51 protein-coding genes (1 of these 51 only partly in view) are annotated in these 43,436 nt (G+C 50.1%); 31 read left to right on the plus strand and 20 right to left on the minus strand.

Translation table 11 applies throughout. The annotated features are described in order from the left end of the window. From ACI1P2_RS23660 to ACI1P2_RS23670, 3 genes are all read right to left on the minus strand, one after another. Positions 1 to 330: the 5' portion of a carbohydrate ABC transporter permease gene (locus tag ACI1P2_RS23660; RefSeq protein ID WP_355323383.1), read on the minus strand. The gene continues 498 nt to the left of window position 1, outside the view; the window shows 330 of its 828 coding nt (coding positions 1-330); the start codon lies at positions 328 to 330; the stop codon falls past the left edge of the window. Between the two features lie 12 nt (positions 331 to 342). Continuing rightward, entirely contained in the window at positions 343 to 1,260 is a 918-nt protein-coding gene (locus ACI1P2_RS23665; RefSeq protein WP_355323529.1) for a carbohydrate ABC transporter permease, read from the minus strand. A 111-nt stretch (positions 1,261 to 1,371) separates the two neighbouring features. Next, positions 1,372 to 2,688: an ABC transporter substrate-binding protein gene (locus tag ACI1P2_RS23670; protein WP_355323386.1), complete on the minus strand. Its 1,317-nt coding sequence runs from the start codon at positions 2,686 to 2,688 to the stop codon at positions 1,372 to 1,374. 189 nt (positions 2,689 to 2,877) lie between these two features. On the opposite strand from ACI1P2_RS23670, the gene ACI1P2_RS23675 reads away from it, so the two are divergent. From ACI1P2_RS23675 to ACI1P2_RS23685, 3 genes are read left to right on the plus strand one after another with little or no spacing between them, the layout of a single operon-like run. Beyond that, a complete protein-coding gene (locus ACI1P2_RS23675; RefSeq protein ID WP_355323389.1) occupies positions 2,878 to 3,768 on the plus strand; it encodes an AraC family transcriptional regulator in 891 nt (296 codons plus the stop codon). Positions 3,769 to 3,827: 59 nt separating this feature from the next. Continuing rightward, entirely contained in the window at positions 3,828 to 4,313 is a 486-nt protein-coding gene (locus tag ACI1P2_RS23680; RefSeq protein ID WP_355323392.1) for a tetratricopeptide repeat protein, read from the plus strand. A 36-nt stretch (positions 4,314 to 4,349) separates the two neighbouring features. After that, a complete protein-coding gene (locus tag ACI1P2_RS23685) occupies positions 4,350 to 5,390 on the plus strand; it encodes a hypothetical protein (RefSeq protein WP_355323395.1) in 1,041 nt (346 codons plus the stop codon). 7 nt (positions 5,391 to 5,397) lie between these two features. Here the strand turns inward: ACI1P2_RS23685 and ACI1P2_RS23690 are convergent, their stop codons facing one another. Then, positions 5,398 to 5,664, minus strand: coding sequence for a hypothetical protein (locus ACI1P2_RS23690; protein ID WP_355323398.1), 267 nt, complete (start codon positions 5,662 to 5,664; stop codon positions 5,398 to 5,400). Positions 5,665 to 5,770: 106 nt separating this feature from the next. On the opposite strand from ACI1P2_RS23690, the gene ACI1P2_RS23695 reads away from it, so the two are divergent. Beyond that, positions 5,771 to 6,163, plus strand: a complete 393-nt coding sequence (locus ACI1P2_RS23695) for a hypothetical protein (protein ID WP_355323401.1) — start codon at positions 5,771 to 5,773, stop codon at positions 6,161 to 6,163. Positions 6,164 to 6,263: 100 nt separating this feature from the next. On the opposite strand, the gene ACI1P2_RS23700 is transcribed toward ACI1P2_RS23695, so the two are convergent. Then, on the minus strand, positions 6,264 to 6,803 hold the full coding sequence (locus tag ACI1P2_RS23700; protein ID WP_355323404.1) for an NAD(P)H-dependent oxidoreductase: 540 nt from the start codon (positions 6,801 to 6,803) through the stop codon (positions 6,264 to 6,266). Positions 6,804 to 7,049: 246 nt separating this feature from the next. Here ACI1P2_RS23700 and ACI1P2_RS23705 point away from each other — a divergent pair, with 246 nt between their 5' ends. The 3 genes from ACI1P2_RS23705 to ACI1P2_RS23715 are packed head-to-tail and all read left to right on the plus strand — an operon-like array spanning position 7,050 to position 8,410. Next, positions 7,050 to 7,418: a winged helix-turn-helix transcriptional regulator gene (locus ACI1P2_RS23705; RefSeq protein ID WP_355323407.1), complete on the plus strand. Its 369-nt coding sequence runs from the start codon at positions 7,050 to 7,052 to the stop codon at positions 7,416 to 7,418. 11 nt (positions 7,419 to 7,429) lie between these two features. Further along, complete coding sequence (locus tag ACI1P2_RS23710) at positions 7,430 to 7,933, plus strand: GNAT family N-acetyltransferase (RefSeq protein ID WP_355323410.1); 504 nt, start codon at positions 7,430 to 7,432, stop codon at positions 7,931 to 7,933. Positions 7,934 to 7,948: 15 nt separating this feature from the next. Then, positions 7,949 to 8,410, plus strand: a complete 462-nt coding sequence (locus ACI1P2_RS23715; protein ID WP_355323413.1) for an NUDIX domain-containing protein — start codon at positions 7,949 to 7,951, stop codon at positions 8,408 to 8,410. A gap of 406 nt (positions 8,411 to 8,816) precedes the next feature. On the opposite strand, the gene ACI1P2_RS23720 is transcribed toward ACI1P2_RS23715, so the two are convergent. Then, on the minus strand, positions 8,817 to 8,999 hold the full coding sequence (locus ACI1P2_RS23720) for a DUF2524 domain-containing protein (protein WP_355323416.1): 183 nt from the start codon (positions 8,997 to 8,999) through the stop codon (positions 8,817 to 8,819). A 180-nt stretch (positions 9,000 to 9,179) separates the two neighbouring features. On the opposite strand from ACI1P2_RS23720, the gene ACI1P2_RS23725 reads away from it, so the two are divergent. Both ACI1P2_RS23725 and ACI1P2_RS23730 read left to right on the plus strand, forming a co-directional pair. Then, positions 9,180 to 9,656, plus strand: a complete 477-nt coding sequence (locus tag ACI1P2_RS23725; protein WP_355323419.1) for a glutathione peroxidase — start codon at positions 9,180 to 9,182, stop codon at positions 9,654 to 9,656. Between the two features lie 346 nt (positions 9,657 to 10,002). After that, positions 10,003 to 10,317, plus strand: a complete 315-nt coding sequence (locus ACI1P2_RS23730) for an MGMT family protein (RefSeq protein ID WP_355323422.1) — start codon at positions 10,003 to 10,005, stop codon at positions 10,315 to 10,317. A gap of 123 nt (positions 10,318 to 10,440) precedes the next feature. On the opposite strand, the gene ACI1P2_RS23735 is transcribed toward ACI1P2_RS23730, so the two are convergent. Beyond that, positions 10,441 to 11,757: an APC family permease gene (locus ACI1P2_RS23735; protein WP_355323425.1), complete on the minus strand. Its 1,317-nt coding sequence runs from the start codon at positions 11,755 to 11,757 to the stop codon at positions 10,441 to 10,443. 114 nt (positions 11,758 to 11,871) lie between these two features. Here ACI1P2_RS23735 and ACI1P2_RS23740 point away from each other — a divergent pair, with 114 nt between their 5' ends. Next, positions 11,872 to 12,798 carry a LysR family transcriptional regulator gene (locus tag ACI1P2_RS23740; RefSeq protein WP_355323428.1) on the plus strand — a complete coding sequence of 309 codons (927 nt, stop codon included), beginning with the start codon at positions 11,872 to 11,874 and terminating at the stop codon, positions 12,796 to 12,798. A gap of 18 nt (positions 12,799 to 12,816) precedes the next feature. Here the strand turns inward: ACI1P2_RS23740 and ACI1P2_RS23745 are convergent, their stop codons facing one another. Together ACI1P2_RS23745 and ACI1P2_RS23750 are read right to left on the minus strand one after the other, a co-directional pair. Then, positions 12,817 to 13,746 (minus strand): TIGR03943 family putative permease subunit, encoded by a 930-nt coding sequence (locus ACI1P2_RS23745; RefSeq protein WP_355323430.1) that lies wholly within the window; start codon positions 13,744 to 13,746, stop codon positions 12,817 to 12,819. 54 nt (positions 13,747 to 13,800) lie between these two features. Continuing rightward, positions 13,801 to 14,799 carry a permease gene (locus tag ACI1P2_RS23750; protein ID WP_355323435.1) on the minus strand — a complete coding sequence of 333 codons (999 nt, stop codon included), beginning with the start codon at positions 14,797 to 14,799 and terminating at the stop codon, positions 13,801 to 13,803. Positions 14,800 to 15,352: 553 nt separating this feature from the next. Between ACI1P2_RS23750 and ACI1P2_RS23755 the strand changes: the two genes are divergently transcribed. Together ACI1P2_RS23755 and ACI1P2_RS23760 are read left to right on the plus strand one after the other, a co-directional pair. Further along, a complete protein-coding gene (locus tag ACI1P2_RS23755; protein WP_355323438.1) occupies positions 15,353 to 15,457 on the plus strand; it encodes a YjcZ family sporulation protein in 105 nt (34 codons plus the stop codon). Positions 15,458 to 15,626: 169 nt separating this feature from the next. Beyond that, positions 15,627 to 16,325: a nucleotidyltransferase domain-containing protein gene (locus ACI1P2_RS23760; protein WP_355323441.1), complete on the plus strand. Its 699-nt coding sequence runs from the start codon at positions 15,627 to 15,629 to the stop codon at positions 16,323 to 16,325. 76 nt (positions 16,326 to 16,401) lie between these two features. Here ACI1P2_RS23760 and ACI1P2_RS23765 read toward each other — a convergent pair whose 3' ends face one another. Together ACI1P2_RS23765 and ACI1P2_RS23770 are read right to left on the minus strand one after the other, a co-directional pair. Further along, complete coding sequence (locus tag ACI1P2_RS23765) at positions 16,402 to 16,500, minus strand: YjcZ family sporulation protein (protein ID WP_355323444.1); 99 nt, start codon at positions 16,498 to 16,500, stop codon at positions 16,402 to 16,404. Positions 16,501 to 16,537: 37 nt separating this feature from the next. Then, positions 16,538 to 16,849 (minus strand): hypothetical protein, encoded by a 312-nt coding sequence (locus ACI1P2_RS23770; protein ID WP_355323447.1) that lies wholly within the window; start codon positions 16,847 to 16,849, stop codon positions 16,538 to 16,540. Between the two features lie 226 nt (positions 16,850 to 17,075). On the opposite strand from ACI1P2_RS23770, the gene ACI1P2_RS23775 reads away from it, so the two are divergent. The 11 genes from ACI1P2_RS23775 (at position 17,076) to ACI1P2_RS23825 (ending at position 25,884) form a co-directional block, all read left to right on the plus strand. Beyond that, positions 17,076 to 18,281, plus strand: coding sequence for a GTP-binding protein (locus ACI1P2_RS23775; protein WP_355323450.1), 1,206 nt, complete (start codon positions 17,076 to 17,078; stop codon positions 18,279 to 18,281). A 131-nt stretch (positions 18,282 to 18,412) separates the two neighbouring features. Then, a complete protein-coding gene (locus tag ACI1P2_RS23780; RefSeq protein ID WP_355323453.1) occupies positions 18,413 to 18,880 on the plus strand; it encodes a Fur family transcriptional regulator in 468 nt (155 codons plus the stop codon). A 206-nt stretch (positions 18,881 to 19,086) separates the two neighbouring features. Continuing rightward, on the plus strand, positions 19,087 to 19,794 hold the full coding sequence (locus ACI1P2_RS23785; protein WP_355323456.1) for a metal ABC transporter ATP-binding protein: 708 nt from the start codon (positions 19,087 to 19,089) through the stop codon (positions 19,792 to 19,794). Then, entirely contained in the window at positions 19,740 to 20,633 is an 894-nt protein-coding gene (locus ACI1P2_RS23790; RefSeq protein WP_355323459.1) for a metal ABC transporter permease, read from the plus strand. Before ACI1P2_RS23785 ends, ACI1P2_RS23790 begins: the two co-directional genes overlap by 55 nt. Positions 20,634 to 20,680: 47 nt before the next feature. Further along, the gene (locus tag ACI1P2_RS23795) at positions 20,681 to 21,700 is read left to right on the plus strand and encodes a metal ABC transporter substrate-binding protein (protein WP_355323462.1); all 1,020 of its coding nucleotides are present in this window, start codon (positions 20,681 to 20,683) and stop codon (positions 21,698 to 21,700) included. Positions 21,701 to 21,950: 250 nt separating this feature from the next. Further along, positions 21,951 to 23,030: a site-2 protease family protein gene (locus ACI1P2_RS23800; RefSeq protein WP_408976325.1), complete on the plus strand. Its 1,080-nt coding sequence runs from the start codon at positions 21,951 to 21,953 to the stop codon at positions 23,028 to 23,030. Positions 23,031 to 23,205: 175 nt separating this feature from the next. Then, positions 23,206 to 23,460: a WXG100 family type VII secretion target gene (locus ACI1P2_RS23805; RefSeq protein ID WP_355323465.1), complete on the plus strand. Its 255-nt coding sequence runs from the start codon at positions 23,206 to 23,208 to the stop codon at positions 23,458 to 23,460. A gap of 137 nt (positions 23,461 to 23,597) precedes the next feature. Continuing rightward, positions 23,598 to 24,437 carry a hypothetical protein gene (locus ACI1P2_RS23810; RefSeq protein ID WP_408976326.1) on the plus strand — a complete coding sequence of 280 codons (840 nt, stop codon included), beginning with the start codon at positions 23,598 to 23,600 and terminating at the stop codon, positions 24,435 to 24,437. 2 nt (positions 24,438 to 24,439) lie between these two features. Next, positions 24,440 to 24,919 (plus strand): hypothetical protein, encoded by a 480-nt coding sequence (locus ACI1P2_RS23815; protein ID WP_355323471.1) that lies wholly within the window; start codon positions 24,440 to 24,442, stop codon positions 24,917 to 24,919. A 223-nt stretch (positions 24,920 to 25,142) separates the two neighbouring features. Further along, positions 25,143 to 25,502 (plus strand): hypothetical protein, encoded by a 360-nt coding sequence (locus ACI1P2_RS23820; RefSeq protein WP_355323474.1) that lies wholly within the window; start codon positions 25,143 to 25,145, stop codon positions 25,500 to 25,502. Positions 25,503 to 25,596: 94 nt separating this feature from the next. Beyond that, positions 25,597 to 25,884: a hypothetical protein gene (locus ACI1P2_RS23825; protein ID WP_355323477.1), complete on the plus strand. Its 288-nt coding sequence runs from the start codon at positions 25,597 to 25,599 to the stop codon at positions 25,882 to 25,884. Between the two features lie 32 nt (positions 25,885 to 25,916). Here the strand turns inward: ACI1P2_RS23825 and ACI1P2_RS23830 are convergent, their stop codons facing one another. From ACI1P2_RS23830 to ACI1P2_RS23845, 4 genes are all read right to left on the minus strand, one after another. Then, complete coding sequence (locus ACI1P2_RS23830) at positions 25,917 to 26,192, minus strand: hypothetical protein (protein ID WP_355323480.1); 276 nt, start codon at positions 26,190 to 26,192, stop codon at positions 25,917 to 25,919. Between the two features lie 195 nt (positions 26,193 to 26,387). Beyond that, positions 26,388 to 26,579: a hypothetical protein gene (locus tag ACI1P2_RS23835; RefSeq protein WP_355323483.1), complete on the minus strand. Its 192-nt coding sequence runs from the start codon at positions 26,577 to 26,579 to the stop codon at positions 26,388 to 26,390. 97 nt (positions 26,580 to 26,676) lie between these two features. Continuing rightward, the gene (locus ACI1P2_RS23840) at positions 26,677 to 27,102 is read right to left on the minus strand and encodes a ferritin-like domain-containing protein (RefSeq protein ID WP_408976327.1); all 426 of its coding nucleotides are present in this window, start codon (positions 27,100 to 27,102) and stop codon (positions 26,677 to 26,679) included. Between the two features lie 251 nt (positions 27,103 to 27,353). Beyond that, positions 27,354 to 27,518 (minus strand): hypothetical protein, encoded by a 165-nt coding sequence (locus ACI1P2_RS23845; protein WP_355323488.1) that lies wholly within the window; start codon positions 27,516 to 27,518, stop codon positions 27,354 to 27,356. A gap of 269 nt (positions 27,519 to 27,787) precedes the next feature. Between ACI1P2_RS23845 and ACI1P2_RS23850 the strand changes: the two genes are divergently transcribed. The 3 genes from ACI1P2_RS23850 to ACI1P2_RS23860 all read left to right on the plus strand — a co-directional run bounded on the left by ACI1P2_RS23850 (position 27,788) and on the right by ACI1P2_RS23860 (position 30,828). Further along, entirely contained in the window at positions 27,788 to 28,234 is a 447-nt protein-coding gene (locus ACI1P2_RS23850; RefSeq protein ID WP_355323534.1) for a spore coat protein, read from the plus strand. Between the two features lie 61 nt (positions 28,235 to 28,295). Then, the gene (locus tag ACI1P2_RS23855) at positions 28,296 to 29,645 is read left to right on the plus strand and encodes an MFS transporter (RefSeq protein WP_355323491.1); all 1,350 of its coding nucleotides are present in this window, start codon (positions 28,296 to 28,298) and stop codon (positions 29,643 to 29,645) included. A 133-nt stretch (positions 29,646 to 29,778) separates the two neighbouring features. Continuing rightward, complete coding sequence (locus tag ACI1P2_RS23860) at positions 29,779 to 30,828, plus strand: Gfo/Idh/MocA family protein (protein ID WP_355323494.1); 1,050 nt, start codon at positions 29,779 to 29,781, stop codon at positions 30,826 to 30,828. Positions 30,829 to 31,029: 201 nt separating this feature from the next. Here ACI1P2_RS23860 and ACI1P2_RS23865 read toward each other — a convergent pair whose 3' ends face one another. Further along, positions 31,030 to 31,314: a DUF6171 family protein gene (locus ACI1P2_RS23865; protein WP_355323497.1), complete on the minus strand. Its 285-nt coding sequence runs from the start codon at positions 31,312 to 31,314 to the stop codon at positions 31,030 to 31,032. Positions 31,315 to 31,329: 15 nt separating this feature from the next. Further along, positions 31,330 to 32,817 (minus strand): alpha-N-arabinofuranosidase, encoded by a 1,488-nt coding sequence (locus ACI1P2_RS23870; RefSeq protein ID WP_355323500.1) that lies wholly within the window; start codon positions 32,815 to 32,817, stop codon positions 31,330 to 31,332. Positions 32,818 to 33,080: 263 nt separating this feature from the next. Here ACI1P2_RS23870 and ACI1P2_RS23875 point away from each other — a divergent pair, with 263 nt between their 5' ends. Next, entirely contained in the window at positions 33,081 to 33,920 is an 840-nt protein-coding gene (locus ACI1P2_RS23875) for a sugar phosphate isomerase/epimerase family protein (protein WP_355323503.1), read from the plus strand. Positions 33,921 to 34,077: 157 nt separating this feature from the next. On the opposite strand, the gene ACI1P2_RS23880 is transcribed toward ACI1P2_RS23875, so the two are convergent. From ACI1P2_RS23880 to ACI1P2_RS23890, 3 genes are all read right to left on the minus strand, one after another. Continuing rightward, positions 34,078 to 34,575 (minus strand): hypothetical protein, encoded by a 498-nt coding sequence (locus tag ACI1P2_RS23880; RefSeq protein ID WP_408976329.1) that lies wholly within the window; start codon positions 34,573 to 34,575, stop codon positions 34,078 to 34,080. A 136-nt stretch (positions 34,576 to 34,711) separates the two neighbouring features. Next, positions 34,712 to 35,590 carry a carbohydrate ABC transporter permease gene (locus tag ACI1P2_RS23885; RefSeq protein WP_355323508.1) on the minus strand — a complete coding sequence of 293 codons (879 nt, stop codon included), beginning with the start codon at positions 35,588 to 35,590 and terminating at the stop codon, positions 34,712 to 34,714. A 35-nt stretch (positions 35,591 to 35,625) separates the two neighbouring features. After that, positions 35,626 to 36,552 (minus strand): ABC transporter permease, encoded by a 927-nt coding sequence (locus ACI1P2_RS23890; protein ID WP_355323511.1) that lies wholly within the window; start codon positions 36,550 to 36,552, stop codon positions 35,626 to 35,628. 477 nt (positions 36,553 to 37,029) lie between these two features. On the opposite strand from ACI1P2_RS23890, the gene ACI1P2_RS23895 reads away from it, so the two are divergent. The 4 genes from ACI1P2_RS23895 to ACI1P2_RS23910 form a co-directional block, all read left to right on the plus strand. Then, on the plus strand, positions 37,030 to 39,306 hold the full coding sequence (locus tag ACI1P2_RS23895; protein WP_355323514.1) for a helix-turn-helix domain-containing protein: 2,277 nt from the start codon (positions 37,030 to 37,032) through the stop codon (positions 39,304 to 39,306). A 151-nt stretch (positions 39,307 to 39,457) separates the two neighbouring features. After that, the gene (locus ACI1P2_RS23900; protein WP_355323517.1) at positions 39,458 to 40,975 is read left to right on the plus strand and encodes an extracellular solute-binding protein; all 1,518 of its coding nucleotides are present in this window, start codon (positions 39,458 to 39,460) and stop codon (positions 40,973 to 40,975) included. 102 nt (positions 40,976 to 41,077) lie between these two features. Beyond that, positions 41,078 to 42,451, plus strand: a complete 1,374-nt coding sequence (locus ACI1P2_RS23905) for an alpha-L-fucosidase (protein ID WP_355323520.1) — start codon at positions 41,078 to 41,080, stop codon at positions 42,449 to 42,451. A 416-nt stretch (positions 42,452 to 42,867) separates the two neighbouring features. Next, positions 42,868 to 43,436 (plus strand): transposase (locus ACI1P2_RS23910; RefSeq protein WP_408976328.1); only part of this gene is annotated, 569 nt, incomplete at its 3' end.

The raw sequence follows: 43,436 nt of genomic DNA on the forward strand, positions 1-43,436 counted from the left end.
ATACAGTCCAAACAGCAGCTCCCGGTATTTGAACTTCAGTCTTGCAAACACAAACCCAGCCATGGAGCTGGTGATCAATTGGGCCGCCACAGCAATGACAGTGACTTTAATACTGTTCAGCAGATAGGTTATGAACGGAAAGCGGTCCGATATGCGTATATAATTTTCCCATTGAATGGACTCCCCGAACAGCGTGGGCGGAAATACAAACACTTCACTGATATTTTTCAGGGAGGTGCTGACAGACCAGAGAAAGGGCAGAATCATCGTGACGGCACCTGCAAGCAGCACGGCGTGTGCGGCAATTTTCAGCCCCAGATTCGTTTTCACGGCTCACCCTCCTCAATAAATGCTCCATTTTTTTTGACGCCAGAACTGGAACAGGGTAATCAGCAGCACCAGGAAAAATAGAATATAGGCCATGGCGCTTGCATATCCCATATTGAAATACTTAAATGCCGTTTCATAGAGGTAATGCACGATGACGGAAGTGGAACGCGCCGGCCCGCCCTGGGTCATGAGGAACACGGTATCGAACACCTGAAATGAGCTGATCACGGACATGACGGTTACGAAAAATGTCGTCGGCGACAGCAGCGGAACGGTAATATAGCGGAACTTGTGGTACCAGCGGGCACCGTCCATTTCCGCGGCCTCGTAATAGCTTTCGGAGATCGATTGCAGGCCGGCCAGGAACAGCAGCATGTTAAAGCCGATGTTTTTCCACACACTTGTAATGATGACCGCTGGCATGGCCCACACCGTACTGGTCAGCCAATCCGGCCCCTTGATGCCGAAAAAGCCGAGGAAGTAGTTCAAAATGCCATATTCGGGATTGTAAATCCACTGCCACACGACCGCGACGGCCACCATGGAGGAAATGACCGGCAGAAAGTAGGCGGCCCGGTAAAACTTCTTGAACCTGATGTTCTGATCCAGGGCCACAGCCAGAAATAAGGCCAGTACAATGCCGAGTGGAACGGAAACGGCCGAGAAATAAAGGGTGTTCCAGAATACCTTGATGAAGGTCTCATCATGTATCAATCCGGCATAATTATCCATACCGACCCATTGAATGGGACTCAGCATATCCCAGGATGTGAAGCTCAGCAGAAAGGATGCAATCACCGGCAGGAACGTAAATGCAAGAAAGCCGAGCAGGTTGGGCAGCAGCAGCAGAAACGCCCAGGTGCCGTCTTTATAAAACAACCGCTTGAGCTTGCTTGTTCTGCCCGGCGCGCGTGGTTCCACGGGTGCCATACCAGGGTCGGCCAAACCTTGATTCGGAGTCATACAGGGTCACCTCCGCAACGGGGCCCAGCTTGCCGCACTGGGCGCGCCCGTCAGAATATGTGCTGGTGAGCCGGGAAATCATTGGGCAAGCTCAACGTTGGCTCTTGTCTCGATATTGGCAAGCGTGTCATCTACCGATTGTCCGGAATACCAGAGCTTATCCGTCTCTTCGGTAATAATGTCGTTCACTTTATTTTGACTGATCAGGGAGAAGGGATAAGCCTCCGCATCTTTAAAGAAAGAGACCAGCTCTTTGAAGCCTTCGGGATGTACCTTGTCGTTATACCATTTGGCAATGCCTTCTTCGGTGTACAGATCCGTGCGGTTCGGCATCCATAAACCTTCCTTCACCAGCCCGATCTGATATTCCTCGGAGGATAGAAATTTGATCAGCTCCCAGGCTTCCTGCGGATGCTTCGTATTGCCTGCGGCCGAGTGCAGATGCGCCTGTCCCTGAGTGATTGCGCGCTCAAATTTGGGCAAGGCCGCTACGCCTACAGGAAAGCCCATGCTCGCCAGCTCCTGCAGCGCCCATGAACCGTCGACCATCATCGCCACCTTGCCTGTTTGCAGCATCTGGGCAGGCTTCATGCCGATGCTCTCCAGTGTCTTCGCGGTGGGGGAGGCGCCGTCGACGAGCCGCAGATCGAGGACGGACTGCAGCACCTTTTTCGTTTCCGGCGTATTGATGGCCATCTTTGTGCCGTCCTCATTAAAAATCGTTCCATTGTTGGATAAAATTTCGGCAGTCGTATTGGCGAAGGCTTCCAGACCAAACGCCCCGTACTGCGTAACCTTGTCACCATCTTTCATGGTCAGCTGTTTGGCGGTATCGCGGAACTGCTCCCAGGTCCATGCCTTGGCCGGATCGCTTGGCGGATAGGCAATACCCGCCTTGTCAAAAAGCTGCTTGTTATAGTAGAGTACAGGAGAAACCGTACAGCTGCTTACGCCGAATATTTTTCCGTCAACCTGCATAATGCTGGCCGAGGAAGGAATAAATTGATCCAGCGAAAGATCCGCCTGGAAGTGATCCGTTAGATCCAGCAATACCCCCCGTTTCTGAAAAGCTCTGTACTCCGCCGAACCGAGGAAAAAGACGTCCGGTGCCGAGTTGCCGGCGAGCATTGTCAGCAGCTTCTGCACATACTGCGCCTGCGGCACGGGCTGATACTCAACTTTGATGTTGGGATGCTCCTTCATGAAGACTTCCAGACCTTGCTTGACGCTTTGCGTTTCGAGAGGACTGGCTTCCCAGCCCATAAACTTGAGGGTAACGACACCATTCTCCTGATTGCCGTTTGCCGCGCCGCCGCCCGGAGCCGTACCTCCAGAGCAGCCGGAGGCAAGCAGTGCGCACAGCAGAACAAAGATTAGCAGTTGCAGCTTTCTCATAGAATGACCCTCCTTGAATGAACAAAGATCGGATGGTTCGAAAACAGGATGTTTCTATTATTGCAAGCGCTTGCAAAAAAATCATAACATGATTGCATTTTGATGTAAGTAGCTGTTATGACAGAAAAGGTGGATTTTGCTGACCAATGGAATGACGGATGCGGATCAAAGGCTTGAGGAGCTGAGGTTATGAAGTTTCTAAAGACAGATATCAGAAATCCGGTCGAATTCATATCATGCGGACATTTTATTTCCAGTGTGCCCTGGACCCACAGCAAGCGGAGTATCGATTCTTATGAAGTGCTGATCGGGGTACACAAAACGCTGTATATCACGCAAGATGAGTTAGAATTCGAGCTGGAGCCTGGACAGGTGCTGCTGCTGCAGCCCGGACTTGTTCACTATGGTCATAAACCGTGCGATGAGGGCGTTTCATTTTACTGGCTGCACTTTATCCCGTCAGCACAGGCAGAGTGGCTGGATGAGCAGGAGATGGCCCGTGTATGGCAGATTTTGAACGAGCCGGATGCGGATCGTAATTGTACGGATATTTATCTCCCCCTGATGTTCACGCCCCAGGCGGTGGAGCGGATTAACATCCTGTTTCAGCAGCTCCAGCATGTCGTGCATTCCAATTACTATTCGCTGCAAAGCGCCCACTATTTGACGACTTCCCTGCTGATTGAGCTGACCGAGCAGACGATTACGGACGTGTACCGCAGCTCCCAGCAAAATAAAGGGGACCGCAATATTGCGGAAATTATAGAATGGGTGCGCATCCATGCCGCGCAGGACATTTCGGCAGCCGATGTGGCTCGCAGGTTCAATTACAACCGTGACTATTTGTCGCGTTTTTTCAAGAAAAAGACCGGGTATAACCTGCAGGAATACATTCATCTGCTGAAAATCGCCAAAGCCAAGGACATCCTGTCCCGCAGCTCTGCCAGTGTCAAGCTGGTGTCCGCTACGGTGGGAATTGAGGATGAAAAATATTTTATGCGCCTGTTCAAAAAATACGTGCAGATGACACCTACGGATTACCGGAAGGCTTATTATAAAATCCACCTAAACAACCACTGAAAGGTGGCGGGATTCGAAGATTTGGTGGATAATACTGACAAACGAGAAGAGGTGAAAGGATGAAAGAACAGCTGGAAAAGGCCCTGCAGCTCAGAAGCGAGGGCCAGCTTGAAGTATCAAACCAAATGTTGATAGAACTGGTGGAGCTGTACCCGCAGGATGCGCTGGTAAATTATCAGTGCGCCTGGAGCTTTGATGTACTGGGACGGGAAAGGGAGGCCATACCTTTGTATGAAAAGGCTGTGTCGCTGGGACTTGCGGGTGAGGATCTGGAGGGAGCGCTGCTGGGCATGGGCAGCACGTACCGCACATTGGGGGAATATGAAAGCTCACAGCGTACGTTCCGCAAAGGAATGGAGCTATTTCCGGACAACCGGGCGATGAAGGTTTTTTACGCGATGACTTTATATAACCTGCAGCAGCATCCACAAGCGATGGAAATTCTGCTGCAGTGCATAGCGGAAAGCTCCAGTGACAGCGAAATACAGAATTATAAAAGGGCCATTCTTTTTTATTCAGATCAGCTTGACAAAGTTTGGGAGTAAAATATGGCATCTATGCTTAAGTGAGGTGCACTGTTTATGAAAATAGGAGAGGCAAGACGTGCCGCCGTGGACTGGGTTATCCGGCATGCCCGCTCTGCGGAAGGTTATATGGGGGCTTATTACAGCGGATCTACAGTGGGGTTATCTGATGAGCTGGAGCTGCCGGCCTTTTCCGATATTGACATCGTGGTGGTTACCGCTTTGACCGAACCCCCGCTAAAGCCCGGCAAACTGGTGCACTGCGGTGTGCTTCTTGAAGTCACTTATCTGTCAATGCATCAGATTGCCGTAGTGGAAGAGGTGTTGTCTTCCTATCATCTGGCAGGGAGCTTTCGCTTGGATACGATTATTGACGATCCAAGCGGGAGGCTGCGCACGCTGCAATCCCAGGTTGCACTTGAATTCAACGAAATGTATTGGGTGCGCAAGCGCTGCGAGAATGTCATGAAGAAAATTGAAGGTGGTCTGGGAGCTATCGACACAAATGCGCCATTGCACGATCTGGCAACCTCCTGGCTGTTTCCGACCGGAGTGACCACCCATGTGATTCTGGTCGCGGCACTGTGCAATCCGACCGTACGTCTTCGTTATTCTGCTGCCCGAAATGTGCTTGTCCGGTATGGTCTGGAGCAGCATTATCCGTGCTTTCTCGATCAACTCGGTTGTACTGGCATGTCCCCTCAGCAAGTTGAAGCTCACCTCATTGAGCTGGAAAAGACATTTGATGCGGCTGCTGGTGTCGCCAAAACTCCGTTTTTCTTCAGCTCAGATATCACTGCCTATGCCCGCCCGGTCGTTATTGACGGCAGCCGCGAGTTGATCCGCACTGGATACCACCGTGAAGCGGTCTTCTGGATGGCCGCCACCTTTGCGCGCTGTCATAAAATTATGGCGGCTGATGCGCCGCCCGGTCTGCAGCAAACATTTGCTCTGACGTTTGAGGCCATGCTGTCTGATCTTGGAATGACTTCAAGGGATGATTTTAACCGTAGGGGGGAAGAGACGATTCGTTTTTTACCCAGCTTATGGGAAGTGGCGAAGACGATCATGGCTGCAAATCCGGATATTAAAAAGTAACGAAATCCTATTTCTCAACCCATAACGACATCCATATGAACAAGGCAAACATGATCATTGGCAGGGTTACGCCGGCAACGAGCACAAAGCGCCAGTCAGGAAGGCTGAGGATTTTTCTTAATGGTTCAAAACCTCTTTTTACGGAACCCTGTTTTAAAGCTGTTGTGATTTGTTCCAGGATAAGGGCTTGCTGTCTTTCATCATAATTGCTTAATTGATTTAAGAATTCTGCATGCAGGTCTGCCGTCGATTTCTTCACCTTTCTGTTTGTCATTTTCACACTCCCTAAACAATAATGATATAAAATGTCAATACGTTCAATTGTCTATAAAATAACATACCAGAGCCTAAATAAAAAGGAAGGTGACAAGGAGAAGAAAATGAAAAATACATTTCGTTGGAACGACCTGATAGCCAGGATATTATTGTCACTTTGTGCCGTTGGAGCATTTGTTTCATTCTTTTTAAACATTGGGAATGCCACAGATGCGGACTCTAGTACATTAGTAATTGAGATCTGGCGTCTTTATGGCTTCCTTGTATTTACAGGACTCTTCGTGTTGTTAGCTATTTACCCTCGTCGTTATGCCGGAATTTGGGAGCTCGTTATTTTTCATAAAGCAGCTGTATCCATTACGATCCCTTTAATGGTTACGGAACTCACTCCTGATACTCAATCTGTTGCTGTTACAGATGGTATCCTTGCTATTATTGTTGTGGTTGCTTACATCTTGGCAAAGGGATATTCGGCATGGGGGAATCTTCGCAAATAACTTTTGGATGAAGCAATTTTAGTTTTGGTGCTTTCAGAACACAGCGACAGCTTAGGATTTTTCCTGGCTGCCGCTGTTTCCCTTGTGAGAAGAAGTTGCATCAACGCACGAGCAAGCTCGAAATAGTTTGGATATATTCTGCATATCTCTTGGCCTCTTGAGCGAAATAGGCAGTGGTGCCATGAGTAGTGTTATAGGTAACAAAGGCCGGAAGATAGGTACCGTTGCATCTGGTAATGGTACTTTGGATCGGTCTGAGAAATTCGCTGATCGTAAACCAATTGTACCCGCCCGCTTGGTAGCTTTGTTCCCTGCTTCCCGTCGTCGTTGCAAGCATAAATTCTTTACCTTTCAAATGATTTCCTTCAGGTCCAAAAGCCCATCCGTGCGTAAATACATCGTCGAACCATTTTTTTAATAACGGGGGGCAGCTATACCAATAAAAAGGAAATTGAAAAACTATCCGGTCATATGACAAGAGCAATTGCTGCTCTTTCTCCACGTCAATATTCCAATTGGGATATATGCTGTAAAGGTCTCTTACCTCGATGTTTGAATGATTATGAATCTCTTGCATAAAAGCCCGATTGACACGGGATGCCTCCAGGTTCGGATGTGCAACGATTACCATAGTTTTCATTTTGTTTCCCTCCTGTTTTTTAAAGCAGCTTATTTGCACCTCCAATTATTAAATCGAAAGATATTTTTGAAAAGTACGCTTTTTTTTCGTACTTAGTCTCGAAAACAGTACGATCAATACCGCCAAGGATAAAGGTGGTACGTTGAACCGTACTATGTACGAAAATAAGTAGTACTGTTTAAAATCAGAATGCTTTGGTAAAGTAGAGGTAAACACTTGATCGGGTCAAAATCAGGGGGTGAGAATATGGAAGCCAATATCGATCCGTTGTATAAAAAAGACGGGATATTAACCACCTTGCAGGTCATAGGGGGAAAATGGAAACCGCTCATCTTGTTTATTTTGCTGCACGAAGGAACCAGACGGTTCGGTGAGTTAAAACGTCTGCTTCCCAATGTGACGCAAGGCATGCTTACTAATCAGCTGCGGGAGCTGGAGCGGGACGGACTTATCGTTCGCAAGGTGTACCAAACCATCCCTCCGAAGGTCGAATACTCTCTATCCGAACATGGGAAAACGTTGAGTTCTGTCTTGACCGATATGTGTGGATGGGGATTTAAACATATTGATTTTATAAATAGCACTGACACTCCCGACAGTAAACAGGGAAGTTGAGGAGGGGAGAAATGATGACAAGTGTTAGCGAAGATCAACGCAGCATGTTTTCATGCCGTCAGGTAACAGCTCAAGATTTTGAAATGATCAGCACCTTTCCGCGCAGCGAACAGGAGCTGTTCTTTATTTCTCCTAAGCTGCGCTTCCCGCTTACGGCCGGCCAGCTGGAGGAAATAGCCAAAGAGAGAAGGTGCCCAACTGTACTGACTTGCGCTAGGCACGTCTCCGGGTATGCCAACTTCTATAATGTAGAAAAAGATAAATGCTGGCTGGGCAACTTTATTATTTCTCCTGAATACAGGGGGAAGGGTGCGGCAGAATTTTTGATCAAGCATATGATGGGGCAGGCCGGAGAAGAGTTGAAGGTTCAGGAGCTGCATCTCATCTGTCATAACATAAATACCAGAGCTCTATTGTTTTATACTCGAATGGGTTTTAAGCCATACGAGATTAGCAATCGAACGACACACCAAGGCTCGACGATCGCCGGAATACATATGAGAATAACCGTTTAATCGAAAGGAGAAATCATGAAACCCATTCGAAATGCGGCCAAAGCCATTATTATTGAACAAGACAAGGTGCTGCTGATCAAGAACCGGAATGAGGAAGAAGGGATTTATTATTCTTTTCCCGGCGGGGGACAGGAGTACGGTGAGCAGATAAGCGATACGATCAAAAGAGAATGTCTGGAGGAAATCGGAGAAGAAATCGAAGTAGGCCAGCTAGTGTACGTACGTGAATATATTGGGGAAAATCATGCGTCCGAGGCTTGGCATATGGATATGCATCAGGTGGAATTTTATTTTCGCTGCACGTTGGTTGCGGGGTCTGAGGCAGTCCTTGATGCCTTCAGTCCGGACTCCGAGCAGATTGGGGTGGAATGGGTCGGATTCGATGAACTGGACGCCATCCCGATTTACCCGAGAACAGTTGTAAACATCATTAAAAGTGGTCGTGAGCAATTCGGTTATCTGGGCGACGTTATATAATCAACCGGGCAGGGAGTAAGTGCGTGCCGCCTGCATTGAATATCCGTCACAATTCATTGTCTGCTCATTTATGCTGCAGGGAATGCATTATACTCAAAGCTGGACTTAATCTATGATCGAAAGGACGGAGTGAGGCAAGCAAGCTGTTTGCAGGTCATAACCCGCGTAATGCCGTATCAGGTCTGCTACTGACTAAGCTGGGTTTTCGCTATACACATGATGAGTATTATGCACCAATCGGACTGAATCATCCTTCTTACGAATTTCTGAGAGAACCATGTTAAGATGCTTGTTACCCGAAAGCGTACAATATCTGGGTCATTTTCAAAGCAAATCATGTAAAAGGCTGCCAGCATGGCAGCCGCATTTGTTTATAGAGGGATTTCTAATTTCAAGTAATACACAGCTAATGGCTGATATCACATTTGTTCATGATGAACGAAATCTGATTTTCGAGCCGGTTCATGGTTTCACGTGTCTCCTTGTCGTCAGCACCCTGTGCACGGAGCGAAGCAAGCTGCTGCTTCAATTGCTGCAAATCCTCACCGGCGTTGGCACAGTCATAGTCGCTTTCCAGATTATCGAGCATGCAAAATCCTCCATTGTTCAAGTGTCCCTGTTATTATGCTCAAAAGGTAATGTATATACACAAGTCATGAATCTTAACCTGGTAAGAGTTATAGTTGAATAGGTCAATTCCAAAGCCTTACAATAAGGTAGAAGGGGATCATACAAATCCCCATTCCGGGTTATCTGGGAGGATTTTATAATGAAAACCGTATATGATTTTGAAGTAAAATTGCCGAGCGGTGAAAAAAGATCGTTAAAAGATTACGAGGGCAAAATTTTAATCATTGTGAATACGGCCAGCAAATGCGGTTTTACGCCACAATTCAAAGAATTGCAGGAGCTGTATGCAAAATATCAAGCTAAAGGGCTGGAGATTCTAGGCTTCCCCTGTGATCAATTCAATAATCAGGAATTCAGCAATATAGAAGAAACCACTCAATTTTGCCAGCTGAATTATGGAGTGAAGTTTCCTGTTTTTGCGAAAATTGATGTGAATGGAGAGCAGGCAGATCCGCTTTTTACATTTTTAAAAGAGCAGAAAAAAGGAGTTCTCTCCAGCAGAATCAAATGGAATTTCACGAAATTCCTTGTTGATCGGCATGGGCAAGTAGTAAAGCGATATGCCCCGACCACTGCTCCGGGAAAAATAGAAGAGGATATCATAGCCTTAATCTAGTAGTGGATTGATCCCGAAATAACGTGAACGTTGGTGACGGCAGATCAGACCGTATGAAGCTAACGGACCTGGATGACCTTATTTGCCTGGAAAGCCGCCGTTTTCATTTTTAACGGACGGGAGAGCTGCTATTTGCTTGAAAGAGGCAGGATACGTGTACATCAATGCCCAATAAGGTTTGTGGTGTCCGTTACAACACTGAAAGCTGTTGATTTCGCAAAATAACGGCGCTGTGGTCCGTTAGGAATTGTCTTGCAGTGCGATTGGCTTGATCTCCTGCCGAATTCTCTTTAGGATATACATATCCGCTATTACTTAGCTTATTTTGGACGGGAGGATTTCAGGTTTGACACCATTTACAGCCCGGGTCATTGAAGTGATTCAACAGATTCCGGAAGGAAAAGTAATGACTTACGGACAGATCGCCAGAGAAGCGGGAAGCAGCCGTGCCGCAAGGCAGGTCGTCCGGATTCTTCATTCCATGAGCCGGAAATATAAATTGCCATGGCATCGTGTGGTCAATGCCAAGGGCGAAATTGCGGTCCAGGATGACGAATCGGCCGAGCTGCAATGCCTGTTCCTGCAATCTGAAGGAGTTGAACTGCTGGGCAACCGCAGAATTGATCTGGAAACATTTCAGCATCACCCTAATGCCGATTAAAACGGCAGGTAAGGGTGATGCTGAATTTGCTTGAGATTATCGAGCAACCAGTAAAAGCCGGTAAGCCATGTGAAAATGTCTGAGTGTCCGCAAAGTGCTTGTGTAAAAGAATGATCACTCAGCTTAAGCTTTTTTGCTGGCTGGAGGCTGATCGGATAGCGGTGCGCGAATGCGCCCGCTTTTTTGCTGTTTCAGCAGACCTGCAGCCCAGCACACGATGAGAATGGCGCAGGGATAGAGCATCGCCCAGCCCGTAAACGGAAAGACCGCGGCCGTGCATACGAAGGAAATCCAGCTTACAGTAAGCGCGCGCCTGTCTTCCTTCAGCAGTCGGATCCCCGAGGCGCAGCCGCACAGGTAAGTCAGAATAAAGGCGGCATTCGGCAGCTGTATCAATGTCGTCAGCGAAACCAGCCGGGTTCCGTACATCGTCATGATTAAGACAAATGAAGCGCCCAGAAAGAGCAGCCCGCCCACAGGGGAATGGTAAGTGCCGGACACCCGGTTCATCCACTCCGGGGCATGCCCTTCGCGCGCCAAAGCGTATGCCACGCGTGAAGCGGCGCCGGCATAAGCGATAATGGTGGCTGTACAGATAAAAATGCCCACAACCCCAACGATCAAGGCTCCCAGATGTCCAAGGGGAGCGCTGATCAGATGAACCAGCGCCGTGTCGGCGCCCGCAAGATAGCTTCCCGTACCGACGACAGCCAGCGCGGACAGGAAGTAAAGAATGCCGACGATGGCGGCAGCGATCATTACCCCTCTTACGGCAGCCCGCTGCGGATTTTTAAATTCCTCTGACATATGAGACACGGCTTCCCAGCCGATAAAACACCAGAACAAAATGGCTGCCGCCTGTCCGATGCTGAGCCAGCCGTGCGGCAGGAAGGGGGCAAAATGCGCTTTCCCCATTTGCGGTACAGAGACGGCGAACGCGAATAAAAGCACGGCTGCTATGGCGATGACGACGGCAATTTGAATACTGCCGGCAAGCTTCATCCCGAACCAGTTGACCAGCAAACCGCAGGCCAGGATCAGGGACGCGATAATGATGCGTGCATGCTCGCCCCAGCCCAGTGCGGCCGTCAAATAACCGGCACCGGTAAGAGCGGCGACAGGGGCTCCGATCGGTACGGACATCAGAAAGAACCATCCGACAACGGCCCCGGCACGAGGGCCGAAAGCAAGGGTGACGAAGTGGGATACACCGCCGGCATTGGGATATTTGGCCGAGAGCAGTCCCATGGAAAGGGCCATCGGCAAAATGAGCAGGGTCATAAAACCCCAGGCCAGCAGCGAGGCAGGACCAGCCATTTCCGCGGCGAGCCCGGGTACGATCAGCACGCCTGAGCCAATGACCGCTCCGATATACAGCGCCACGGCTTGAGGTGTTCCGATAGTTTTTTTCAGCTGTTGTTGAGATGTGTTAGATTCCATTAGGTCTTTCCTCTTTCCTTGAATTTGAATCCAGCTTAACAGATAATAGCATCATCGGAAAAACGGAATTATTAAATCATTTGCATCGGTATTATCGATGGAAGAGGAGGAGCTATGGAATCCCGCAATTTATTTACATTCCTTGTCGTCGTGGAGGAGGGGGGGTTTACGCGTGCCGCCCAGCGGCTCGATTATGCCCAGTCCAGCATAACGGCGCAGATTCAGGCGCTTGAAGCGGAGCTTGGCACACCGCTGTTTGACAGAATAGGCAAGAAAATTGTGCTGACAGATGCAGGCAGAAAGCTTCTGCCCTATGCCCAGGAAATTGCCAAAATGCATGCATTGGCCAAAGACGCTGTCCATTCGGTTACAGAAATGGGCGGCACGCTGATGATCGGTGCGCCGGAATCACTGGCCGCGTACCGTCTGCCTGCCGTGCTGCGGGAATACCGTGAGCGTTATCCTAATGTAAAAATCACACTGAAGCCTGGCTTATGCTGGGAACTTAAAGACCAGCTCCGGTCGGGCCAGCTTGATCTGGCCTTTTTGCTGCAGCCGGAAGCAGAGGATAAGGAGCTTCATACCGAGCTGCTGGTCGAAGAGGAGATGGCGCTGATCGCTCCGCCAGGTCACCCGCTCGCAGGGCTGGAACATGTGGAGCCCGCGCATCTCAGACAGGAAACGATTCTGCATACCGAAGCCGGCTGCACTTACAGGGCCCTCTTTGAGCAGCATCTGAACAGCTGCGGAATTTTCCCGGATCCAAGTCTTGAATTCTGGAACATCGAGGCCATCAAGCAGTGTGTTATGACAGGGCTTGGCCTGTCGCTACTGCCGCTCGTTACCGTACAGAATGAGCTGAAGGAGGGCAAGCTGCTGAGGCTGAACTGGGATGACAGCCTGCAGCGTGTCTCTACTCAGGTTGTATATCACACAAAAAAGTGGCAGTCTCCAGCTTTAAGCGAGCTGTTGCGGATCATATCGCAGCATGCTGCGGGATGGCGGCAAAAGCCTGCACCAGCAATTGATTGCAGTCTATAGGAGAATGAGGAAGGAGGTTTACAACTGGTCATATATGGTCAGAGCATCCGCTTGTGTGTAAATATAAGGCGTTGCGGGTTCTGCTATAGGCGTGATTTTGGCGGCCTGGATTTCCAGCCTCTCCACATCTTCATCCGCCGACACATGCAGTATTCCTTCCACCTTGATCCAGGAGTCCTTGGCCAGGTTTGGTGCATGCTCCGCCTCAACCATCATCCCGAACGGGGTGGCATCCGCAGGGCAGCACATCACGAGGAATCGCCCGATGGCAAAGAGCCGCCCGTTCCCCATTTCCTGATTCTTGTACACAAACCCTGTAATGGAGATGGGTTTCCCCTCAAACTCATGCTTATATAGATCAATAGCTCCGATCGTTTCTGAAAAAATTTTATCCTGAACGATAATTTTCGGCTCCAAATATAAACGCTTGGCGAGCTCGGCGAACTCCTCATTGTATTCATCCGGCGCCTTAAACCTTTCGTCAAGCGACTTTAAGGCCGCTTCTTTTTCGTTCTCCGCTTTTGTTTCTTGCCGCAGCCCCCCGGAGCCAACCTCTTCTTTGCGGCGGAGATCCTGGACTGGGAGTGAGTAGGACATGCCCTTCTTCGTGGCCATTTCGCTTCCCAGCGCTCTATCCGGCAGTAAGCCGCCGAGCAGAAGAGGCAGGACAAAGAGTCCGTAAACAAAGATCTTTTTGTAAAAAGTATCCGGAAGGGGATGCTCACAGTCGCACAGCTCTTCGGTGCGGCCGCCTGCCCCATGGATTCCCATCCCGAGGGCTATAAACAGTAATGGCACGGGACAGCACAGCAGCAGAATCTGCATACGTGGTGCAAGATAATAATGGAGCGCATCCGTCAGGCTCAGATGCATGATGTAGACGGCCAGGCCGGCAATCAGCAGCGCCCGCAGCAAATAGTGCAATCGAACGGAGATGGAAGAGTTCATCGTTTGTTCGCCTCCATTTTCTGAAATCCATTTGGCTGATTCCATAGGTACTTATTACTGAACAATCCAGTTCACGGCGACGGAGCCCGTAAAAACAAGCAGGATGATAAGCCCTCCAATCCCGATGACAAAGCGCAAACGGAACGTGCTCAACAGCATTAGTGTGCCTTTGAAGTCGAGCATGGGGCCGAGCACCAGAAAGGACACGAGCGGTCCGGCCGTAAAGGAATGGACAAACGCCGAAGCGACAAAGGCGTCGGAAGTCGAACAGAGGGAAAGCACATAGGCAAAGCCCATCATAAAAGCATAAGAAAGCACCGGTCCGCTGCCCATGGCCAGCAGATCGTCACGGCTGATGAAGGTTTGGATGGCCGCTGTCAGCAAACAGCCGATAATCAGATATTTTCCCATATCGATCAGTTCATCCCCGGAGTGGACAAAAAAGCTTTTCCAGGTTCGCTTATGATGATGATTGCATTCGTCAGGCGCCCGAGTTGAAAAGTGCAGCAAGGAGCGCTTAAGCGGGTCATTTTTGACAAAAACATATACAAAGAGCCCTGTTATCACCGCTACTATGAAGGCAAGTCCGAACCGGGCTGCGACAATACCGGGATGACCCGGAAAAGCCGCCATAGTGGCGGCAAAGACAATAGGATTAATAATCGGTCCGCTAAGAATAAAGGCGACGGCAATATACGCAGGCATCCCCTTCAGCATCAGGCGTCGTACAACTGGTATAAGCCCGCATTCACAAATGGGAAGCAGAATGCCGAGCAGGACTGCAAACAGAACGCCAGCCAACGGATTGGAGGGGATCACGCGGCGCACCCATTCTTCGGACACAAACAACAGCACCAGCGAGGACAACAATACACCAGCCAGCATAAAGGGCAGCGCCTCCAGAAAAAGGCCCATGAAAATCGTTTTGATATGCTGGAGCGAACTGGATTTAAACATGGACAGCCAATGCGGGCTGAGGATAATGATGACAGGAATAGCAAAGGCAGAGGAAAGGAACAAGGGCAGCAGTTTGAGGAGCATTGTTTTCGGCATCTTCCGTCTCCTTTGGAATGTGATCTTGGAAACATTGTATGCTTGTCCTCCTCAGAACAGAATAATTGCCTTGACAGCGAAAAAAAACGTATGTCCTACGGGCATTCATCCACTTTCCAGCGCCTCTTTTTTCACCCTGCTCGTAATTATTTCACGTACTTTCTTTATCTGATTTGATTTGATATTGCACCCTCCATTAGTCCTCGCCAAATGAGCGCTTTTTCCTGTCTTGGGGAATATACTGTTTTTGGCTAGGGGCAAACCAAACTGGGCGGGAGGGATGTATGTTGGATCAAGAGAATTGGCGCCTGGAACCACAGTGGACGCTTTTTCGGCAGCCCTTGATCATACTGATCTTATTTTTGCTGCTGATACTTGTTCTGCTTATCTTTTGACATTTGGGCGCTGCAGAACACGAATTTTACAGGAACCGGGTATTCGTCCATGCATTAAGGGTATTTGGGGCATATAGTATTCTGAGAAACAGAGAACACACCTTGAACACCATGTAGAGAAAGTATTTCAGCTTACATCCTGCAAAGGAGGTGATAAAATGAGCTTTGCGAAGGGAGCATTCCATCATCATTTCACTTCCACTGGTGTAATCCTTGTGCTGTTTATCCTGCTTGTCATCATCACTCGTACATTCTTCCTCTAAGCATGATGTCATGGTTCAATTTCATGTCTATTTACAGAAGCTTCCGGTGTTCCGGGGGCTTTTTTGTACCTTGTATGGTCATGCAACGAATAAATACTGATGAATATACTGAGCGATAAAAGGGCTTATGGATCGTTGATAAGCTTTATTACGAAGAGAGGTGATGTTTATGCGAAAAGATGCGCTCGAGGCGGCCGAGTGTCTCGTTCAACAGGATTTCCCCGGCTGCTCGCTTGCTGTGCTGGGAGGAAGTGTGGCCGGGGATCAGGCCACGATCTACTCGGATCTGGACATTGTCATCTACGACGATACCCAGGAGCTGCCCTTTCGGAGAACCGTGATGGCCTCCGGATGGGTTACTGAGCTGTTTATGCTCAATTCCTCGTCCTACCGTGAGCTTTTTGACGTGGGAATCCATGAAGGAAATCCGACACTGCAGCGGATCATTGTGGAAGGGGAGGTCATCCGGGCCGATGACGACGGGCTTGATATCCTGGAGGAAGCGCGTGCCGACCTGGGTTACGGGCCAATGCCCTGGGGGGGTTATGAACTCGATCAGGCCAGGTATGAAATTACGGAGCATATTCAGGACTTGAAAGGCAGCACGCAGCGCTGTGAAACCTGGTTTGTGGTGAGCAGGCTGAACGAAGCATTGTGCAAGCTGATGCTCAGAGCGAACAATCAATGGACCGGGGAAGGAAAGCACTTAATACGCAATCTGAGAGGGTTTGCCCCGGATAAGGCGGCAGCCCTTGAGGAAGCCCTTGCGGAGTTATACCGGAATGATTCTATGGAACAGCTCATTGATCTCAGTCTGCAATGGCTTGAGCCGTATGGCGGCCCCTTGCTTGAAGGTTATGAAGAATAATACGGCGAAACCAGGTCCAATACCCCAAGAAAGCCCCCGATTGAGGGGACCTTCTTGGGGTTGCGCGCGATGAGGATTAGAACCATACCGAGCGAGTGATAATGACCAGCAAAATAAAAAGAACGAGAATGGCTCCCGTGGAAGTGAAGAGTCCGGGTCTACCCACACAGCTCATGGAATTCACCTCCTTCTTATCTATACTGTCCTATTTACTAGTAGTACCCTGGATAGCCACCACCGTACCCGCCGCCATAACCATAAGGTCCGTACCCGCCGCCATAACCATAAGGTCCGTATCCGCCGCCAAAGGCAAAAGGCGCGGTGCCAATGGCAAGAAGATCGAAAAGCACAAGTGGTATGATGGCTGAGGTTTTCACTTTTTTATCCTTATTGGTTACATAGAGCTTATTGCCGCTGATTCGTACAAGCTTGCCTTCCACAATCGTTCCGTCTTTTCTCAGGGCATAGACTTGCTTGCCGACGAGCTTGCGAACGTCGTTTTTGCGGACTGCCGCTTTTGACATGTGAGTCACCTCCGTTATTGAAACTGCCTTGGCTGTTTATCAAGTAACGGTATATTCTATGGATTATGTCCACCCGGTGCTTGTATGTTGCCCCAGATGCAAGCAAATGGACGTATTTCTCGTTTAACAGATATGTACAGCGAAGATTGATTAATGGTTGACAAGTAGGGCAAAGGTGTTTATATTAATCGTAATAATTACAATTAAAATTGAAGGAGAAGTGTTTATGAATTACAAAAAGGTGCCTGTCACCGTCCTAAGTGGTTATTTGGGCTCGGGAAAAACGACGGTATTGAATCATGTGCTGAACAACCGGGAAGGCATGAAGGTTGCGGTCATCGTAAACGATATGAGCGAGCTGAACATCGACGCCCGGCTGGTCAATGGGGAAACAAATTTATCCCGTACCGAGGAAAAGCTGGTGGAGCTCTCCAACGGTTGCATTTGCTGCACACTTCGCGAGGATTTGCTGCTGGAAGTAAACAAGCTTGTGCAGGAAGGGAAATTCGATTATATCCTGATTGAATCAACCGGGATATCTGAACCGGTACCCGTTGCCCAAACTTTTACATATGCTGATGAAAGCTTAAGTATCAACCTGCCGGAGGTGGTCACGCTGGATTGTATGGTCACAGTAGTGGATGCATACCGGTTCTGGCATGATTTTGCATCCGGGGAAAGTCTTTTGCAGCGGGGTGAGTCAGCCGGTGCGGAAGATACAAGGGATGTCGTTGATTTGCTGCTGGACCAGATTGAGACCTGTGACGTGCTGCTCCTTAACAAATGCGATCTGGTGGAAGAGGAAGAACTGAACAAGCTGGAAGGAATCATCCGCAAGCTGCAGCCATCCGCCAAAATCATTCGCACCGTCAATGGGCAAGTTGAGCCCTCCGAAATTCTGAATACCGGACTGTTCGACTTTGAACGGGCCAGCATGTCAGCGGGTTGGATTCAGGAGCTCAACAAGGAAAGTCATACTCCTGAAACCGATGAATATGGCATCAGCTCGTTTGTGTACCGCCGGAGAAGGCCTTTTCATCCGGAACGCCTGGCTGATTATCTCGGTGAATTGCCGGCAGAAGTCGTGCGCGCCAAAGGGCAGATGTGGATTGCGGTCGAGCAGGACTGGGCGGCAAGCTTCAGCCAGGCCGGGCCGTCCATTCAATTCGGGCCTGCCGGAGCGTGGCTCGCGGCTTTTCCGCGGGAAGAGCGTGAAGAGATCTTGCGCAGCCATCCCGAGGCAGGGCAGGCATGGGATGAGAAGTGGGGAGACAGATTGAATGAATTTGTGATGATCGGGATCGGTATGGACCGCGAAGCGATCGAAGAAAACCTGGATGCCTGCCTGTTAAATGAAGAGGAGATGGCCATGAATTGGGCGTCCTTTGACAATCCCTTGCCATGGCTGCCGCGTGAAGCATTTGGAGCCTAGCAGGGGATGTTCCGGGGGGAATGAAGCTGAAAGGATGGCAATAAGTAATAATTACTGATAAAATAAATATCGTCATAAGCCGCTGGAGCTGGCAACTTACAGCTTCTGCATGAGGGAAGGGACGATATACCATGACAGAGCACAATCACGAGCATAATCAAAGCCATGAAGCCATGGTTCAGGATATGATTGATATAATGACACGGCACGGCTGGCGCATCACGGAGCAGCGGAAGAAGCTTGCCGAAATTTTTGCAATGGCTGACGGTTATTTGTCCCCCAAGGATGTCTATGATCAAATGACTGTCAAGTATCCAAACGTAAGCTTTGATACCGTATACCGCAATTTGCGTTTATTGAGCGAAATGGGTGCTTTGGAGCAGTTTTATTTTATGGATGGCGGTTTGAAGTTCCGTGCGAGCTGCACAGAGCACCACCACCACCACCTGATTTGTGTAAACTGTGAAAAGACACTTACCTTTGATTACTGTCCTATGGAGCAGTCGCTTCACCTGCCGGGTTCCTTCAAGATTATGAACCACAGGTTTGAGGTGTACGGTGTCTGTGAAGAATGCCAGAGTCAAACTGCCAAGTCGTAAAGAAGCTGTCCTGCCCGGCTTCTTTTTTTGTCGGGATTTATAAATAGGTTGACGCAGCATGTAAACAGGTGATAAACTGATTCGTACGTAAAAATTACATTTAACCGGATAGCCATAATTTTTTTTGCATATAGATCGTAATATTTACAGTAGTGGCTCCGGTTTTATACATGTAGAATGGAAGATTGGAAAGGAAGCGAATTAGCATGCTTTTGGCATCGTTGCAGAATGTCGTGTTTGGATATAACGATGTTCCCGGACTTGAAGATGCAAGTATTGAAATATATTCCGGCGAGTTTGTGGCCATCACCGGACCGAACGGAGCGTCCAAATCGACGCTGCTGAAGCTGCTTCTCGGATTGCTGCAGCCCTGGAAGGGCAAGGTATTCCGTTCTCCGGTCAACGCGGAGGGCAAGAAGCTTGTCATTGGATATGTGTCACAGCAGATCGCGGCCTTTAACGGAGGCTTTCCCAGCACGGTGCTTGAATTTGTCCGTTCGGGCCGGTATACAAAGGGCTCCTGGCTGCGGAGAATGACGGAAGAGGATCAAAGACAGACAGAGAAGGCCTTGCGGCAGGTTGGCATGTGGGGCTTGAGACACCGCAGAATCGGTGAGCTGTCCGGAGGGCAGAAGCAGCGCATCTGTATTGCGCGTGCGCTCGCCCAGGAGCCGGATCTGCTGATTCTGGATGAGCCGACAACAGGGATGGACCAGCAAAGCCGCCAGGGCTTTTATGAATTGATGCATCATCAGGTGAAGGTGCATGGGAGAACCGTCGTTATGGTGACCCACGGACTTTCGGAGGTACAGGGTTATCTGGACCGCATCATTGAGCTGCAAAGAAAGGAGGAGGGCGGATGGAAATGCTGCACTACGACTTCATGCAGCGGGCATTTTATGCCGGTGGGATAATCGCGCTGCTGGCGTCGGTGCTTGGCGTCTACCTGATGCTGCGCAGGCAGGCGCTGATGGCGGATATGCTGTCCCACGTATCCCTGGCTGGTGTGGCGGCCGGAGCTTACCTGAAGCTGAATCCGACCTTGAGCGGTTTTGCGGTTGCGGTTCTGGGGGCGGTCATCGTGGAATACGTGAGACGCTCCTATAAAACCTACAGCGAAATCTCCGTCGCCATTATTATGGTAGGCGGGCTTTCCACGGCTGTTATTCTGATGAGCCTTAACCAGAGCGTCAACAAAAGTTTTACATCCTATTTGTTCGGATCGGTTGTGGCTGTTAACACAACGGAGCTTAAATTGATGTTTTTTGTAGCCGCTGTGGCCGCGGTATTCTTCATTCTCTTCAGACGGCCGCTGTATCAGATTACATTTGATGAAGAAACGGCCAAAACGAACGGGCTGCCGGTCAACTGGATTTCGTTTGGCTTCAGCATTCTGACCGGAATGATCGTCGCGGCCGCCATGCCAATTGTTGGCGTGCTGCTTGTATCCTCGTTGATCGTGCTGCCGGCGGCATTGGCTATACGGATAGCTCCCAGCTTCACGACAGCGATCTTCCTGGCGATGGGCATCGGCCTGATCGGTGTCTTCACAGGCTTGACCGCATCCTATGAATTCAGCACACCGCCTGGGGGCACGATTGCCTTCGCCCTGCTGCTGCTGCTGATTTTGGGAACAGGCATCAAGCGGCTGGTGCTGAAGCTGGCGAAGCTCAGATCGGCCGCCAATCCTGATGACCAGGCCAGTATTCATGAACATGTTACGAATTTCACCAAAGATGTGCCTGAGCAGTAATGGGGCTGCTCTGCCGAGGTAGAACGATATAGATGGGGGAGAGAGCTTTGAACAGGTTGTTTGCAAAATCATGGCTGGTCAGTGCGGGTCTAGCACTGGTATTGGCAGGCTGCGGATCGGATGCGGGCAGCACGACCTCCGGCTCCGGCAACGGGGCGGGGACAGGAGCGGACGGAGGCAAGCTGAATATTGTCACGACATTTTATCCGATGTATGAGTTCAGCAGACAAGTGGCCGGGGATCATGCGAATGTAACGGCATTGGTGCCCACCGGTACGGAGCCTCATGATTGGGAGCCGAGCGCCAAGGATATGGCGCAGATTCAGGATGCGGACGTATTTGTATACAACGGCATCGTGGAAACCTGGGTGGAAGATGCGCTGACCAGCACGAATAACGAAAAACGTATTGTAGTGGAAGCGTCCAGCGGTATTGAGCTTGCTGAAGGAACAGAAGATGAGCATGAGGGTGAAGACCACGATCATGCCGCTGAAACAGCGGAACACGGGCATGCGGAAGGCAATGGCCATTCTCATGACTACGCGCTGGACCCCCATGTATGGCTGAGCCCAGTGCTCGCCCAAAAGGAAGTTGAGGCCATCGAAGCGGCGCTGATCAAGGCGGATCCTGCCAACAAGGCTGATTATGAAGCCAATGCGAATGCTTATATTGCCAAGCTCAAGGAACTGGATACGGCATACAGAAACGGCCTTACTAACGTCAAGAATAAGGAGTTGGTCACCCAGCATGCCGCATTTGCTTACCTGGCCAAAGAATATGGCCTGACGCAGGTGCCGATTTCGGGTCTGTCTCCCGAGCAGGAGCCTTCTCCAGACCAGATGGCCCGTATTGTGCAATTTACGAAGGAGCATCAGGTGAAAACGATCTTCTTCGAAACGCTGGTTGATCCGAAGGTTGCACAGACCATTGCTTCCGAGATTGGCGCGAAGACTGCTGTCCTGAATCCGCTGGAAGGGCTGACCGAGGACGAGATCAAGAACAATCGAGATTATATCATTGTGATGCAGGAGAATCTCAAAGCTCTCACCTCAGCACTGAACGAATAAGAAGGATTTGAAGTCGCCGTGACTGTAACGGCGGCTTTTTTTATTTGCTGGGTTTTTCTTAAATGGCAATTGCCTGTAAAATAGTAGAGTGTAACCCTATTTGAGGAGTGATCATGGTGAATGCGTGAAACTAACTGGAAGCGATGGGGCTGGATGTATCACGATTATGCCTTGGATGCTATCGGTACAAAATCAAGGTGTAAATCCTTGGAACCGAGGCATAACATGTAAGTAAACTTCAGGAAGGATTGTGAGGGTACTGAAACAGGAAGAAAGCAAGAAATCTTCGTCTCTTTGGTCCTGGGGAGCTGTGATCGTGCTCCTTCTGGCGAAGGGGAAATCCTTGTTGGCACTTTTGAAGCTGGGGAAATTCGGCGGTGCGCTCCTTTCCATGGCGGCATCTATCTGGGCGTATGCCCTGATCTATCCATGGGCGTTCGCGCTCGGATTTGTCCTGCTGCTGTTTGTCCATGAGTTGGGTCATGTGATCGCTGCGAAGCGGAAAGGGCTGCCGGTCAGCGCTCCAGTTTTTATTCCGTTCGTCGGTGCTTTGATAGCGCTGAAGAAGCATCCGCAGGATGCGGTTACAGAAGCATACATGGCATTTGGGGGGCCGCTGCTGGGAACGGTCGGAGCGGTAGCTGTATTCGGTGCTGCCTGCATAACGGACAGCCCGCTGTTATTTGCATTATCCTATGTTGGCTTTTTTCTCAACCTGATCAACCTGCTCCCCATTCATCCGCTGGACGGCGGACGAATCGCCACCGCGGTCACCCGCTGGTTGTGGATCGCGGGTCTGGTAGGGGGACTGGTGATTATCGTATACTTGAAATCTTTTGTCTTTTTTATCATTTGGTGTATGTTCGCCTTTGACTTATTCAAAAAATACATCCTGCGCCGTCCGAATCAGCAAAGTGAAACCGAAACCGACAGCTTCCTGTTCCCGGTCGGGCATTTACAGGAGCAGGGGATGCTGATTCCCGGACCGGAACACCGGCGGGAGCTTCCCTATACTACATATAGTGACCGTGAAGGCCGGCAGTACGTCAAAGTAATGTGGGACAGCATGGATTTTGAAGGCACGGTTGCGCTGCCCCGACAGGGGATTGTAGAACGGGTTCATGTATATAAAATTGAGCATCTGGAAGCGGAGAATGGTCTTCATTTAAGAATTCATGTGGGTGTTGATTATGCCGTGTTCGAAAATGACAGCTATTATGAAGTTCCCATGGCGTCACGGCTGAAGTTCGGAGCAGGTTATGTGGGGCTGGCTTCATTTCTTGGTGTCATGATGTATCTGGTTCACCAGGTGGGAAATGTAATATTGTAAATCAGAGCAGCAGCGGCCTGATGGTGGTCGTGCTGCTTTTTTACTGCCTATAACATAGAGAAATTAGGACTATCGATACCAAACAGCCTGATATTACTTGGGATGTTGGACTTATTATCCATATTGTGGGAAGGTGTTAAAATGGGAGGATCACGATAGACAGGTGGACGATGGAATGACAACGATTCTGGTAACACCGGAGCAGTTGGAGGCAGTTTCCAGGCAGTTTGAACAGGCTCGCCAAGAGATTGCCCGAATGAACGGAACACTGACGCTTCAAGTTTCAATGATGGAGGCACTCTGGGATGGAACAACAAAGCAGCGCTTTTATTCCGATTTTGTGGCGGCGCGCAGTAGCATGAAGACAGCAGTTGAGCTGACGGATTCCATTTCCCGTGAGCTGCGGAATCATGCGGAGAAATTCAACTGACGGACGAATCGGTGTCCGGTGGAATTGACCCGGCATGTATGGCCCCTCCGCCCAATGCGTGCGCCGCGCCAACTGTGGATACACGCAATGCCTTGGAGATATCAGGCGACAGCTTGAAGGAGCTGGGCACCAACTTTATGGCCGCAGCCAATGAGCGATATGAAAAAAGGTATGATTCAGTAGGGACTTTTCTGGATTATTGGACATTCGGTATACCGAAGGGGATGTGGCAGGGATATGCGGACCGGGCGGACACGTGGCTGGATTCCCCGGAGGATTTCGCGAACTGGGCCACCCTCGGCGTTCACGGTACGATCCGCGAAACGATCTTTCCCAAAAACGCCTGGTCAACCGAACACTGGGCGAATATACTTGGAACAGCAGGACTGGTCGGCGGCAGCACGATTGCCTCAACGATTAAGCCGAAGAATTATTTTGGTGCGAGCACTAAGGCGGTTGCTGAGGTAACGGAGAGAGTTAAAAGGGATGAAATTGTAGCACCTGTTAGTGGAAAAGCGATAAAAGTATACACGGACGGAAATACGCGGGTACCAATCGATAAAATTGAGAAATATATGAGAGGCAAAGTAAATGTTAATATTGAAGAAGTAAACAAAAAAATAAGAGAATTAAACCAAATGAAACAAACCCAAAGAAAATTATTTGATGCTGATCCTCAGAATGCAAAGGGAATTGAGAAGCTAAAACAGATGAAGCATAATTATGAGCGTTCACAAGATATGAAGAAAAAACTTGAGACAATTGGCTTAAATGATATCGTAGAGAATAATGAGAAAATAGCAGCACATTTTATTGAGGTAGGTAAAAAGATAACGCCTGAAAATAGATTGGATTTTCCTAGTGTCATAGAAGGTCCACACGGAAAACTAAAAGTCTTAACAACATGGACTATGGTTGAAGGAAAGCCGTATTTGGCAACCATCAAATTAATACCAATAAAGAACCAGGAGGGATAATGATGGAGTACGACTCGTTGGACAGATTAATTGATTATGAGATTTATATTAAGAACTTGTCTACTAATGATTTAGTTGAATTAATTAAAAGGCTGGAAAATTATGAGGAAGTTTCTAGTGCATTAACGGAATTATCTCAAAGGGATAAAACAATTTTAATTCCATTATGCCATAATATCTTGCGAGCTGACCTTGGAGATGAATATCTGCAAGCTATAGCTTTCAATTTGCTTTATACTAGTGACCGTGAAAAAGCAATGGAAGTAATAAAAGCTAAATTAGAGAGTGTATCCTCATCCGTACTAGGGGAAATATTTGACAATTTATCTGCTGACAGCCTACAACCATTCGGGATATCACTTTCATCGGAATTTTTGCAATCGCTAGCAGACAGGTACCTTGATTTTAGCGACGATGACAAGAAACGTATTCATGAAAACTATGAGTGGTTTAAGGAATCTTATAAAGATAAACTTTCGTAATAAAATTAGGATTCTTACTATGTTAATAAGTTTATTTAAAAGGAGATGCTTATTGAGTGCAAAGCCTCAATGAGGATGTGATCCCCAAGCAGTTTGAGCAGGATTGCCAGGAGATAGCCTGGAGATCTCACTCTTCAAGTATTCATGATGGAAGCTCTTTGGGATTGCATAACCAAAGCACTTTTATTCCGAGTTGTAGGTGAATAAAGGGAGGCTGCAATTGATGGAATTGAAACCTTTAACTTTATCGAAGGAAGTAAGAGAAGGTAAATTAAATGATCTTGAGATTATCAAGTGTTTAGATGTTCATCATAATCAGGTCCTAGTCAGCGCAATAAGCCAAATTGTCAGCAGGAAATTGTGTAATGAAGAAATACTTTCAAAATTAGCTGAGATCAGTAAGTTTAGGGATCCGAAAGTGAATAAACTTTTTGGAATTGATACATTGGGACATTACAGTATAGCCGCATTTAAGGTAATAAATACTCCTGATTCAAAAAAGAAATATGAAGAATTAATGAATGATCTAGACGGCTGGGACAAAGAAATTGTACAAAGAATTGCCGAAGGTATGGAGAATTGATGATAGTATTTAAAGGACGCTTACTTGTCCCTATCGGATCATTAAGCAACGTTGGTATTAAAAAATATTACGGAAGTTAAAGGAGTGACAACCTTTGACTGTTCTTTTAATCTTAGAAGATATAATTAATGTACCTAACAGAGGGGTAGTACTAATGGGAGCCGCCGATGATGAATTTCATCAAAAAGGTTCTTTGTATAAAAATCTGATAGGTTCAAAAATAAGTATTGAAAAAAAAGATGGAACTAATATGACTCTTGAAGTAAAAGACATTAGTATATCTTTTTCTATAGCTAACATTGCGCTTATAGGGATAAATGTAAAAGAAGATATACATGCAGAAGAAATCAAGAAGGGGTCAAAGGTGCTGCTTTTAGAATAAGGCGGCAAGCAAGTGCCAAGGACTTTTTTTGGCTAAAAATTGCTGCCTAACGCGTTAAAAAATTCGCGCAGCGAGACGCCATCCAGCTCCTCCAAAAGCTGGTCCAATTTGCTGCGTCGCCGCAAGGAACCGCCCAGGACGATTTGCAGGCGCTGGTCTTTATCCACCAGAATGGAATCTACAGTTAGTGCGTTGGAAAGTAATCCGGCGATGACTGCAATCTGCTGTGGGGATAGCTGGGACAAGAGGGAAGGGCTCTGGGGCAAAGGAGCCTTTTTTTTGGCTCTGCCTTTTTTTTGATTGGCCATCTCATTTCCCTCCTGCATGCATTCATTCCTTATTCCGGTATAATGGTTGCAGATGGACCCGGTGTAAGTTTTCCGAATCCGAAAATAAAAGCCATGGAGACGATAATAAATACAACAAGATTTATGCTTCGGTTACGATTGTTCATTTTCTTTTTCCTCCTTCAACCGGAGATCAAACAGCATACAAGGCTGATATTATCTGACAACCAAAGGGGTTTCAGGGACTGGTCGTACCAATATCTTTCTTGCGGCCCCGTCAGATGCTGACTGTGAAGGGAAGAAGTGAGACGGTGCGACAAAGAACAGAAAAAATAAGATTGCGGTGATGAGAATGATGGAAAAGTCCTTAAAGTTTTCCTGAGTTTCAAGGAATGCGTATGCGCCCATAATTCCCCCCCCCTCTATCCGGATCGATATGTTTCATTATAAGAAGGAGTTAAAAAAATGTTCATGGTAAGATAGCAAACGGGCTCAAAAAGGTTAACTATTTGCCTTCATGCGCATCTTCCTTCAGAAAATACAAAAACCATACGGCATGATTCTGTTCGTCCGCCGCTGCGCGGCTGAATTCGTGTTTAATGTGCGGATCGCGCGCGCGGTCAAAAATGTCGAGATATGCATCTACCGTTTCCTGCTCATCCTTGAAGGAAGACCTTACTCCCTCTAAATAGTTGCCGGGACAAGGCTCATTCAGCTTGGGCGTATGCTGTCTGCCGGTCATGGATGTGTAGAGCTTCGAGAACATCTGGTAATGGCGGATTTCATCATTACGGATTTCAAGAATCTGCTTTCTGGCTTCCTCACTGGGGGCCATTTTGGCCAACTGCTCATAACAAAGAACGGCGGTATATTCTCCGTCGATTGCTTTGACGATATCAGCCGTCAAACTCATATTTGGTGAAGCATGCATGTATGGGCCAAACATAATGAAGTCTCCCTTCCTAACTAAACACTTGCCTATTCAGCATATGTAATACGCAGACAGAGGTGAATGAAGGGAATAAACAACAGACCACTCTTGCCGGCAGAGTGGTCTGTTGGCTTGCGCTAAGATTATAGAATTTATAAGTTTTCAGCGGAGCTGAACAATTCTATAATCGCAAGAAAAACTTCCGCTAAACGCGGTCTGTCTTCTGTGAATTACGTCGATAGACGTTTTTCTTATAATAAATGCAGCTGATTGCGCAGCGAAAGGTGAAAAGAGATGCTGCTGATTAGTTCCATATCATTATTCCGCTTGGCCTCCTGGATTCGCTGTCTTTTTTCCTGGTCCGTGCCTCTTAAAAATTGGGTCATCCACATCGAAGTATATACTCTGTCCATCATCCTAAGCTCTCCCCCGGGAAATGATTGTTAATTTCATTATATATGTCCAACCTTAATGAAAAATGTCGCCAACCTTAAATTTCGCTTAAATTTGGGTAAATAGTAGTATTTAATAAGGAGGAAGGGGTTTAGACCCATGACCGATCCAGGCCATGGGAAGTACAGTGAACTCTGAGTGCCCATTGGGCATATAGTAACCTATAACCTACTTGGAGGGATCGCTATTGAGTTCAAAGGAGAAAAAGAAAACGCTGGCCTGGCATGAGACGATGGAAATTCACGAATTAACGGCATCTCAAGCCAATAGCCTAATAAGTTTCAAAATGATGCTGCCGGAGGTCGCCGACCCGGCTCTCAAGACACTGTACAGCCATACTATTTCCGCGCTTGAGCATAATCTGAAGGATTTATTAGGCTTCTATCCGCTTGCTCCTGCTTATACCCGTAAAGCGGGCCATGAGGATTTGACGGCATTTCAGGCAGGACATCTCCTGGGCTTTTGGAAAAATGCGGTGCGCAGCTATGCAAATAGCATTACAGAAGCAGCGACTCCGCAGGTGAGAGAGACCATGCGTAAGCATTTGAATGCAGCCATTGAGATGCATGCCAAGGTCTTTAATTTCATGCTGGAACGGGGCTTGTACCCTGCCTACGATCTTCCGAAGCTGCTTGAAAATGATGTGAAGACGGCGCAAAAGGCTATTGCTTTCAAATAAAGGAACAGTGAAGGGATGCCGTGAGGTAAAGCACGGCTGAGCAGAGAATGGGGGCTTTGTTATGGCAGGTCTGTCCGGAGGTCGGAAAACCACCGGCATGAAAGCGACGATATCTGTAGCCATGGCTAATTATATTGAGGCAGGCTCAATTGTGGCCGGGGCCGGAGGGCTCACCTTATGGGTCGAATATCTTCAGCTGAATGATGTGAAAGTAGGGCTGCTTGGCGCTGTGAGCGCGAATGCTTTCGGAGCGGCCATCGGGGCGCTCATTGGCGGATATTTATGTGACAGGCTGGGCCGCAAGTTTATTTATACGTACGATCTGCTGGTATATATGCTCGGTATGCTGCTGATCATCGCGTCCGTCAATTTTCCGATGCTACTTGCCGGTTATATTATTACTGGCTTGGCTGTAGGTGCGGGGGTTCCTGCTTCATGGACTTATATTGCCGAAGAAGCTCCGCACCGCAAGCGGGCAGCTCATGTCGGTACCGCCCAGCTCGCCTGGTCGTTCGGGCCGGTTATCGCGCTGCTGCTTTCGGTGCTGCTTGCGCCGCTCGGTTTGCTTGGCAGCCGTATTGTATTTGCGCATCTCTTCGTCGTTGCGTTTATTACTTGGTATCTCCGCCGGGGATTGGCTGAATCGAAAATCTGGGAAGAGGAGCAGGCCAGATCGGCGGACCCTTCCTTACGCAAGGCAGGCTCAAGCATGCAGTGGAAGGATCTGTTCAAGCTCAGGCTGAACCGCAGGGCAATGTATTTCCTGCTCGGGGTTTATTTGTTCTGGAACTTGACGGCCGGGGCAATGGGGTTCTTCATGCCCTATATCTATGAGACGGTGGGCGGTATTCCGGCGAACCAGGCCAATCTGCTGCAGGCTGTGCTGTGGATTTTCACCGTTTTGACCACCTATTTTGTTTTCATTCGACTTGGTGACAGGCTGAACCGCCGCATGCTGTATGCCGTATCCGCCTTGATGGGGATTGCCGCATGGGCTCTGCTTATATTTGCTCCGATGACGATCCCCGTGCTGCTGATGTTTGTTCTGCTGTGGGGCTGTGCGGCCGGATTCGGGGCACAGGCATTTTACGGGCTGTGGGCAAGCGAGCTGTTTGCCACAAAGTATCGTGCCGGAGCGCAGGGCTTCATGTTCTTTATTGCCCGGATCGCCGTCGGCGTCTGGTCGATGATCATGCCGGTCATGATCACGACAATGGGATTCAGCACAGCCGGCCTGCTGATGATTATTTTTCTGGCGATTGCCGCGCTGATTGGCACGGTATATGCACCGGATACGCAGGGAAAAACGCTGCAGGAGATCGAAAATGACCGCTATCAAAAGGCCTATTCGGGTGTTCTGCAAACAGGAAGAATTGAGAAAAGCGGCGATTCCCTTTCCGGAAGGGAATGATCAAAAAACGATTTTTGATTAACCGCTGGCCTGCACCTCAAGATTCCGTTATTATTGGGCAATATTATGTAAGAAATTGTATCCATCACCTGCTATACTCAAGCTCGATCATGTATACGCGGGAGGGGAAATAATGGGCAGCAAGTATCGAATCGCCGTTGCCGGGTGCGGAGGCATGGCTAATGTATGGATGGATTATGTCAGGCAGCGCCCGGATGCGGAGATCGCCGCGCTGGTGGATATCCGACTGGAAGCGGCTGAAGCCATGAGGGTAAAGCATGGTCTTCACTGTCCTGTATTTACGGGCTTACGTGAAGCGCTTGAACAGACAGAGGCGAATCTGGTTTTTGACATCACCATTCCGGCAAGCCATTTTGAAATCGCTGCGGTGGCGCTGCGTCATGGATGTCATGTTTTTGCCGAAAAGCCGCTTGCCGAAACGATGGCTCAGTGCGATGAACTGATCAGCCTCGCAGAACAGATGAACCGGTCCCACGCCGTCATGCAGAACCGGCGCTTCGATCCACGTCTTCGTGCGCTGAAAAAGATGATCACAGAGGGAACCATAGGCAGGCCTGGGCTTGTATGCGCAGACTTCTTCCTTGCTCCTCATTTCGGGGGCTTTCGGGAAGTGATGGACAGCCCGCTGCTGCTGGATATGGCGATCCATACCTTCGATCAGGCCAGATGCATTCTCGGGGCCGATCCCGTTACCGTCTACTGTGAGGAGTTTAACCCCCCAGGTTCCTGGTACAGAGGGAATGCAGCGGCGGTCTGCACGTTCACGATGTCGGATGGCTCCATCTTCAGCTATCGGGGGTCCTGGTGTGCGGAGGGAGCGCCAACATCCTGGCAGGCTTCATGGCGCATTACGGGAGAGAAGGGAACGGCCATCTGGGACGGGAACGATATGCCCTATGCGGAGGTAGTCAGCCCGGAAGAACAGGCTGGAGGCCAGTTCATGAACCATCATGTCCGCAAGGATGGGGACGTAGAAAACGGCTTTCAGCTGCCTGAAACATTTCATCACGGTTGTCTTGATGAAATGTTTCAGGCTCTGGAAGAGGGGCGGCCGGCGGAAACGGACAGCAGGGATAACCGTTTAAGTATGGCGATGGTTCTAGGCGCGCTAGAGAGCGCCAAAAGCGGGCGCAGAGTGGCGATTGAGGAACTGATCAGCTAAAAAAAGCCTGCCCGGCACAGTGTCGGGCAGGCTTTACTTTGCTTTACAATATCAGACTTCCATGCCGCTTTGCGGCACCACTGATGAATGAAAATTTTGCCGCTATGGCCCTTAAATTTTCAGGGCAGAAAGTATAAACTTCCTGGATAGGCCTACTGATATCGCCAAAAAACTTCCGCTAAATGCGGTCTGTCGTTTTTCTTACCAGCGGCTTCCGGCTGGGGAGGGGCAGGTGGAGGCCTGCAGCTTGGCTTTGACCTCCATCAGGCAGCCGCACCAGCGGCAGGTGGTGCCGAATTGAAAGGCCTCGCACGCCCGGCAGGCCTGCATCCGCCTTTCGAATTCCGCCTCTGTTGCCAGATTAACGGAACGGATGCGGGCAACGCTGCCAATCAGCTGCCGGATTTCCTCCTCCGAAATATGAACCGTTGCGGTGCAGCCTTTGCAGAAGCTGCCACTCTGCGATGTTGGGGACATGTTGGACATGCTTGCTGCCCCCTTTTATTTGATGCTAAGCACAACTACGGATGCGGCAGGCAGCTTGATCAGCCAGCTGCCATTCTCCTGGCGGAAGTCGTGGAACTCAGCAGGAGTGACCTGCTCAGGCTCATCAAATGTATTATGGGCGTCCAGACTGGAGGCCTGTAGTACGGTGCCCGAGATCACAGCAGCCTCTGTTCCGCGCAGTTCACAGCGCAGCTCAACGGAATCTGCATGGTGCAGATTGCAGAGCGAGATATGCATTGTACCCTCGGCATCGACCGATGCGGAGGCGCTGATCTGTTCGATCGACTCGCCGTTCATTTCGTAGCACGGCGATTCCAGAGCCAAATCCACCCGCTGAGCCCCTTGATGAACCTTGAACATTTCGAAAATATGATAGGTTGGGGTCAGGAGCATCCGGCTGCCTTCGGTCAAAATGACGGCCTGCAGCACATTGACCAGCTGCGCGATGTTCGCCATTTGCACTCTGTCGTTGTGCTTGTGGAAAATGTTCAGGTTCACCGCCGCCACCAGCGCATCGCGCAAGGTGTTCTGCTGGTACAGGAAGCCGGGATTGGTGCCTGGCTCAACGTCATACCAGGTTCCCCATTCATCCACAATTAGGGCGACTCTTTTCTCCGGATCGTATTTGGACATAATGGCGTCATGCCGTTCGATTAACTCGTCCATGTAGACGGTTTGCTTGAACGTCTGGAACCATGTCTGCTCATCAAAGCCGGTAGAAGGGCCTTTGTTATTCCATTCGCCCGTCTGGGTTGTGTAATAGTGCAGGCTGAGGCCGTCCATCAGACTGCCGGCTTCGCGCATGAGCACTTCGGTCCAGTTATAATCGGCCGTATTGGGGCCGCAGGCGATTTTGAAAATTTTATTATCTCCGTAATTTCGAACATAAGAAGAGTAGTGGCGGTACAGGTCGGCATAATACTCCGGCCGCATGTTGCCTCCACAGCCCCAGTTTTCGTTGCCGATCCCGAAATATTTCAGTGTCCAAGGCTGTTCGCGCCCGTTGTCCTTGCGCCATTCTGTCATGGGCGATTCGCCTTCAAACGTTATGTATTCCACCCATTCGGCCATTTCACGGACGGTTCCACTGCCGACATTGCCTGCAATGTAAGGCTCCGTGCCTATAAGCTCGCAAAAGCGGAGAAATTCGTGGGTGCCAAAATGGTTGTTTTCCACAACTCCGCCCCAATGGACATTCACGACTTTCTTGCGCTGTTCATCAGGTCCGACACCGTCCTTCCACAGATACGCATCGGCAAAGCAGCCCCCCGGCCAGCGCAGAACAGGGATTTGCAGGGCGCGCAGCGCTTCGATCACATCATTGCGCATGCCCTCCGTATGCGGAATGGGGGAGTCTTGACCCACCCAGATCCCTTCATAAATACAGCGTCCGAGATGCTCGGCAAAATGGCCGTACAGATTACGGTTGATCGTTCCTTTGTTAATGTCTGCATTAATAATAAGCTTGCTCAAATCATCCATCTCCTTTTCATGTGACCTAAAATGAATTAAGAAAACGATTGCAAAGTAATTCGCAGCAATAAATTTAACAAAAATATTTATGAATAATATATATACAAACCATATTCCTATCTTACCATTCCATAGCCGATATGCAATAAAAAAATAGCAGAAAACCAACAAAAATCAGACTTTTGTAAGCGGAACCAACAATAAATGCATTTTTGGCGTTAAACTTAGGTTAGTTGAAGAAGTTGTAAAATTCCTAAAAGGAGATGAAGAGCATGTCTGTTGGTGTACTGGCTCATTTATTCGGCAGCCTGCCTTACCGGGAACTGGCCGCCAAAATCGGAAATGCGGGCTTTAGCCATATTCAGCTGGCCTTGTGGAAGGCGGTGAGTGATACGGATTTTACGAAGCCCGGCCGGCTTAGCCCAGGCTTGGTAATGGCTATGGCTGAGGAGTTCCGCAAGCATGGTGTGACGGTATCCGTACTGGGCTGTTATTTGCATTTCTTTCATCGCGATCCGGCGGTGCTGCGGGAGAACAAGGAGCGGTTTAAAGAACTGATTCGGTATGCGCGGCTGTTTGGAGCGCCGATGGTGGCAGCGGAGACGGGAACTCACCCGGACGGAAAATATAACGAGCTGGACCGGATTATTTTGCGCGAGACCATCAAGGAACTGGCGGAGGAGGCGGAGAAGTGGGGCGTGTTTATCGGTCTGGAGGCGGCCAACGGGCATCTTGTCGGCACGGCTCAGGAACTGAATGAGCTTCTTATGCAGGTGCCTTCCTCCCATATCGGGGTGGTGCTGGATCCCGGCAACCTGCTGCATGAGGGGAACATAGACAGACAGGATGAAGTCATCCGGGAAGCGTTCGACCTGCTGGGCACGCGTATTATCGCCTGCCATGCCAAGGACCGCAAGCTTACGGAGGAAGGACGGGTTATCACGGTGTCGCCGGGTCTGGGAGATATGAATTACCCATTGTACATGAGCCTTCTGCAGCAGTATAAACCGGAGGTTCACATTATTATGGAACATGCGGGAGAGCAGGAAATGGCTGCCTGCAAGACATTTATTGAGGATACACGAGCCGAGGTCGTGAAGGTGGAAGCATAACCAAAACGTCCATCGACGTACCTTCAAGGAAGTCAGACTGCGTTTAGCGGAAGTTTTAATTTCGATAGCAGAATTGCTCTGCTTTGCTGAGAACTTTTAATCTGAATAAATCAGCCCTCTCCGGAGACGGGAGGGCTGATTGTCTTTTTGGGGCCATTTAGGAAGGAGAAAAGCCTTCCTCCCGCAAGTATTCTTCAGCCTCGTCAAGTGCTTCGAACACCATTTCGATGCTTTCGCCCGCGTAAATGTACCACATATCTTCTTCCGGCAGCATCTTCAACGTATGCCCGTCCGAATCTGTCCACACAGAAGCTTGTTCGGTTGCACTTGGGGTGACAGCAGATACATGTTCATCGGCTTCCGCTTGCGGGCGATTCTGTCCGGAGAGGGAACGAATCGATGCCTGCACGATTTCTTTAAGCTCTGCGGCGGAAAAGTCGCGGACATTGACGAACCCCTTGGCATCTGTCTCATATTCCGTCAGCAGTCCTGCATATACATAACCATTTCCGTTGGGATGCAGATGGTAGACAACCGTTTTTTTATCATGAACGCTGTCCTCGTAGTGGAAGTTGACCCGACCGAGAGAGACGTTCCTCCGTTCCAGTTCGGGGAAGGATTCAAGAATGCTTATTTTTTGCTCAAACGTTAGCATAAGGCCTCCGGCATATTTTTTTCTTGTAATGAACCGGATTATATCACAATGCTGCCGGCTGCACCAATGATAGATAGCGCTCTCTTCAACAAGCTGCCTGACCACAGATGGATTTACAGCAGCCTGTAATGCCACCCTATTCCTTCAGCGAGCCGATGAGCAGGCCCTTGATGAAATACCGCTGCAGGAACGGATAGAACAGCACCACCGGACCGATGGTCAGAATGGCCGTGGCCATCTTGACCGACTCCTGCGGCAGCGTCTGGCTGCCGGAAATGGCGCCGCTGCTTTGCATTTGCTGGATCATGCTGATCTCGGAGTTGAGCTTAAAGAGCAGGTACTGAAGCGGATACAGCTTCTCATTGTCCACCAGCATGATGGCGTTAAACCAGTTGTTCCAGTAGGCAATGCCATAGAACAATGTGATCGTGGCAAGGACGGGCATGCTTAGCGGCAAGAAGATCCGGAACGCGATATAGAAATCGCTTGCGCCGTCGATCTTCGCTGCTTCCGTGAGTGACGCAGGAATTTGGGACATGTAGTTGCGAACGAGAAACAGGTTGAACGGGTTGAACATCAGCGATGGAATGATCAAGGCCCAGATCGTGTTGTTTAATCCGAGATTGAGGTTGATCAGGTACCAGGGCACGAGGCCCGTATTGAACACCATGGTGATGAAAAAGAACAGTCCGAGCCCATGCCGGTAACGGATATGCTTGGCTGCCAGCGTGTAGCCGGCCATGGACGTAATGGTAACGGCCAGGATCGTGCCGACCACGGTTACGAAGATCGAGATCATGTAGCTCTGGTACAGCGGTGTGCTGCCAAACAGAAGCAGCTTGTAGGCATCGAGCGACAGCTCGGTCGGAAACAGTTGGTAGCCGTGCTGTTTGATGCTGGCTTCATCGGTAAAGGACACCATGAGCACCAGCAGCATCGGCAGAATGCACAAGAGGGAGATGATGCCGATCAGGACGGCGTTTACGGTGTCGAACAATTTGGGTCTTGAGGTCATCGGTTTCGCTCCTTTCAGGACGGTTCCGGCTCATGTCAGAACAACGCATGATCCGGGTTCACCTTCTTCACGATTTTGTTGCTGCCCCATACGAGAATAAAGCCGACCACAGACTGGTACAGCCCGACAGCCATCGCCTGTGCAGGGTTGCCGATCGTACGGAGGGAACGGAACACATAGGTGTCAATGACGTCAACGGTCGGGTAAAGGAGGCCGTTGTCCTTCACAATGGCATAGATCATGTCGAAGCTTCCGTACATGATTTTGCCAAGCGCAAGCAGGGTCAGAATGGATATGGTTGGCAGCATGAGCGGAATCGTGATGTGGCGGATAAGCTGCCAGCGGGTGGCGCCGTCGATCCGTCCTGCTTCGTAATAGCTTTCATCGATGCCCGTAATGGCGGCCAGATAAATGACGAGGTTCATCCCAAGGTCCTTCCAGACCGCCGCAATCGTAAGAATCCAGGTCCAATATTGCGGTGAGGCATACCAGTTGACGGGATCAATATGGAAGAACGCCAGAATCCGGTTCAGGATACCGTAGTCGGTCGACAGCAGGCTGTAAATGATGTAGCTGACGATGACCCAGGACAAGAAATGCGGGAACAAAATCGTGGATTGGGTGATTCGCGAAAACCAGCGGCTGCGCAGTTCGTTGAAAAGAATGGCCAGCGCCATGGCTCCCAGTGTGCCGACGATAATGAACAAGAAGTTGAGCTTCAGCGTATTGAAGGTGACTTCCCACGCCCGGGGAGACGAGAAGAAGAACTTGAAATTGTCAAATCCTACCCACTCCGAGTTGAAGAGCCCGGTCCTGAAGTTGAATTTCTGAAACGCAATGAGCATGTACGGGAGCGTGAAATAGCCGAAGATCAGCGTATAGATGGCGGCCGGCAAGACAAGCAGGTACGCGGAACCGTTCGTGCGGATTTCGCGCAGAAAGCCGGAGCGGCTTTTTTTCATAGACAGGCACGTCCTTTCGTTTAAGCTGGGGGCTGCAAGCGTGAGCAGTTTTGTTTTGAGTGTAAAGAGAGTTGCCGCGGCCCGTAAACTATGAAAATGGAGTTTGTGCGGATTGGAAGGCGGGGAGGGGATTTTAAAAAAGGGGAAAAACTTCAAATTTTCGCACTCAAAATGGCGGTTTCTGAACCAAGAACGGCGGGGAATGCTTGATTTTATAAGGTTTTTCGCTGATGATGCTAATGGCTGGAGGAAAAGGGACGGAAAATAAGAATGCGTTTTCATGTTGATGAATGCCTGCTGCAAATATAAAATGAAGTAACATCCGGATTCAGGCCCAGCGATTTCGATAGCGAGATAAACATCATTAAAGTAACATATATATTACATATACACGACATCTAAAAAACAATAACTTTGTTTACATGTGGATCAAAACCGATGCTTCATGATGATCACCAAATGGCAGGGAGGGAGAATATGATCCGGCAGCGTTTGTTCCGTTATGCGGTGTACCGCAACATGTTTCTCAGTTTTGTTTTGCTTACGGCAGCCATGATTGCCCTCGTAACCGTCGTTCTGTTCATGATGTTCTCCTGGAGCACCGCGAAAGAGGTAGGGAAAATTTCCGAGTCGATACTGAAACAAAACAGCGCTGTGTCCAGCGTGATCCGTGACCAGGTCTATAATGTGGGCAACCTTCTGCTCAGCGATAAAGAAATCGTGGGCGCTCTGCTGGACAAAGGAAACGATCCCGTCAAGAAGTACGGGGTGTTCGGCACCCTCAGACGAATTCAGTCGACCTATCCGTTCATCCATTCGATCGGGATCTATAACGGCTCGAATAACACGTATCTCAATACGAAAGGCATTACCAAAGAGCAGGAGAAGGAGCTGCTGGAGGAGATCAACAGCAAGAACACCTCCTACTTCCACCTGTTTCCGCGCCGAATCTCGGCCGCCAATTCCTCTAACCAGAACGAGGACGTCATTACCTTCGTTCTCCTTCCAAGCTATTATTCGCCCGTGAACTCCAAAGGCGCCATCGTAATCAACATGAGCACCTCCGCCATCCAGAAGCTTATTGGCGGGTACCGGAACGAAGCGGCGGATTCCCTGTACGTCATTGACGACAGCGGGACGATCATTACCCATTCGGACCATGCCCGCTTTATGGAGGATGTCTCTCAGGAGTCCTATGCGCAGTCCATTCTTTCATCCGCAGCGGAGAGCGGCTATTTCACCCGCTCTATTGACGGCCGCAAGAGCGTTGTCACGTACGTCAAATCCAAGGAAATGAACTGGACGTTTATCAGCGTAAGCCAATATCAAAATCTGCTGTTCAACATGCAGGCTTTACGTACAGCCGCGCTGATTCTTGCTCTGGCCTGCTTCGCCGTCAGCATCTTCCTGTCGATCTGGCTGACGCACCATGCGTATAATCCGATCCGCCACCTGCTGGATAAAATGAGCGCTATTCCGAAGATGAAGGGAAATCGGCGGCAAATCAACGAATTCGCCATACTGGATACGACCTACGCGGAAATGACGGAAAGGATGCGTTCGATGGAATCCGAGGCTTTCGCCGCTCGTCAGGCCCATGTGCTGCAGCTGTTGAACGGCGGCGATGAGACGGCATTCTGTCGTTTGGCCGGGGATGGCAGGGAGCCGTATTTCCTGGCGGCGGCCTTGCTCCTTGATAGCCAAGACGGCTCGCCCGGAGGAGAGGAGGAGCTGCAGTCGTATTCCTGCGCCACCGTCGCCCGGGCGGCCCAGCAGATGCTGGAGCCGGAGGGAGCGAGCGTGGCCGTGGTCGGCGAAGGAATCGTGGCGATCATCCTGCCTATCAAGCAGAACCGGCCTCCAATCGGTGCAGTCGGCATGCTGGAGGAGCTGCAGAGTGAGATTTTCCGCACGCTCCGCGTATCCGTCACCGTCGGCATCGGGACGGCCGCGCAGACATACGACGGGCTGCGCGAATCGTTCGATTATGCGCAATCCTGCTTCCGCCAGCGGTTCTTCGAAGGCAAGGGCAGGCTGTTCCACTGCGACCCGGTTATCGCGACGGAGAAGAAGCGGTCTGACGCGCAGTATCCGGACAAGCGGGAGAAACGCATCATCGAGGCGATCAAGCTGCAGCAGCGGGATAAGCTGGAGAAAGAAATCGATCTGTGGATCAAGGAAATCCGGGATTGCACGTACCATGAAGCGATGTTCTTCATCAATCAGTTTATCGGCGGGTTATACAAGCAGCTTAATGTCCATACGGTGAAAAACCGGGAGAGCGCGGAGCTATTCCTCCGCTTCACGCGAAGGATTACCCGCTTTCAGACCCTCACGGAAACGGCGGATGCCTTGAAGGTGCTCGCCTTGCGGCTGTGCAGCCTGTCCGAGGAATCGGGCGCGGTGCGGCATGCGGAGGTCGTAGATTTCATTCAGATGTATGTGCGCAAGCATTACGCGAGGCCGGACATGTCGCTTGAGCAAGTAGCGGGTGAGGTCAAGCTGTCCCGCAGTTATGTCGGCAAACTGTTCAAGGCGCATTGCGAGCTGTCGTTCAATGATTATCTGAATGCCGTGCGCCTGGAAAAAGCGAGAGAGCTTCTCGCGAGCACCGAGGATTCGGTGCAATCGATCAGCGAGCAAGTGGGCATTTTGAATACGACCTATTTCTATACGCTGTTCAAAAAGCATTATCAGATGTCGCCGGCACAGTTCCGCAGCCAGCATGCAATGGAGAAGAAAATGGCGCAGTGACAGGTAACCTGACTTTTTGAACACGCACTTCAAGCGTTTTAAAATGGCGGAATTCATCATTTTAAAGTATACCTCATCCCCAACGTCTCCTTAAGATAGACATCGTACCGATAGCGGCAGGACAATACCACTTGAAGTCAGGGGGAAAGGCATGAAAAAAAGGAAAGCGCTAGTGCGATGGTTAGCCGCGCTCTTCATCGTTTCCGTGATCGCGGGCTGCTCTGGTGGAGGTAATGCCGGCGGAAAGAACGGCTCGGCAAGCGGGGAGAACGGCGGCGGAGACAAGCTGCCGGTCCGGTACCTGCTTCCAGGCAACGCGCCGCAGGATTTGGACACGGTGGTCAAGGCGATTAACGACAAGCTTGAGGCGGACGGTCTAAACCTTACGTACGAGCCGACATACATACCCTGGGACGCATGGGACCAGAAGACGAACCTCATGATGTCGACGGGGGAAGAATTCGAGCTGATCGCCATCATGCACGATGTGAAAGGACCGACGGTACTTGCCGGCAGCGGCGGGATCATTCCGATCGACGATTTGCTGAATCAGTATGGCGGCGAGTTGAGAAAATCTATGCCGGACTGGATCTGGGAATCTGCGAAAATCAACGGCAAGATCAGCTACGTGCCTAACTTTTGGGCGGATACCGCTTTTAACGACGGCATGTTCACGATCCGGACCGATCTGCTCGAAGCGAGCGGCCTCAAACCTCCGGCATCACCGGAGGAGCTGCTGGATGTGGCGGAGACGCTGCAGAAGAACTGGCCGCAGGAGAACAAGAACGTATATATCAAAATGCTGGAGGAGCCTGCCTACTTCCTGCATACGACGTATGACACCTATCCGTTTACCGTTGCCGACAATATGATTTACATCGATCAGCAGGGGAACGTGAAGTCCTGGATTGAAACCGAGGAGTTCAAAAAAGATGTGCAGTACATGAACGAGGCGTACCAGCGCGGCCTGATTATGAGCGATCTGCTGACGACGCCGACGGAAGTCATCAACCAGGAGGAACTGGCCGGACGTTATCTGTACCGCCCGGGAGACGTTGGCACAAGCGATGCCATTTTGCAGACATTCCCGGATGCCAAGCTGGACATTTACTATTTGGCTGACCAGCCGAAGTTCAGAGCCTATGCGATCCGGAATTCCAACGGGGTATCGGCCACTTCTCCGCATCCGGAAGCCGCCATTCAATTTTTGAATTGGGTGTACAGCAGCCAGGAGAACATGGATCTCGTGCAGAACGGTGTGAAGGACGTGCATTGGAAGGATACCGGCAAGAACACCAAAGACTATCTCGCCAAGAACGAGAATGGTTCCCCGGCTTATGAGCTGCCGTATTGGCTGCTCGGCCACGTTGAAATGAACCGGTATCCGACAAACATCGACCCGGCACGGCTGGAGCGCCGCACGACGGTTGCCAACGATGCCGTGAACAGCATTGCGATCGGCTTCACCTTTGACCCGACAAACGTCGCATCCCAATACGCCAATTGCATCGCCGAGTTGAAGACGAGTGTCTATCCGGTCATGCAAGGAGTCGTGAAATACGAGGACGGCTACGACAATATGCTTGCAGCCATGAAGGCTGCCGGCCTCGATGAGGTCGTGGCGGAATATAAACGGCAATTCAATGAGTGGAGAGCCGGTCAATCGTAATTGCCGCATGTCAGCGGGCAAAGAAACATCAAGGAACAGGGCAATCCCTTGCCCGGCTGCAGAGCCGGGGAGGGATTGTGCATCTTAAGGAGGACGTTGAAAATGACCATTCAGGCGCCAGCCATCCGGGAAGGCTGGAAATGGTTTACGGAAAGCCGATACGGCATGTTCATTCATTTCGGGCCATATGCCCAATACGGGCGAGGCGAACAGGTGTTGTTCCGGGAGCATCTGGACCAGTCCGAATATGCCCGGATGGCCTGTGAGTGGAATCCGGTGTTTTTTGACGCCGAGCTGTGGGCTTACACGGCCCGCAAGGCGGGAATGAAATACGCTTGCTTAACGACTCGGCATCATGATGGATATTGCTTATGGGATACGGCCACGACGGATTACTCAAGCGCGAAGCAGGCGCCAGGCAGGGATCTGGTCCGGGAGTTCACCGACGCGTTCCGGGCCGAGGGGCTTCGGGTTGGCTTATATTATTCCTGGATCGATTGGCGGATTCCGGCTTACTTTGACGGACCGGAAAAGGATCCGCAAGGCTGGAAGGACATGAAGCGGTACTTGCACGCCCAGGTGGAGGAATTGGTCACGAAATACGGACGTATCGATCATTTCTTTTTCGATGGTGTGTGGCCCAGAACTGCCGAAGACCTGGACAGCATCAAGCTGGTAGAGCGGATGAAGTCGATTCAACCGGATATTCTGGTTAACAATCGTCTCGGGCTATCCGAGGAGGAGAAGCTGCATGCGGACGGAGGCGGCGGGTCGGGAGATTCCGAGGTGCTCGGCGATTTCGGCTCACCGGAGCATGTCATCGCCCCGGACCGGAAGAGGCTCTGGGAATCCAGCCAGGTGACGACATGGCGGCTGTGGGGTTATACGAACGGCGAACGATGGCGTCCGGCCGACGTCTTGCTCGACATGCTGTGCGAGTGCGCTGAGAAAGGCGGTACATACGGCGGGAATTTGCTGCTGAACGTCGGGCCACAGCCGGACGGACAGCTGCCGCCGGCATTCGTGGAACGGGCGCTCAAGATCGGACAATGGCTGGAGGTTCACGGCGAGGCGATCTACGGCTCGGACGGCGGCAATCTGACCGAGTTCATCACATATGGACGGCAGACGATGAAAGGCAATCATCTGTATCTCATTATCCGGTTTTGGGATGGAAAGCCTGTACTGCGGTTGGCGGATCTCATCACGCCCGTTACCCGCGTGACGCTGCTGACGACGGGACAGGAGCTTACGTTTCGGCAGGACGGCGATGTGCTCTGGATCGAGGGCCTTCCGCGGGAACGTCCGACCGAGCTGTTCCCGGTTATCCGGATCGAATGCGAGAGCCGTCCGGAGACGAACCAATGGGGGCATGAGCGTCTCTGGACGGGCGATCCTTCCCGGATTGCCGATTGGGCCAGAATGCGCGGGACATCCGTCTATGTCGACGGTCAGCCGAGACCTGGAAAGGAATAACCGATGACAGCCATAGTCAGGATTGATTATATTAACTCAACTTTCGGTGCGACCAAGCTTAGGCTGGGGTTGACGCTGAATCAAAGCAGACCGCTTTTTGCTAGCTTTCTTGCAAAAAGGGGATTCGACCCCTTCAGAGTCTAGTAGCCAGAGTGAGATGGGTGTCTATAGGGTGTGGTGTCTGGTGTCCGTTGCCTGGTGCTTCTCCACACAGCTTTGCACGATTATCCCTTTTGATCAGAATGCGGGGGTTGAGTGTTGGGGGGGGCCAGGGGAAGGAATAATGAGAAACGAGAAAACAGATAAGAAAAAAAGAGGCAGCTCATGTGGGATGTTCGGCTTGAAACGGGAACATATGTTTGATATAATAAAAAAGAACTTATGTTCGTATGTTATTGATTCGGGGGCGAGTAGACATGGAAGTCCAAGCGGAAACGGAACTTCAATCCTTTAGCAGTCCTTATCACAACGAGCAGGCCTGCATGGAGGCATTGATCGCGATGAAGTGGCCGAACGGCTTCGTCTGCCCGCGTTGCGCTCACACCCGCTGCAGTCGTCTGACTTCCCGGCGCATCCCCATGTTCGAATGCGCCAGGTGTGCGCATCAAACGTCGGCTTTGGTCGGCACGATTTTTGAACGAACCCATCTCCCCCTAACCAAGTGGTTCCAGGCGCTGGAGTTGTTCCTGCTCCCCGATGGCATCTCGGCGATGCGGCTGAGCCAGGTGATCCAGGTCACCTACAAAACCGCCTGGGTCATGCTCCAAAAAATCCGCCATGCCATCGGGGAGTTCGATGCCCGGGAACTGCTCTGCGGAGACGTGAAGGTGAACAGCGACCTGTATGGGTGTAATCCGGCCCGGCCTCAGTTTCCTCATCCGCATGCTTCGGCAGTCGTAGCTGGGTGTACGGTCACGGAGTCGGGCGAGCCGGAGCAGGTCAAAATCCACCTGGTGCCGCAGATGAGGGGAGATGGGAACGGAGC

The sequence above is a fragment of the Paenibacillus jiangxiensis genome, assembly GCF_046098255.1.
In the GTDB taxonomy this organism is placed as follows: Bacteria; Bacillota; Bacilli; order Paenibacillales; family Paenibacillaceae; genus Paenibacillus; species Paenibacillus jiagnxiensis.

Coding starts and splice junctions, on each gene's coding strand:
- ACI1P2_RS23665 (WP_355323529.1), bottom strand. CDS start 1,260: ATGGCACCCGTGGAACCACGCGCGCCGGGCAGAACAAGCAAGCTCAAG.
- ACI1P2_RS23670 (WP_355323386.1), bottom strand. CDS start 2,688: ATGAGAAAGCTGCAACTGCTAATCTTTGTTCTGCTGTGCGCACTGCTT.
- ACI1P2_RS23675 (WP_355323389.1), top strand. CDS start 2,878: ATGAAGTTTCTAAAGACAGATATCAGAAATCCGGTCGAATTCATATCA.
- ACI1P2_RS23680 (WP_355323392.1), top strand. CDS start 3,828: ATGAAAGAACAGCTGGAAAAGGCCCTGCAGCTCAGAAGCGAGGGCCAG.
- ACI1P2_RS23685 (WP_355323395.1), top strand. CDS start 4,350: ATGAAAATAGGAGAGGCAAGACGTGCCGCCGTGGACTGGGTTATCCGG.
- ACI1P2_RS23690 (WP_355323398.1), bottom strand. CDS start 5,664: ATGACAAACAGAAAGGTGAAGAAATCGACGGCAGACCTGCATGCAGAA.
- ACI1P2_RS23695 (WP_355323401.1), top strand. CDS start 5,771: ATGAAAAATACATTTCGTTGGAACGACCTGATAGCCAGGATATTATTG.
- ACI1P2_RS23700 (WP_355323404.1), bottom strand. CDS start 6,803: ATGAAAACTATGGTAATCGTTGCACATCCGAACCTGGAGGCATCCCGT.
- ACI1P2_RS23705 (WP_355323407.1), top strand. CDS start 7,050: ATGGAAGCCAATATCGATCCGTTGTATAAAAAAGACGGGATATTAACC.
- ACI1P2_RS23710 (WP_355323410.1), top strand. CDS start 7,430: ATGATGACAAGTGTTAGCGAAGATCAACGCAGCATGTTTTCATGCCGT.
- ACI1P2_RS23715 (WP_355323413.1), top strand. CDS start 7,949: ATGAAACCCATTCGAAATGCGGCCAAAGCCATTATTATTGAACAAGAC.
- ACI1P2_RS23720 (WP_355323416.1), bottom strand. CDS start 8,999: ATGCTCGATAATCTGGAAAGCGACTATGACTGTGCCAACGCCGGTGAG.
- ACI1P2_RS23725 (WP_355323419.1), top strand. CDS start 9,180: ATGAAAACCGTATATGATTTTGAAGTAAAATTGCCGAGCGGTGAAAAA.
- ACI1P2_RS23735 (WP_355323425.1), bottom strand. CDS start 11,757: ATGGAATCTAACACATCTCAACAACAGCTGAAAAAAACTATCGGAACA.
- ACI1P2_RS23740 (WP_355323428.1), top strand. CDS start 11,872: ATGGAATCCCGCAATTTATTTACATTCCTTGTCGTCGTGGAGGAGGGG.
- ACI1P2_RS23745 (WP_355323430.1), bottom strand. CDS start 13,746: ATGAACTCTTCCATCTCCGTTCGATTGCACTATTTGCTGCGGGCGCTG.
- ACI1P2_RS23750 (WP_355323435.1), bottom strand. CDS start 14,799: ATGCCGAAAACAATGCTCCTCAAACTGCTGCCCTTGTTCCTTTCCTCT.
- ACI1P2_RS23755 (WP_355323438.1), top strand. CDS start 15,353: ATGAGCTTTGCGAAGGGAGCATTCCATCATCATTTCACTTCCACTGGT.
- ACI1P2_RS23760 (WP_355323441.1), top strand. CDS start 15,627: ATGCGAAAAGATGCGCTCGAGGCGGCCGAGTGTCTCGTTCAACAGGAT.
- ACI1P2_RS23765 (WP_355323444.1), bottom strand. CDS start 16,500: ATGAGCTGTGTGGGTAGACCCGGACTCTTCACTTCCACGGGAGCCATT.
- ACI1P2_RS23770 (WP_355323447.1), bottom strand. CDS start 16,849: ATGTCAAAAGCGGCAGTCCGCAAAAACGACGTTCGCAAGCTCGTCGGC.
- ACI1P2_RS23775 (WP_355323450.1), top strand. CDS start 17,076: ATGAATTACAAAAAGGTGCCTGTCACCGTCCTAAGTGGTTATTTGGGC.
- ACI1P2_RS23780 (WP_355323453.1), top strand. CDS start 18,413: ATGACAGAGCACAATCACGAGCATAATCAAAGCCATGAAGCCATGGTT.
- ACI1P2_RS23785 (WP_355323456.1), top strand. CDS start 19,087: ATGCTTTTGGCATCGTTGCAGAATGTCGTGTTTGGATATAACGATGTT.
- ACI1P2_RS23790 (WP_355323459.1), top strand. CDS start 19,740: ATGGAAATGCTGCACTACGACTTCATGCAGCGGGCATTTTATGCCGGT.
- ACI1P2_RS23805 (WP_355323465.1), top strand. CDS start 23,206: ATGACAACGATTCTGGTAACACCGGAGCAGTTGGAGGCAGTTTCCAGG.
- ACI1P2_RS23810 (WP_408976326.1), top strand. CDS start 23,598: ATGGCCGCAGCCAATGAGCGATATGAAAAAAGGTATGATTCAGTAGGG.
- ACI1P2_RS23815 (WP_355323471.1), top strand. CDS start 24,440: ATGGAGTACGACTCGTTGGACAGATTAATTGATTATGAGATTTATATT.
- ACI1P2_RS23820 (WP_355323474.1), top strand. CDS start 25,143: ATGGAATTGAAACCTTTAACTTTATCGAAGGAAGTAAGAGAAGGTAAA.
- ACI1P2_RS23830 (WP_355323480.1), bottom strand. CDS start 26,192: ATGGCCAATCAAAAAAAAGGCAGAGCCAAAAAAAAGGCTCCTTTGCCC.
- ACI1P2_RS23835 (WP_355323483.1), bottom strand. CDS start 26,579: ATGGGCGCATACGCATTCCTTGAAACTCAGGAAAACTTTAAGGACTTT.
- ACI1P2_RS23840 (WP_408976327.1), bottom strand. CDS start 27,102: ATGCATGCTTCACCAAATATGAGTTTGACGGCTGATATCGTCAAAGCA.
- ACI1P2_RS23845 (WP_355323488.1), bottom strand. CDS start 27,518: ATGATGGACAGAGTATATACTTCGATGTGGATGACCCAATTTTTAAGA.
- ACI1P2_RS23850 (WP_355323534.1), top strand. CDS start 27,788: ATGGAAATTCACGAATTAACGGCATCTCAAGCCAATAGCCTAATAAGT.
- ACI1P2_RS23855 (WP_355323491.1), top strand. CDS start 28,296: ATGGCAGGTCTGTCCGGAGGTCGGAAAACCACCGGCATGAAAGCGACG.
- ACI1P2_RS23860 (WP_355323494.1), top strand. CDS start 29,779: ATGGGCAGCAAGTATCGAATCGCCGTTGCCGGGTGCGGAGGCATGGCT.
- ACI1P2_RS23865 (WP_355323497.1), bottom strand. CDS start 31,314: ATGTCCAACATGTCCCCAACATCGCAGAGTGGCAGCTTCTGCAAAGGC.
- ACI1P2_RS23870 (WP_355323500.1), bottom strand. CDS start 32,817: ATGGATGATTTGAGCAAGCTTATTATTAATGCAGACATTAACAAAGGA.
- ACI1P2_RS23875 (WP_355323503.1), top strand. CDS start 33,081: ATGTCTGTTGGTGTACTGGCTCATTTATTCGGCAGCCTGCCTTACCGG.
- ACI1P2_RS23880 (WP_408976329.1), bottom strand. CDS start 34,575: ATGCTAACGTTTGAGCAAAAAATAAGCATTCTTGAATCCTTCCCCGAA.
- ACI1P2_RS23885 (WP_355323508.1), bottom strand. CDS start 35,590: ATGACCTCAAGACCCAAATTGTTCGACACCGTAAACGCCGTCCTGATC.
- ACI1P2_RS23890 (WP_355323511.1), bottom strand. CDS start 36,552: ATGAAAAAAAGCCGCTCCGGCTTTCTGCGCGAAATCCGCACGAACGGT.
- ACI1P2_RS23895 (WP_355323514.1), top strand. CDS start 37,030: ATGATCCGGCAGCGTTTGTTCCGTTATGCGGTGTACCGCAACATGTTT.
- ACI1P2_RS23900 (WP_355323517.1), top strand. CDS start 39,458: ATGAAAAAAAGGAAAGCGCTAGTGCGATGGTTAGCCGCGCTCTTCATC.
- ACI1P2_RS23905 (WP_355323520.1), top strand. CDS start 41,078: ATGACCATTCAGGCGCCAGCCATCCGGGAAGGCTGGAAATGGTTTACG.